This is a genomic window from Pelagibius sp. (genome assembly GCF_028281305.1).
Classification (GTDB): domain Bacteria; phylum Pseudomonadota; class Alphaproteobacteria; order Kiloniellales; family Kiloniellaceae; genus Pelagibius.
Genome location: NZ_JANQKD010000087.1, coordinates 54,771 through 110,482 on the forward strand (window position 1 = coordinate 54,771; position 55,712 = coordinate 110,482).

At 66.8% G+C, this 55,712-nt stretch carries 52 protein-coding genes, 2 tRNA genes and 1 riboswitch (1 of these 55 only partly in view); of the genes, 20 read left to right on the forward strand and 34 right to left on the reverse strand.

Annotated features, from left to right (window positions below; genetic code table 11):
• The first annotated feature begins 28 nt into the window (after positions 1-28).
• Both Q0982_RS17080 and Q0982_RS17085 read left to right on the forward strand, forming a co-directional pair.
• Positions 29-238, forward strand: a complete 210-nt coding sequence (locus Q0982_RS17080) for a hypothetical protein (RefSeq protein ID WP_299397495.1) — start codon at positions 29-31, stop codon at positions 236-238.
• A 50-nt stretch (positions 239-288) separates the two neighbouring features.
• A riboswitch (cobalamin riboswitch) is annotated at positions 289-504 on the forward strand.
• A 52-nt stretch (positions 505-556) separates the two neighbouring features.
• Positions 557-1,240: an energy-coupling factor ABC transporter permease gene (locus Q0982_RS17085; protein ID WP_299397497.1), complete on the forward strand. Its 684-nt coding sequence runs from the start codon at positions 557-559 to the stop codon at positions 1,238-1,240.
• 114 nt (positions 1,241-1,354) lie between these two features.
• Here the strand turns inward: Q0982_RS17085 and Q0982_RS17090 are convergent, their stop codons facing one another.
• The 3 genes from Q0982_RS17090 to Q0982_RS17100 all read right to left on the reverse strand — a co-directional run bounded on the left by Q0982_RS17090 (position 1,355) and on the right by Q0982_RS17100 (position 6,713).
• Positions 1,355-3,592: a TRAP transporter fused permease subunit gene (locus tag Q0982_RS17090; RefSeq protein ID WP_299397499.1), complete on the reverse strand. Its 2,238-nt coding sequence runs from the start codon at positions 3,590-3,592 to the stop codon at positions 1,355-1,357.
• A 156-nt stretch (positions 3,593-3,748) separates the two neighbouring features.
• On the reverse strand, positions 3,749-4,729 hold the full coding sequence (locus tag Q0982_RS17095) for a TAXI family TRAP transporter solute-binding subunit (protein ID WP_299397500.1): 981 nt from the start codon (positions 4,727-4,729) through the stop codon (positions 3,749-3,751).
• Between the two features lie 577 nt (positions 4,730-5,306).
• Entirely contained in the window at positions 5,307-6,713 is a 1,407-nt protein-coding gene (locus Q0982_RS17100) for a short-chain fatty acyl-CoA regulator family protein (protein ID WP_299397502.1), read from the reverse strand.
• 167 nt (positions 6,714-6,880) lie between these two features.
• On the opposite strand from Q0982_RS17100, the gene Q0982_RS17105 reads away from it, so the two are divergent.
• Together Q0982_RS17105 and Q0982_RS17110 are read left to right on the forward strand one after the other, a co-directional pair.
• On the forward strand, positions 6,881-7,933 hold the full coding sequence (locus Q0982_RS17105) for a ketopantoate reductase family protein (protein ID WP_299397503.1): 1,053 nt from the start codon (positions 6,881-6,883) through the stop codon (positions 7,931-7,933).
• A gap of 187 nt (positions 7,934-8,120) precedes the next feature.
• On the forward strand, positions 8,121-8,669 hold the full coding sequence (locus Q0982_RS17110) for a peptidoglycan-binding protein (protein WP_299397505.1): 549 nt from the start codon (positions 8,121-8,123) through the stop codon (positions 8,667-8,669).
• Between the two features lie 55 nt (positions 8,670-8,724).
• Here Q0982_RS17110 and Q0982_RS17115 read toward each other — a convergent pair whose 3' ends face one another.
• From Q0982_RS17115 to Q0982_RS17135, 5 genes are all read right to left on the reverse strand, one after another.
• Positions 8,725-9,483 (reverse strand): tRNA(His) guanylyltransferase Thg1 family protein, encoded by a 759-nt coding sequence (locus Q0982_RS17115; RefSeq protein ID WP_299397506.1) that lies wholly within the window; start codon positions 9,481-9,483, stop codon positions 8,725-8,727.
• Entirely contained in the window at positions 9,470-9,922 is a 453-nt protein-coding gene (locus Q0982_RS17120; protein ID WP_299397508.1) for an AAA family ATPase, read from the reverse strand. Before Q0982_RS17120 ends, Q0982_RS17115 begins: the two co-directional genes overlap by 14 nt.
• A gap of 119 nt (positions 9,923-10,041) precedes the next feature.
• On the reverse strand, positions 10,042-11,412 hold the full coding sequence (locus tag Q0982_RS17125) for a sigma-54 dependent transcriptional regulator (RefSeq protein ID WP_299397509.1): 1,371 nt from the start codon (positions 11,410-11,412) through the stop codon (positions 10,042-10,044).
• Positions 11,413-11,440: 28 nt separating this feature from the next.
• Positions 11,441-13,312 carry an ATP-binding protein gene (locus tag Q0982_RS17130; RefSeq protein WP_299397511.1) on the reverse strand — a complete coding sequence of 624 codons (1,872 nt, stop codon included), beginning with the start codon at positions 13,310-13,312 and terminating at the stop codon, positions 11,441-11,443.
• A 55-nt stretch (positions 13,313-13,367) separates the two neighbouring features.
• Entirely contained in the window at positions 13,368-13,550 is a 183-nt protein-coding gene (locus Q0982_RS17135; RefSeq protein ID WP_299397513.1) for a DUF1192 domain-containing protein, read from the reverse strand.
• Positions 13,551-13,703: 153 nt separating this feature from the next.
• Between Q0982_RS17135 and Q0982_RS17140 the strand changes: the two genes are divergently transcribed.
• From Q0982_RS17140 to Q0982_RS17150, 3 genes are all read left to right on the forward strand, one after another.
• Positions 13,704-14,708, forward strand: coding sequence for an NAD(P)H-quinone oxidoreductase (locus tag Q0982_RS17140; protein WP_299397514.1), 1,005 nt, complete (start codon positions 13,704-13,706; stop codon positions 14,706-14,708).
• 132 nt (positions 14,709-14,840) lie between these two features.
• The gene (locus tag Q0982_RS17145) at positions 14,841-15,488 is read left to right on the forward strand and encodes a DUF1013 domain-containing protein (RefSeq protein ID WP_299397516.1); all 648 of its coding nucleotides are present in this window, start codon (positions 14,841-14,843) and stop codon (positions 15,486-15,488) included.
• Positions 15,489-15,713: 225 nt separating this feature from the next.
• Positions 15,714-16,649: a DUF5996 family protein gene (locus Q0982_RS17150; RefSeq protein WP_299397518.1), complete on the forward strand. Its 936-nt coding sequence runs from the start codon at positions 15,714-15,716 to the stop codon at positions 16,647-16,649.
• Positions 16,650-16,667: 18 nt separating this feature from the next.
• Here Q0982_RS17150 and Q0982_RS17155 read toward each other — a convergent pair whose 3' ends face one another.
• The 3 genes from Q0982_RS17155 to Q0982_RS17165 form a co-directional block, all read right to left on the reverse strand.
• Positions 16,668-17,381 carry a pirin family protein gene (locus tag Q0982_RS17155; RefSeq protein ID WP_299397519.1) on the reverse strand — a complete coding sequence of 238 codons (714 nt, stop codon included), beginning with the start codon at positions 17,379-17,381 and terminating at the stop codon, positions 16,668-16,670.
• A 158-nt stretch (positions 17,382-17,539) separates the two neighbouring features.
• Positions 17,540-18,172, reverse strand: coding sequence for a hypothetical protein (locus tag Q0982_RS17160; protein WP_299397521.1), 633 nt, complete (start codon positions 18,170-18,172; stop codon positions 17,540-17,542).
• A gap of 202 nt (positions 18,173-18,374) precedes the next feature.
• Positions 18,375-19,289: a LysR family transcriptional regulator gene (locus Q0982_RS17165; RefSeq protein ID WP_299397523.1), complete on the reverse strand. Its 915-nt coding sequence runs from the start codon at positions 19,287-19,289 to the stop codon at positions 18,375-18,377.
• 111 nt (positions 19,290-19,400) lie between these two features.
• On the opposite strand from Q0982_RS17165, the gene Q0982_RS17170 reads away from it, so the two are divergent.
• A complete protein-coding gene (locus Q0982_RS17170; RefSeq protein ID WP_299397525.1) occupies positions 19,401-20,174 on the forward strand; it encodes an aldo/keto reductase in 774 nt (257 codons plus the stop codon).
• 24 nt (positions 20,175-20,198) lie between these two features.
• Positions 20,199-20,696 (forward strand): VOC family protein, encoded by a 498-nt coding sequence (locus Q0982_RS17175; RefSeq protein ID WP_299397526.1) that lies wholly within the window; start codon positions 20,199-20,201, stop codon positions 20,694-20,696.
• A 45-nt stretch (positions 20,697-20,741) separates the two neighbouring features.
• Here the strand turns inward: Q0982_RS17175 and Q0982_RS17180 are convergent, their stop codons facing one another.
• Entirely contained in the window at positions 20,742-21,833 is a 1,092-nt protein-coding gene (locus tag Q0982_RS17180) for an alpha/beta fold hydrolase (protein WP_299397528.1), read from the reverse strand.
• A 105-nt stretch (positions 21,834-21,938) separates the two neighbouring features.
• Here Q0982_RS17180 and Q0982_RS17185 point away from each other — a divergent pair, with 105 nt between their 5' ends.
• Both Q0982_RS17185 and Q0982_RS17190 read left to right on the forward strand, forming a co-directional pair.
• Positions 21,939-22,820 carry a LysR family transcriptional regulator gene (locus Q0982_RS17185; protein WP_299397530.1) on the forward strand — a complete coding sequence of 294 codons (882 nt, stop codon included), beginning with the start codon at positions 21,939-21,941 and terminating at the stop codon, positions 22,818-22,820.
• Between the two features lie 117 nt (positions 22,821-22,937).
• Complete coding sequence (locus Q0982_RS17190; RefSeq protein ID WP_299397531.1) at positions 22,938-24,497, forward strand: peroxidase family protein; 1,560 nt, start codon at positions 22,938-22,940, stop codon at positions 24,495-24,497.
• A 15-nt stretch (positions 24,498-24,512) separates the two neighbouring features.
• On the opposite strand, the gene Q0982_RS17195 is transcribed toward Q0982_RS17190, so the two are convergent.
• Both Q0982_RS17195 and Q0982_RS17200 read right to left on the reverse strand, forming a co-directional pair.
• Positions 24,513-25,304, reverse strand: a complete 792-nt coding sequence (locus Q0982_RS17195) for an SDR family NAD(P)-dependent oxidoreductase (protein ID WP_299397533.1) — start codon at positions 25,302-25,304, stop codon at positions 24,513-24,515.
• A 199-nt stretch (positions 25,305-25,503) separates the two neighbouring features.
• Positions 25,504-27,396 (reverse strand): propionyl-CoA synthetase, encoded by a 1,893-nt coding sequence (locus Q0982_RS17200; RefSeq protein ID WP_299397535.1) that lies wholly within the window; start codon positions 27,394-27,396, stop codon positions 25,504-25,506.
• 247 nt (positions 27,397-27,643) lie between these two features.
• On the opposite strand from Q0982_RS17200, the gene Q0982_RS17205 reads away from it, so the two are divergent.
• Positions 27,644-28,351 carry a hypothetical protein gene (locus Q0982_RS17205; RefSeq protein WP_299397536.1) on the forward strand — a complete coding sequence of 236 codons (708 nt, stop codon included), beginning with the start codon at positions 27,644-27,646 and terminating at the stop codon, positions 28,349-28,351.
• A gap of 36 nt (positions 28,352-28,387) precedes the next feature.
• On the opposite strand, the gene Q0982_RS17210 is transcribed toward Q0982_RS17205, so the two are convergent.
• The 4 genes from Q0982_RS17210 to Q0982_RS17225 form a co-directional block, all read right to left on the reverse strand.
• Positions 28,388-28,927: a hypothetical protein gene (locus tag Q0982_RS17210; protein WP_299397537.1), complete on the reverse strand. Its 540-nt coding sequence runs from the start codon at positions 28,925-28,927 to the stop codon at positions 28,388-28,390.
• A gap of 111 nt (positions 28,928-29,038) precedes the next feature.
• The gene (locus Q0982_RS17215) at positions 29,039-30,181 is read right to left on the reverse strand and encodes a slipin family protein (RefSeq protein WP_299397538.1); all 1,143 of its coding nucleotides are present in this window, start codon (positions 30,179-30,181) and stop codon (positions 29,039-29,041) included.
• Between the two features lie 430 nt (positions 30,182-30,611).
• A tRNA-OTHER gene (locus Q0982_RS17220) sits at positions 30,612-30,682 on the reverse strand.
• Positions 30,683-30,753, reverse strand: a tRNA-Glu gene (locus tag Q0982_RS17225).
• A gap of 542 nt (positions 30,754-31,295) precedes the next feature.
• On the opposite strand from Q0982_RS17225, the gene Q0982_RS17230 reads away from it, so the two are divergent.
• Positions 31,296-32,927 (forward strand): acyl-CoA synthetase, encoded by a 1,632-nt coding sequence (locus tag Q0982_RS17230; RefSeq protein ID WP_299397540.1) that lies wholly within the window; start codon positions 31,296-31,298, stop codon positions 32,925-32,927.
• 199 nt (positions 32,928-33,126) lie between these two features.
• Here Q0982_RS17230 and Q0982_RS17235 read toward each other — a convergent pair whose 3' ends face one another.
• The gene (locus Q0982_RS17235; protein ID WP_299397542.1) at positions 33,127-33,297 is read right to left on the reverse strand and encodes a YdcH family protein; all 171 of its coding nucleotides are present in this window, start codon (positions 33,295-33,297) and stop codon (positions 33,127-33,129) included.
• A gap of 91 nt (positions 33,298-33,388) precedes the next feature.
• Between Q0982_RS17235 and Q0982_RS17240 the strand changes: the two genes are divergently transcribed.
• Entirely contained in the window at positions 33,389-33,985 is a 597-nt protein-coding gene (locus Q0982_RS17240) for a UbiX family flavin prenyltransferase (protein ID WP_299397543.1), read from the forward strand.
• Positions 33,986-34,002: 17 nt separating this feature from the next.
• Entirely contained in the window at positions 34,003-34,233 is a 231-nt protein-coding gene (locus tag Q0982_RS17245; RefSeq protein WP_299397545.1) for a hypothetical protein, read from the forward strand.
• Between the two features lie 5 nt (positions 34,234-34,238).
• Here Q0982_RS17245 and Q0982_RS17250 read toward each other — a convergent pair whose 3' ends face one another.
• Positions 34,239-34,772 (reverse strand): TIGR02444 family protein, encoded by a 534-nt coding sequence (locus Q0982_RS17250; RefSeq protein ID WP_299397547.1) that lies wholly within the window; start codon positions 34,770-34,772, stop codon positions 34,239-34,241.
• On the reverse strand, positions 34,772-35,914 hold the full coding sequence (locus Q0982_RS17255; RefSeq protein ID WP_299397548.1) for an ATP-dependent 6-phosphofructokinase: 1,143 nt from the start codon (positions 35,912-35,914) through the stop codon (positions 34,772-34,774). Before Q0982_RS17255 ends, Q0982_RS17250 begins: the two co-directional genes overlap by 1 nt.
• Before the next feature lie 207 nt (positions 35,915-36,121).
• Between Q0982_RS17255 and Q0982_RS17260 the strand changes: the two genes are divergently transcribed.
• Positions 36,122-36,328 (forward strand): YdcH family protein, encoded by a 207-nt coding sequence (locus Q0982_RS17260; RefSeq protein ID WP_299397550.1) that lies wholly within the window; start codon positions 36,122-36,124, stop codon positions 36,326-36,328.
• Positions 36,329-36,379: 51 nt separating this feature from the next.
• Here the strand turns inward: Q0982_RS17260 and Q0982_RS17265 are convergent, their stop codons facing one another.
• Positions 36,380-37,114 (reverse strand): GGDEF domain-containing protein, encoded by a 735-nt coding sequence (locus Q0982_RS17265; protein ID WP_299397552.1) that lies wholly within the window; start codon positions 37,112-37,114, stop codon positions 36,380-36,382.
• A gap of 336 nt (positions 37,115-37,450) precedes the next feature.
• Between Q0982_RS17265 and purE the strand changes: the two genes are divergently transcribed.
• Positions 37,451-37,963, forward strand: a complete 513-nt coding sequence (gene purE / locus Q0982_RS17270; protein WP_299397553.1) for a 5-(carboxyamino)imidazole ribonucleotide mutase — start codon at positions 37,451-37,453, stop codon at positions 37,961-37,963.
• An 80-nt stretch (positions 37,964-38,043) separates the two neighbouring features.
• Positions 38,044-39,117, forward strand: coding sequence for a 5-(carboxyamino)imidazole ribonucleotide synthase (locus Q0982_RS17275; RefSeq protein ID WP_322097055.1), 1,074 nt, complete (start codon positions 38,044-38,046; stop codon positions 39,115-39,117).
• A gap of 36 nt (positions 39,118-39,153) precedes the next feature.
• On the opposite strand, the gene Q0982_RS17280 is transcribed toward Q0982_RS17275, so the two are convergent.
• From Q0982_RS17280 to Q0982_RS17310, 7 genes are all read right to left on the reverse strand, one after another.
• Positions 39,154-39,762: a histidine phosphatase family protein gene (locus Q0982_RS17280; protein WP_299397557.1), complete on the reverse strand. Its 609-nt coding sequence runs from the start codon at positions 39,760-39,762 to the stop codon at positions 39,154-39,156.
• Positions 39,762-40,877, reverse strand: coding sequence for an ABC transporter ATP-binding protein (locus tag Q0982_RS17285; RefSeq protein ID WP_299397558.1), 1,116 nt, complete (start codon positions 40,875-40,877; stop codon positions 39,762-39,764). The genes Q0982_RS17280 and Q0982_RS17285 overlap by 1 nt, the downstream gene beginning before the upstream one ends.
• A gap of 18 nt (positions 40,878-40,895) precedes the next feature.
• Complete coding sequence (locus Q0982_RS17290) at positions 40,896-42,641, reverse strand: iron ABC transporter permease (RefSeq protein ID WP_322097053.1); 1,746 nt, start codon at positions 42,639-42,641, stop codon at positions 40,896-40,898.
• 14 nt (positions 42,642-42,655) lie between these two features.
• Positions 42,656-43,792, reverse strand: coding sequence for an ABC transporter substrate-binding protein (locus tag Q0982_RS17295; RefSeq protein ID WP_299397560.1), 1,137 nt, complete (start codon positions 43,790-43,792; stop codon positions 42,656-42,658).
• A 45-nt stretch (positions 43,793-43,837) separates the two neighbouring features.
• Positions 43,838-44,677, reverse strand: a complete 840-nt coding sequence (locus Q0982_RS17300) for a MurR/RpiR family transcriptional regulator (protein WP_299397562.1) — start codon at positions 44,675-44,677, stop codon at positions 43,838-43,840.
• Positions 44,678-44,988: 311 nt separating this feature from the next.
• Entirely contained in the window at positions 44,989-45,687 is a 699-nt protein-coding gene (locus Q0982_RS17305) for a COQ9 family protein (RefSeq protein ID WP_299397563.1), read from the reverse strand.
• Positions 45,688-45,722: 35 nt separating this feature from the next.
• On the reverse strand, positions 45,723-46,400 hold the full coding sequence (locus Q0982_RS17310; protein ID WP_299397565.1) for a peptide deformylase: 678 nt from the start codon (positions 46,398-46,400) through the stop codon (positions 45,723-45,725).
• Between the two features lie 304 nt (positions 46,401-46,704).
• Between Q0982_RS17310 and rpsU the strand changes: the two genes are divergently transcribed.
• Positions 46,705-46,908, forward strand: coding sequence for a 30S ribosomal protein S21 (gene rpsU / locus Q0982_RS17315; RefSeq protein WP_167223142.1), 204 nt, complete (start codon positions 46,705-46,707; stop codon positions 46,906-46,908).
• Between the two features lie 260 nt (positions 46,909-47,168).
• Here the strand turns inward: rpsU and Q0982_RS17320 are convergent, their stop codons facing one another.
• From Q0982_RS17320 to Q0982_RS17335, 4 genes are all read right to left on the reverse strand, one after another.
• On the reverse strand, positions 47,169-47,792 hold the full coding sequence (locus tag Q0982_RS17320) for a GNAT family N-acetyltransferase (RefSeq protein WP_299397568.1): 624 nt from the start codon (positions 47,790-47,792) through the stop codon (positions 47,169-47,171).
• A gap of 432 nt (positions 47,793-48,224) precedes the next feature.
• Positions 48,225-49,832 carry a tetratricopeptide repeat protein gene (locus Q0982_RS17325; RefSeq protein ID WP_299397569.1) on the reverse strand — a complete coding sequence of 536 codons (1,608 nt, stop codon included), beginning with the start codon at positions 49,830-49,832 and terminating at the stop codon, positions 48,225-48,227.
• Positions 49,833-49,969: 137 nt separating this feature from the next.
• On the reverse strand, positions 49,970-50,287 hold the full coding sequence (locus Q0982_RS17330; RefSeq protein ID WP_299397570.1) for a cupin domain-containing protein: 318 nt from the start codon (positions 50,285-50,287) through the stop codon (positions 49,970-49,972).
• Between the two features lie 107 nt (positions 50,288-50,394).
• Positions 50,395-52,389, reverse strand: coding sequence for a PhoX family phosphatase (locus Q0982_RS17335; RefSeq protein ID WP_299397571.1), 1,995 nt, complete (start codon positions 52,387-52,389; stop codon positions 50,395-50,397).
• Positions 52,390-52,796: 407 nt separating this feature from the next.
• Here Q0982_RS17335 and Q0982_RS17340 point away from each other — a divergent pair, with 407 nt between their 5' ends.
• The gene (locus Q0982_RS17340) at positions 52,797-55,493 is read left to right on the forward strand and encodes a PAS-domain containing protein (RefSeq protein WP_299397572.1); all 2,697 of its coding nucleotides are present in this window, start codon (positions 52,797-52,799) and stop codon (positions 55,491-55,493) included.
• 191 nt (positions 55,494-55,684) lie between these two features.
• Here Q0982_RS17340 and Q0982_RS17345 read toward each other — a convergent pair whose 3' ends face one another.
• Positions 55,685-55,712, reverse strand: the final stretch of a protein-coding gene (locus Q0982_RS17345; RefSeq protein ID WP_299397573.1) for an Fpg/Nei family DNA glycosylase. The gene runs 875 nt beyond the window's last position; 28 of the gene's 903 nt are visible here — the last part of the coding sequence; its start codon lies off the right edge, out of view — the gene reads right to left on this strand; the stop codon is at positions 55,685-55,687.

Here is a 55,712-nt window from a genome sequence, read left to right on the forward strand (position 1 = left end):
GAACCGGCGATGCGCCAAGATAGCACCCATGGATCCAAAACTCACGGCCTGGCTGATTCTGGGTTTCGGCTATCTGCTGCCGCTGGCCCATGTGCTGATCTCGCCGCGCTCCGGCGGCTGGCGCCCGCCGCCGGGCAGCGGCTGCCCGCTGGGGCCGCGCGCCGGCTGGATCGTGCTGGTGCTGCTACTGGGGCCGATCGGCTGGCTGATGTTCTGGCGCAGCCGGCGGCGCGCCTAGGCAGGCCGGCCAACCCCCCTCAGGACCCTTGCGGCGAATCGCGTTTTTGTCACAGGCTTGCGGGCGATGGTTCCGCCAGGCCGAACGCACGGCGGATGAAAAGGGAACACGGTGAGGCGTACCCATCAGGGACCGAGACCGTGGCTGCCCCCGCAACTGTAAGCGGCGAGCGATACCCGAAGCGCCACTGGCCCGCTAAAGGCCGGGAAGGCGGGTAGAGCGTCAAGCCGCAAGCCAGGAGACCTGCCATCACCAAGCCGGCGCTACGGGCGCCTCGAACCAACGACTCCGCACGGTGGGTGCGGATGGGGGAAAACCATGCATATCGAACTGGGCATCGTCGACGGTGCCAAAATCGTTCTCAGCTACGCAACCGCGGCAGCGGCCTTTGGCTTGGCCGGCAAACTCGCGGTGGACACGATCCGCCGCGACGGCGGCATCAGCGCGCTCACCCTGCGCAGCGTCGTCACCACCGCCTTGGTGTTCTGCTTCTTCGAGGTCCTGCCGCACTATCCCGTCGGGGTGTCCGAGGTCCACTTCATACTCGGATCGACGCTCTACCTGATCTTCGGCGCCGGCCCGGCGGCCATAGGGCTGGCCGGGGGCCTGCTGCTTCAGGGACTGCTCTTTGCGCCCGCCGACCTGCCGCAGTACTTCATCAACGTTACCACGCTGATCGTGCCGCTCTGGGCCATCAGCCTGTTGGCCAAGCGCATCATCCCGGCCGACACACCTTACGTCGAGGTAAAGTACTGGCAGGCGTTGGCGCTCTCCACCGCCTACCAGGGCGGCATCGTCGCCTGGGTTGCCTTTTGGGCCTTCTATGGGCAGGGCTTCGCGGCGGCCAACGTCGCAGCGGTGACCTCCTTCGGCGGCGCCTACATGCTGGTGATCATTCTTGAGCCGCTGGCCGATCTGGCGGTGCTGGCTGCGGCGAAGGCGCTGGCTCCGCTCAGCCGGAGCGGCCTGCTCTACAACCGCCTGCATCACCCGGCGACCTGACGCGGCAGCCCGGCGGTCCCCCCTGAGCGGGGCCGCCGGGTCCGCAGGTCGGCTGGCGAGCCAACACCTGCCCCGGGGGCACGGCAAAACGTCAGAGGAGCAGCACTGGGTCTGTCAGTCGGGGCCGCGCACGGGCATGATGGCACCGGGCGCCGGCTTGACGAACCGCTGAATCAACAGCGTTCCAGCGGCCAGGCCGATACCGATGATGTCGGACACAATTCCCCCTTCGATCATGAAGAGTGCCGCAACGATCAGCGACACGCGCAGGAACCAGACCGTGCGCGCGCCCAGGAACCAGCCCTGCACACCGGATGACAGCAGGAACACGCCGGCCACCGCCGTTATGAACGCCCGCCCCACTTCGAAAGTGCTGCCCTCCATCAGGATCGCCGAGTTGTAGAAAAACATGAAGGGCACGATGAAGGCGGCAATGCCGATCTTGAAGGAGGCGACGGAGGTCTCCATCGGGTTGGCGCCGGAGATCCCGGCGGCCGCATAGGATGCCAAAGCGACCGGGGGCGTGATGGCCGAAACGACGGCAAAGTAGAAGACGAAGAAGTGTGCTGTCAGTGCCGGAATGCCCAGCTCGATCAACCCGGGCGCCACGACCGATGCGGCCACCGCGTAGGCCGCGGTTGTCGGCATGCCCATGCCAAGCAGAATGGCGATGCACATGGCGAAGAACAGGGCCAGGAGCTGGGAGGCCTCGGCAAGCCCCAGCAGCAGGTTCGAAAACCGCGCCCCGACCCCGGTCAGTGAGATCACCCCGACGATGATGCCGGCACAGGCGCAGACGGCGATGATCTGCACCGACATCATGCCGGCGATCTCGAACGCCTTGGCGATGGATCGCGGCCCCATGCGATAGGGCGTGAGCCAGCTCACCACCGCGGCTGCGGCGGTCGCAAGCGTGCCGGCACGGATCACCGAATAGCCCATGAAAAGCGCCGCGATCAGAATGATGATCGGCAGGAACAGGAAGACCCGCCGCGACATCTCGCGCAGCTTGGGCAGTTCGTCATCGCGCATGCCGCGCATGCCGAGCTTTGCGGCCTCGAAATCGACCATGAAGTAGATCGACACGAAATAGAGGATCGCCGGGATGATCGCAGCGACCGCAATCTCGGTGTAGGGAATGCCGGTGATCTCCGCCATGATGAAGGCGCCGGCGCCCATGATGGGGGGCATGATCTGCCCGCCGGTCGAGGCCGCGGCCTCGATCGCCCCGGCAGTCTTGCGGTGATAACCGACCTTCTTCATCAGCGGGATGGTGAGCGAGCCCGTGGCGACAACGTTGCCGGCCGAGGTCCCGTTGATCATTCCCATCAGGCCGCTGGCGAAGATCGCCACCTTGGCCGGGCCGCCGCGCGCCCGGCCGGCTGCCGCAAAGGCAAAGTTGACGAAGTAGGCGCCAACCTTGGAGGCCTGGAGAAACGCGGCGAAGATAATGAAGAGAATGATATAGGTTGAGGAGACCGCGGTCGTCGGTCCAAGAATGCCCGCGTCCGTGTAGACTTGGCTAAAGAACCGCTGCCAGGTGATCGCCGGTGCACTGAGAAAGCCCGGCAGGTACTGCCCGGTGAAGACGTAAACCAGAAAGATGCCGGCGATGATGACCAGCGCCAGCCCGGCGACACGACGGGTCAGTTCCATGATCAGGATCGTGCCCGCGACCGCTGCAATAGAGATGCCGATGGGCGCAAAGGGCGTTCCCGTGGAGTTGCGCATCAAGGTGCCGTAGATCGCGATCAGGTAGGTGGCCACGGCGACGCCGCAGACCGCGAGAACGATGTCCGGGAAAGCAAAGTGGCTGCGCTCGCGTCGGTCAGCCCAGGAGAGCAGGACAGCCCCGACCGTCGACAGCATCAGCGGCAGACCGAAAAGCCAGGTCTCCTTGAACTTGATGCCTTCATCGATGCCGTTCCACATCACGCCGTTGGCGATATCGACAGCGAAGGAGAGCGCCATGCCAAGGGCAAAGAGCGCCGGCAGGATCAGGACATAGGACAGGTAGTCCAGCAGCCGGGTTTCGTTCGCGGCACCACTGGCGAAGCCGCGCGCCGAAAAGAGTACGAAACCGAGACCCAACGCCCCGGCGATATGCACGATGCGGAAGTTCCAGGTTTCCATGGGGAAAACCGGAAGGAAGGGAAGATCCACCAGGCCACCGGTCATGGCGCTGAGCGACAGACCGTTCAGCGCGGCCATGTGGAAACCGGCATAGACCGCGGCCAAGGCAGCGACCACAAGATGCGCGCGGCCCTCGAACAAGCGCCGATTGCTCTCGACGGTCTCTTCGTCGACCCCTTTGACTGTGATTGGGCTCTCGGTTTCGGCTTGATTTGTCACAGTCCCCTCCCTCTTTTAGCCGTCAGTCTGCCTGAGCGGTTTCAGAATACCAGCGCTTATTCCCCTCGCCGGGTGCGGGTAAGCCCATGTGGCGGCTGAAAAAAGGGGCCGCCTCGCAGAGCAAGGCGGCCCCCAACCGCTGTCGGAAAACGAGGCTCAGCCGCCGTGGACCATGTCCCCGGCAATCGAGGCGCCGTTCTCGTTGAACCACTTGGCCGCACCCGGATGCCACTTCATCACTTCGTTCTTGTCCCAGTTCTCGGGCAGCGTCGAACGGGCGGCACGGTGGATGGTGACCATACGATCGTTGTCGGACATCACCACATTGACAACCGCATAGACGAAGTCTTCCGGCAGATCGCAGTTGGCAATCGCGAAGTTCCACATGGAAACCGAACGCGCATCGCTGTCCAAGGTGGTGTAGGTATCAGCGGCGATGTCGAAGGAGGAGACGGGGAAGGTCTCGAGAATCTTCGCCTGTTCTTCCGCCGTGAACTCGATGATGTTCACATCGGTTTGCACTTCGAGCTGGCTGACGGCAGGCACCGGCACGCCGGCTGCAAAGGCGATCACGTCGAGCAGACCGTCCTGAAGCTGGCCACCCAGATCCGACCAGCCGCCGTTGCGGCGATCGAAGTTGACGCCGAGCGTCTCCATCATGCGCGGGAAGTAGGTGTCCGATGTCGAACCCGCCGGGCCGAAACCGATGCGGGCACCGTCAGGAATGTCCTTGACGGACGCAATGCCGGACGACGACAGGGCGGTGATCGAAAACGGCGTCTGATACATCGGGAACATCGCGCAGGCATTGGTCATCTGCAGACCCGGGGCGATGGGGTTGGTGCCCTGAATCGACTCCGCCGCAGGGCCCATGGTCGTCATGCCAAAGGCTGCATCGCCGGTGTGCACCAGCGCCATGTTCTGCATGGGGCCGCCGGTGACCTCGCCACCGCCGGAGATGCCCAACTCTTCCGCTACGAGGTTGGCCCAGCCCGAGCCGTAGGCGAAGTAGGTCCCGCCTTGTGAGGCCGTACCAACGGTGAAGCTCTCCGGCCAGCCCGCGCGATCCTGGGCAAAGCCCGTTGTTGCGGTGAGGGCGATGGCAACGGCAGTGCCAGCGAATACCGAAAATCTCATTTAGAACTCCCTATACGGTTTTGCACAGCTCGCAAGCTGAGCGGTTTGATTGATACGGTTGGTGTAGGTACCGGTTTCTCAGACTGCTGGTTGTTGATGATTTATGCCCGCAGCCGACAAACTCCACTCATGGCGGAGCGATTCCAGAGCCTTGCAGGCTTCAGAGGACCGCTTCGTTCAAGGTGTCCTGAAGAAGTCGACGCCGTCATGGCGCCGCGCCAACGTCCAGGGCGCAGCGGCGCTCTCTAAGATGGGGTCCGTACGCTTGGCGGGGCTGCGGCGCAAGCCACGGCAGCCGCCCTGGCAGTCGGATGAGTCTTCACTGGTTTCCTCCCGTTTCGTGTTTCGCGCCGGGATTGATTGCCCGAAGACCGGCACGTTGACCGGAGTTCTGCAACCGGCATGCCAAACCTCTGGTCACCGCCACAGCGCGTTTAAGTCGTTGATGATTAAACAGGACATCGGCCCCCACCGCCACCCGGGCCGATGCGCCATGTTACCCGGCCTACCCAAGGCCGGCTATGGGTGTGTGGATTTCTACACATCCGGCCACATTCGGTCACTTCTGGCGGCTGGCCTAGCTTTCGTAGCGGGTGTTGCCCCGGCGCTTGGTGTCGATGGGCAGTTCGATGAACAGCGGCTGGTGGGCGCGCTGGGAGCAGGCCTGGCGGGGGCAGAGGTGGCAGTTAATGCCGATCGGGCTGAACAGCCCCGCCTCCTCCGTATTGAAGGGCGCGGCGTAGGCCAGGCGGTGGGCATGGCGCATCTCGCAGCCCAGCGAGAGCACGAGGCGGCGGTCCTGGGTATCGCGGCTGAAAACCGGGCGCTCGGTCGTGCGGCTGATGGTGAAGAAGCGCTCGCCGTCGGGCAGTTCGACGAACTGCGGCACGATCACGCCCGGCGTGCGAAAGGCGGTGTGGATGTTCCAGACCGGGCAGGCGCCGCCGTGCTCGGCGATCTGAAAGGAGGTGGCGTTGAACCGCTTGGTGACGTTGCCTGCCTTGTCGACGCGCAGGAAGAAAAACGGCACGCCCCGCGCGCCCTCGCGCTGCAGCGTGGTCAGGCGGTGGCAGACCTGCTCGAAGGACACGCCGAAGGCCGCGGCGAGACGGTCGATGTCGTAGTGGCTCTCCTCGGCAGCGGCATGGAAGGGCGCATAGGGCATCAGAAAGGCGGAGGCGAAGTAGTTCGCCAATTCGACATGGCAGCGCGCCAGCCCGACCTCGGAGCGGACCGCGCTGCCGGCGGTCAGCCCCTCCAGCACATGCGGCAGTTCCACCAGGCAGAGCACGTGGGCCAGCTGGAACACCCGATTCTGGTGGTCGAGCGCCTCCGAAAGCCGGACGAGGCCCGCCGCCTCGTCGTGGATGCGCAGCGCCTGGCTCATCTCCTCGACCGGCGCGGTCTGGACGGAGATGCCGTGGACCTTGCGCAGGCGGGCCTTCAGGACTGCATAGACATCGTCGACGTCGCAGGGCTCGGCGGCGCGCAGCTCCTCCGCCGCGCTCTCAAGCTCGGCGAAGTGGTTGGCATGATCGCGGAAGAAATCGTGAATAATGGTCTCCGGCGAGGTGGCCAGGATGTCGTCGGGCATCCGCTCGTTGCCGAGACGCATCATCTTCTCCAGCGCCGTGCGATGGCTGCGGTAGAGCTGGAGGAAGCTCTCGACCAGACGGGGCGCGTGGTCGATGGCGGCGCGCAGTTCCTGCAGGTCAGGTGGCGCCGCGCCGAAGGCCGGGTCCTGCAGGGCGCTGCGCAGATCGGCCAGGCGGGTCGAGGACTCGTCCTTGATGAGATCGCGCCAATCGACGCCGTAGGCATCCGAGAGCGCCATCAGCATCTGCACCGAGAGGCTGCGCTGATTGTTCTCCAGCAGGTTCACGTAGGCGGTGCTGACGCCCAGCGCCCCGGCCATCTCGGCCTGGGTCTGACGGTGGTCGCGGCGCAGCCGGCGCAGCCGCGGGCCGATCAGGGTTTTTCGCATGGCATGATCGCTATTAACAATTTTACATATTTTGACAAATGTTGTGCCGACTGACAACACATAAACCCGAAAGTTGACGTCTCCGGCCCGCCTCGCGGTTAAAGTGTTTGTCTTCGTGCAATTCCAAAGACCGCCCTTCAGGCGGCCGAACACAGGCGGACCTCCCAATGGCTTACAAAATCCTCATCCTCGGCGCTTCCTACGGCTCGCTGCTCGGCACCAAGCTGCTGATGGCCGGGCACGACGTGACCCTGGTCTGCCGCAGCCAGACGGCCCGGCTGATCAATGCCGAGGGCACGGAGGTGCGGCTGAAGCTGAAGGGCGAGGAGCAGCATCGGACGATCCGCTCCGGCGATCTGCCGGGCCGGCTCGATGCCAAGGCCCCGGAAGAGGTCGATCCGGCGGTCTACGATCTGGTCGCCCTGGCCATGCAGGAGCCGCAGTACAGCGCTCATGCGATCTGGACGCTGATGGTGCGCATCGCCGATGCCCATGTGCCCTGCCTGTCGATCATGAACATGCCGCCGCTGCCCTACCTGAAGCGCATTCCCGGCCTCGACGCGGCGCAGCTTCAGGCCAGCTACACCAACGCCCATGTCTGGGACCGCTTCGATCCGGACCTGATGACCCTCTGCAGCCCGGACCCTCAGGCCTTCCGTCCGCCGGAAGAGCAGCCCAACGTGCTGCACGTGGGCCTGCCGACCAACTTCAAGGCCGCCGCCTTCGCCGACCCTGCGCACGACAAGATGCTGCGCCGCCTGGAGGCGGATATCGACGCGGTGCGCCTCGACGGCAAAGAGGTCCCGGTGAAGCTGCGGGTCTTCGACTCCCTCTTCGTGCCCCTGGCCAAGTGGTCGATGCTGCTGACCGGCAACTACCGCTGCATCACGGCGGGCGAGCCGCGGCCGATCCGCGAGGCGGTGCATGCGGACCTGGAAGCTTCCCGCACCATCTACGCCCACGTCGATGCCATCGCCCGGCGCCTGGGCGCCGACCCCGCCGACCAGGTGCCCTTCGAGAAGTACGCCCGGGCCGCGGAAGGGCTGCTGAAGCCCTCCTCCGCCGCGCGCGCGGTGGCGGCCGGCGCGCCGGCCATCGAGCGGGTCGACCGCCTGGTCCAGCTCATCGGCCGCTCGCTCGGAATGGACAGCGCCGCCGTCGACTGGGTGGTCGCCACGGTCGACGCCAAGCTCGCCCAAAACCAGCGCCTCTCGGCCTGATTCTCCTTCACTCCGAGGGAAGGCTCTGCCTCGACCTCTGCCGCCGGGAGTAGCGCTGCCCCGGCGGCTTTTCTTATGGCACCGGCTCGGTGCCGTGCAGGCCGCGTCCCCTTTCTGACCGTCGACCTTTCACCGCCGACGCCCTAGGTTTCATAGCGGGGCGAGGAAGCAACGGAGGAGCATCAGGGTGACGGAGAGCCAATTCTTCAAGGGCGCCCTGCGCGCCATGGCGGTTGGCCTGGTGCTGCTGCAGGGCGCAGCGGTCGCGGCCGAGCCGCTCAGGGCACCGCTGCAACTGGCACAGACTCAGACCGACACCGCCATCGTCCGGGGCATCCAGCGCGAGCTGCTGGCCCACGGCTATCCGGCCGGCCCGGTGGACGGCATCATGGGGCGGGAGACCCGCGCGGCGATCCGCGCCTATCAGGGCGACGCCGGCCTGACGGTGGACGGCGCGGCCAACCGCGCACTGCTGGACCACCTGAAGTTCGCGCTGCCCAAGGTCACCCGCTTCGGCGAGCCGGTGGTCGGCACCGTACTCAGCGTCCAGCGCGAACTGGCCGCGCGCGGCTATTACCTGGGCCCGCACGACGGCCTGGCGGGCCCGGCCACCTACCGCGCGCTGGACCGCTTCCAGGCCGATGCCGGCCTGCCCCTCGACACCGCCCTCGACTCCCGTCTGCTGCAGGACATCCGCGACGCCCCGCCGGAGATCAAGGCCGACCCTGCGTTCTAAAGAGCCGACGATCCTGGATACTCAAACCTGGCTTCGCTACTCAAGCCCGGCTTCGCTACTCAAGCAATGAGCGGATCATTTCGCTGAATGCGTCGCGCATAGGCAGATCAAGATCGAGGGCGAGTTGACGGCGCTCGACTTCGATGGCTTCACCGGTGTTCGGGTCGGCGGCTTGTTTCGTGATCGGCACCCAGCGCAAGACCCAACCGCGTTTCTCCCACTGTGGAAGGTCATTGAAATTGATCCCGCCCTTCTGGAACAGCAACTCGTTTTTGGCAGCAACCGATAGGCCGTCCAATGCTTGTTGGGCCTGCTTTGGATCCTGCCCCTTTTTGCGCAGCAGCCAGAAGCAATGAGCGTTGAGCGCGTTGCGGTGAGCGTCCTCGTTCCGCCAGCGGAAATAGTCGACGACGTCGACCGCGCGTGGCAGTTGGCTGATCCTGCAATCGAAACTCGCAGTATCTTCAAGCAACAAGGAGAATTTCGCGCTGGCCTCTCCGGCAAGCACTGAGTTCAGCTTCCGAAGCTTACGCCCGAAGCTGCCTTCATCCGGATGAAACAGCAAGGAGATCTCGTCGCTCTGTGAATAGCAGAGCAGGAAGTTGAACCCACAGTCCATCAGATGACGGCCGGTCTCCACCATCATGTCGCGGAACCGTGGGTCAAAAGGCGACTCGAAGGGATGCCGCTCGCGCACCAACTTCGTGAAGCCGCGGCCGTCGAGCCGGGCCACCATCAGCACCCCAGGCAGCACGACAAGATCGTTTGCGGTCTCGTAGACCCGCATCTTTCGATCGAGCTCAGTGAACTTCATCGCGCCAATCGTCAACCGAAAAGGCGCTTCCGCCAACACAGGTTACATAGAACAAGGCATTGAATCCCTCTGACTGCCGCGGCAATTCCAGCCGGCGTGCAGTTCCAAGTATTGCCTTGTCCGGCACCCGTCGAAGCTCTTCACGCCTGGCATTGCGTTCAATCGCCTCCGAAGTCCTTGAACTGAAGTAATAGCCGACGATCTCCGCACCCGCGGCCTGAGCAGGGCCGATGTAGCGCGCACGATCTGCGGCCGTTGGGTTGGTGTTGTCGATCACCACATCCTGACCGCAGGCCAGGCAGGCATCGAACAAAGTCTTCTCTCGATGGCGTGTCCGCAGCATGTCGAGGTTGATCCGCAGGTGCGTGTTAAACAACCGCTCGCGGCAGAACGTCGACTTCCCACTGCCCTGAATTCCCGTCAGCACGACAACCTGCATTATGCCTCTCCTGCGGGCCAACGTCGGCGCTCCATCTCAGCCCGGCACACACTCTTGCGTTGGCGAGGTTCTAACACTCATCCTGCGCTTTACCGAGGCTGAATGCGGGGCCTTCTCTGCTATGAGCTATCGGATACTACGAAATCCTCCCGCCGGATGCCGTGGCGGCGAAGCTTGTCGTAGAGGGTCTTGCGGGAGAGGCCGAGGGCTTCGTAGGTGGCCTTGAGGCTGCCGCCCTGGCGCTGCAGTTCGGCCTCCAGGATCGCCTTTTCGACGCTGTCCAGGCGCGCGGCCAGAGGCCCTTCGGCCGGCGGATCGAAGCCGTTGCCCGGCCCCGGCAGCGTGTCGGAAAGGCCGAGAACGAAGCGGTCGGCGGCGTTGCGCAGTTCGCGCACGTTGCCGGGCCAGTCGTGGGCCAGCAGCGCCGCCAGCCGCTGGCCGTCGAGTTCCGGAATTTCGCGGCGATAGCGCGCCCGCGCCTCGCGCGCCAGGTGATGGAACAGCAGGGGAATGTCGTCGCGGCGCTCGCGCAGCGGCGGGATCGCCAGGGTGACGACGTTCAGGCGGTAATAGAGGTCCTCGCGGAACCGCCCGGCGCGGCAGGCCTCTACAAGATCCTCCTTGCTGGCGGCGACGAAGCGCAGGTCGAGGGCGATGGCGGTGTTGGAGCCCAGGCGCTCGATGGCGCGCTGTTCGATGGCGCGCAGCAGCTTCACCTGCAGGTCCAACGGCATGGACTCGATTTCGTCCAGCAGCACCGTGCCGCCGTCGGCGAACTCCAGCTTGCCGATGCGCTGGCGCTGGGCGCCGGTGAAGGCCCCCGCCTCGTGCCCGAAGAGCTCGCTCTCGATGATCTCCGCCGGCAAGGCCCCGCAGTTGATGGCGACGAAGGGCCCCCGGGCGCGGGGGCCGAAGTCGTGCAGGGCGCGGGCCACCACCTCTTTGCCGCTGCCGGTCTCCCCCGTGATCAGCACATCGGCATCCGTGTCCGCCAGGGCATGAAGCTGTTCACGTAGATGTTGCATCGCCGGCGTGCGGCCGACCAGCCGCGCGTCGAGACCGCTGTCGGTCTCCAGTTCCTCGCGCAGGGCCCGGTTTTCCAGCACCAGGCGGCGCTTTTCCAGGGCGCGGTCGACGACGCTCGCCAGGTGGGAGGTGTCGAAGGGCTTTTCGATGAAATCGTAGGCCCCGGCGCGCATGGCCTCCACCGCCTGGGGCACGTCGCCGTGGCCGGTCACCAGCACCACCGGCAGGCCCGGATCGATCTCCAGCGCCCGGCGCAGCAGCGCAAGGCCGTCCATCCCCGGCATCGTGATGTCGGTGACCAGAACGCCATAAAAGCTGCGGCTGAGCAGCGGCTCGACCTGACGCGCGGAAGCAAAGCAGGACACCTGATGTCCGCACAACTCCAGGCCCTGCTGGACGGCGTGGCGCAGCGGTTCCTCGTCGTCGACGAAGAGGACGGTGGCCCCGTTTGCAGCGGCGGTCACGGCAGCGGTGCCCCGGTCGGCACTGTCATCACGCCGGCTCCAGCACCGGCGCGGGGGCCGGCAGGAGCGGCAGTTCCACGGTGAAGAGCGCGCCGCCGTCGCGGTGGTTCTCGGCACGGATCGCGCCCTCGAAATCCTTCACGATGTTGTAGGAGATGGAGAGCCCGAGGCCGAGGCCCTTGCCCACGTCCTTGGTGGTGAAAAAGGGATCGAAGATGCGGTCGATCTGGCCCGGATCGATGCCCGGTCCGTGATCGCGCAGCGCAAGCACAACCTTGCCATCGGACTCGCGCACGGCGATCTCGATCCGCGGCCGCTCCTGCCCCTCCATGGCGTCGAGCGCATTGGCGACGAGGTTGAGGATGACATGCTGCAGGCGTACGCGCCCGGCCCGCACCCGCAGGCTGCGGTCCGCCTGCGTCACCGTCACCTCGGCACCGGCACGCTCCAGCCGGATGCGCAGGAAGTCCAGGGTGTCGTCCAGAACCTCGGCCACCCTCAGCGGGCGCAGTTCGCTGCGCGGCTTGCGGGCGAAGGTCATCAGGTGCTTGCTGATCTCCGCCATGCGCCCGGTCAGGGTCTTGATGCGGCTCAGGTTCTCGCCGGCCTCCGCGTGACGCTCCCGCTCGATCAGCAGGCGCGCGTTGTCGGCATAGGAGCGGATGGCCGCCAGCGGCTGGTTGAACTCGTGGCTGAGGGCCGCCGACATCTGGCCGAGGGCGGCCAGCTTGCCGGCCTGCACCAGGTCGTCCTGCGCCTGACGCAGGTCGGCCTCGGCAGCCTCGCGTTCGCCGATCTCGCGGGCGAGCTGCAGGTTGGCGGCCGTCAGGTCAGCGGTGCGCTCGACCACGCGACGCTCCAGCTCCTCCGACGCGCGGCGCTGGTAGGCGATGCGCTCCACCAGACGGCCACGGCGCTGCGCAATGAGGGTGGCGATCAGCACGGTGATGAGGCAGGCGAGACCGGCCACCAGGCCCGCCGTCAGGCTCTGGGAGCGGGCGAGATCTGTGGAGGCCAGCACGCTGACGGTCCAGCCCGCCGCCGGCATCTCGCGCGAGACCATGAGGTACTCGGCGGCGGAGCCGCCGTCGGCGGCACTGATGGACAGCAGGCGCGCACCGGCGGCGCCGGCCGTCTCCCCGATCTGACCGCGCTCGGCGATGTCGAGGGGCCGCAGGTCGACCGCCTCGTAGCGGCGGTTTTCGGCAATGGCCTGCCGCGCGGCGTCGTCGAGGGGCGCGAGGCTGCGGAAGCGCCAGGCGGGCCGGCTGGAGATGAAGATGACGCCGTGCGGATCGCTGACGATCACCCCCTCGTCTTTGGCGGTCCAGGAGGCCTCGATATCGGCGAGGCTGATCTTCACGACGACGGCGCCGAGAACCTGGTCATCTGCCGAGACCTGATAGGCGAAGTAGTAGCCGCGCCGGCCGGAGGTCGTGCCGAGGGCGAAGTAGCGGCCCAGGCGCCCTTCCATGGCTTCCTGGAAGTAGGGCCGGTAGCTGAAGTTGTGGCCGACGAAGGGCCGCTCGCTGTTCCAGTTGCTGGCCGCGAAGGTGAAGCCCTCGGCGTCCATGAAGTAGGTGTCTTCCGCCTCGGTCAGGCGGTTGAAGCTCTCCGTCAGCAGATTGGCGCGGGCCTGGCTTTCCGGATCGCGCGAACGGCGAAAAAGCTCGACCACGTCGCTGCGCAGCGCCAGCAGGGTCGGCACGGACTGATAGCGGCCGAGGGCACCGGCCAGATTGCTGCTGTAGAGATCGAGCCTGGCCAGCGCCCGCGTATGGGTCTGGTCGAGGAACAGGGCGGAGGCCCAGACCCAGGTGACGGCGACCACGATCCCGGTCGCCGCGGCGGCGGCAGCCAGCCCCAGCGCCGCCCTGTGCCAACGGCGCGGGCTTTCCATGCGCGCTTCCACAGGCGGCCCTTCCCCGCGACCCTGCTTCACCGGATGCCCGCCGTCAGCTCTTGAAGAAGGCGTCCGCGCCGGAGCGATAGGACTTCTTGGCGGCGATCTTTTCCTCGACCCGCGCGACTTCGGCCTGCAGTTCGGCCAGGTACTCCTCAAGCTGTTCGACGCCCAGGCTGTCCAGATCCCGGGGCTTGGGCGCCTGCTTGCGGGGTTCCAGGTCTTCGATGTCCATAGGCTTGCACTCCCTTGCCCGCGCGCCCTTCCCTGCCCCTTATGCGGGCGCCCCTTCTCGGCTGGGGCGGGCGCTTGATTTTTTGCGCCTGCACTATACTAACTCGCCCAAACGAAAGCGATTCTCCCGAAATCACCCGCCGGAGCCCCCACCATGAGCCAGAGCCTGCCCGAAAGCATGACCGCCATTGAGATCCGGGAGCCCGGCGGCCCGGAGGTTCTGGTGCCGGCCAACAGGCCGCTGCCGCAGCCGGCGGCGGGCGAGGTGCTGATCCGGGTGGCCGCGGCGGGCGTCAACCGGCCGGACGTGCTGCAGCGCATGGGCGGCTATCCGCCGCCGCCGGGGGCCTCCGACATCCCGGGGCTGGAGGTCGCCGGGCAGGTCGTCGCCCTGGGCGAGGGGGCCGAGGGCCTGGCAGTGGGCGATGCGGTGACCGCCCTGGTGACCGGCGGCGGCTACGCCCAGTACTGCGCCGCCCCGGCGGTCCAGTGCCTGCCGGTGCCCAAGGGATACGACATGAACCGGGCCGCGGCCCTGCCCGAAACCTTTTTCACCGTCTGGGTGAATGTCTTCCAGCGCTCGGCGCTCAAGGCCGGGGAGACCTTCCTGGTCCACGGCGGCACCTCAGGCATCGGCACCACGGCGATCCAGCTGGCCAAGGCCCTGGGCGCCCGCGTCTTCGCCACCGCCGGCTCAGCCGAGAAGGTGAAAGCCTGCGAGGACCTGGGCGCGGACCGCGGCATCAACTACCGCGAGGAAGACTTCGTTGCGGTGGTGAAGGAGGCGACCGAGAGCAAGGGCGTCGACGTCATCCTGGACATGGTGGGCGGCGACTACGTGCAGCGCAATCTGAGGTCCCTGGCGCCGGACGGGCGGCTCAGCTTCATCGCCTTCCTCGGCGGCCCCAAGACCCAGGTCGATTTCACCCCGGTGCTGCTGAAGCGCCTGACCATCACCGGGTCGACCCTCAGGGCCCGCTCGGTGGATTTCAAGGCCGAGGTCGCCGCCGCCCTCAAGGAAACCGTCTGGCCGCTGCTGGACAGCGGCGCCATTGCCCCGGTCATGGCCGCCAGCTTCCCGCTGGAGCAAGCGGCCCAGGCCCACGCCCTGATGGAGTCCAGCAGCCATATCGGCAAAATCGTGCTGACCACCGGTTGAGCCCCGGAAATTCTTCAAAGGCAGCTTTATTCCCGCCCGGCGGGCGCTTATATTGGCGCTATTCCCACGACGGCAAGCCTTGCCGCCGGCCCGGGCGCAGGGAACTGCGCCGGGCGGAAGAGAGGAGGATTGATGTCTCTACCCCTGATGCCGAAGGCGACCGCCGTCTGGCTGATCGACAACACCGGCCTGAGCTTCGAGCAGATCGCCGATTTCTGCGGCCTGCATATGCTGGAAGTGCAAGGCATTGCCGACGGCGAGGTGGCCATGGGGATCCAGGGCCTGGACCCCGTCACCGCGGGTGAGCTGACGCGCGAGGAGATCGTCCGCTGCGAAGCCGACCCCAAGGCCAAGCTGACCATGGCGAAGAGCGACCTGCCGCAGCCGGTGAAGCGGACCAAGGGCCCGCGCTACACCCCCGTGGCCAAGCGCCAGGACAAGCCCGATGGCATCGCCTGGCTGGTGCGCCATCATCCGGAGCTGAAAGATTCCCAGATCGCCCGGCTGATCGGCACCACCAAGACGACCATCCAGGCGGTGCGGGAGCGGACCCACTGGAATTCCCCCAACATCCGCCCGCGCGACCCGGTGCTGCTGGGGCTCTGCGGCCAGGTCGACCTCAACGCGGCGGTCGAAAAGGCGCGCAAGGCGGCGGAGAAGGCAGGCATCACCCTGCCCAAGCCGGACCTGGAGCCGGAGGCGCCTCTACCCGAGGCCAGCGAGCCGTCGGACAACCCCTTCTCGCTGGAAAACTTCGGCTTGCCGAAGGACGCCAACTGACGGGCCGCCGGCTCTGCCGGCGATATCACCACAGCCCAGCCCGACTTGCCGGGACCCGGGAAGGCGGGAGCGCCGACAGGAACTCCCTGCCTGTCTGGAAACGTCTGCCCTGGTTCTCGGCGGAAAAGACGCCATCTAACCGGATAAGGGCGGTCGGACTCGGGGGATGGTTTCCGGGGACGATCGGCCCGTTCCCCGAGATCCCCTGACGCTGGAGTGATGCCCATGACCGCCTGGCCGGATATTCCCTACGCACGCTGGAAGGACACCGGCGCCAGCCTGCACATGTGGAGCCAGATCGTCGGCAAGTTCCGTCTGGCCCAGACCCCCTGGATCAACCATTCCTGGCAGGCGACCTTCTACGTGACGGGCCGCGGCCTCGGCACCTCGCTGATCCCGGGGAGCCCGGCAGGCTACGACATCGCCTTCGACTTCCTCGACCACCAGCTGACCGTCGATACCACGGACGGCCGCCGCGAAACCCTGGCGCTTGAGCCGATGTCGGTGGCGGACTTTCACAGCCGGTTACTGGCGCTGCTGGGGAAGCTCGGCGCCCCCACGGATATCCACCACGCGCCCAACGAAGTGCCGGAGCCCATACCCTTCCGCCAGCAGACCGACCCCGGCGCCTACGACCCGGCGGCGGCGCAGGACTTCTGGCGGGCGCTGCTGGCCATCGACGGTGTCTTCAAGCAGTTCCGCACCGGCTTCCTCGGCAAGGTGAGCCCGGTGCACTTCTTCTGGGGCAGCTTCGACCTCGCTGTCACCCGCTTCTCCGGCCGCCCGGCCCCCCTGCACCCCGGCGGCTTTCCCGCCCTGCCCGACACGGTGACGCGGGAGGCCTATTCCCACGAGGTCAGCTCCGCCGGCTTCTGGCCGGGCGGCGGCGGCATCGAGGAACCGGCCTTCTATGCCTACGCCTATCCGGTGCCGGAGGGTTTCGGCGACATGCCGGTCCGCCCCGCGGAGGCCTACTTCCATAAGGAGCTAGGGGAGTTCGTCCTGCCCTACGACGCCGTGCGCAAGGCCGCCGACCCGGAAACCGCACTGCTCGCCTTCCTGCAGTCGACCTACGAAGCCGCGGCGGAGCGCGGGGCCTGGGACCGCGCGGCGCTGGACTGCCCCTTGGGCCAGCCGCGCATTCCGCGCGCCGTTGCCTGAGGCCTTAACCCCCAGATCTTATGCAAGGTCGAACAGCAAGACCTCGCAATCGGAGCGGGCGGTCACGGCGCAGGTCGCCCCATCTCCAAGGTCCTGGCCTTCAAACTGCAGCCCGTCGCCGGCACTGAGCGTCTCGCCGGCAATTTCGATGCGCCCGGAGACCACCTGCAGGAATCCGGCACGCCCCGGCGCAAAACTGTAAGCGGCTTCCCGGCCATCCTCCAGGCGCGCCAACAGAAGACTGGCGTCCTGGTGCAGCCGGACCCGGCCCGGCCCACCGCCGGGCGCGGCGATGGCGGCGAAGCGGTTCGCCGACTGTGCTGGATCGAAAGCGGTCTGCTCGTAGGACGGCGCGAGGTCACGCCGTTCCGGCAGCACCCAGATCTGCAGGAAGTGCACAGGCTCCTCTGCCGAAGCGTTCATTTCCGAGTGGGTGATGCCGCTACCGGCGGACATGCGCTGAATGTCCCCAGCCCGGATGGTCGATCCGTTGCCGAGCGAGTCCCGGTGCGCCAGCGCGCCGAAGACCACATAGGTCAGGATCTCCATGTGCTCGTGGTCATGGCTCGGAAAGCCGGCCCCCGGGATCACACGATCTTCGTTCATGACGCGCAGGCTGCGATGGCCCATGCGTCCGGGATCGTGAAAGGCGCCGAAAGAAAAGGTATGACGGCTGTCCAGCCAGCCGGTCTGCGTACGGCCCCGTGAAGACCCCTCGTGCAAAAGCGCCATCCTTCTCCTCGACCCCCGGCGAAAGCCCAAGCTGCTGAGCAGGCTGAAAGTCTAGCCCATCCGGCGTGCAGGGGCACGCGGCGCGAACCGGGGCGGAAGGACGGGCCGGCCGGGCGTGGCTTCGCTTATCCGCGCCCGGCCTTTGACGGAACGGGCGATCAGCTCCCCGGCGTGAAGGTGAGGGTTATGGTGTCCGCCGGGCGCTTCCACCCGGAGACTTGTATGCGGCTGAAGCTGAGGTCGTCGTCGGTGGTGCTGCAGAAAAAACTGATGTGGATGTCGTCGCTGTCGGCGCTTTCGGCGACGATCTGGTGCGGAAAGCTGCCGCCGGAGATCGGGTTTTCGCTGTCGCCATTGCGGCGCAGGGGAACGCCCATGATGTCGATGGACTCGTGGACGCCGAAGCCGTCGGTCGGCCCGAGGAGGTTGCCGCTGCGCGTAAAGAAGCGCTCGGCATCGATCTCCAGGTGATTGATATGGAAGCTGTTGAAGCCGGTTTCCGGCACGCCCGGCGGCACTGTCAGAAACAGCACGGAGGTCACCACGAAGTGCCCCTCTTCGCCGTCGCTGTCGATCTCCAGGTCGACGGTCGATGTCCCCGTTCCGGCGCTGTCGCAGAGCCCGCCCGTGGTGTCGACCACTTTGAACGGCACGACGACGGCATCCAGCTTTGCGTTCAGGTTCTGCAGTTGATTGATCACCGGACCGACCTGCGCGGCGGCGTCTTCGGCGGGCAGGGATACAAGCGCCAGCAGGCCGGCGGCCAGCACCGGCAAGGATCTTTTGAACATAGGTTTCTCTCCCACGGATTTGCGGCTGTCTTCATGCGGCCGCAGGGAGGTTTGCCTGGCTGCCGTCTGCGCGCTGTGACGGAAACCACAGGCAGCCCGCGCCACAGCGCCGCTTGACCTGCGATTCGGCTGTAACCGCGCGACGCGGCCACCCCGAAAGGATGGCGCATCAGCACAAAGGGGTCAGCAGGGCGCACCGCGGTCAGGCAGTACGGACACCGGGAATCGCCGAGACGGCCTCGGCCATATGATCGAGGAAAGCGGCAAGGCGCCGGCGTTGGCGGCGCGCCGGCAGGTAGGCCGCATGGATGGTGAGAGCCGGCGCCCGCCAGTCGGGCAGAACGTCAACCAACGCACCTGTTTCAAGCTCCCGCTCGACGAACCAGCGCGGCAGGACCGCGTAGCCGATGCCGAGCAACGCCGCCTTGTGGACGGCGAAGATGTTGTTGGTCGCCAGCGCGACCCGGGCTGCAACGGTCGCTTGGCGCCCCCTGGCCGTCGACAGGGGAATCGTGCCGGCCTCGAAGGGTTCGAGCGCGGCACAGGGCAACGCGGCCAGGTCGCTGGGCCCTGCAATCCTCTTGCCGCCCATCAGTTCCGGCGCCGCCACGATCATGCGCTCGACCTTGCCGAGCGGGCGCACGACCAAGCTGTCATCGGGAACGGGCCCGATCTTGATCCAGAGGTCGCAGCCGATCTCGGCGAAGCGGATGGCCGCGTCCTCCAGCAGCCAGGTAACGCCGACGGCGGGGTGCGCCTGCTGGAAGCGTAAGGCGGCGTCGGCCAGGTAGAGCTGGCCGAGGGCGACCGGGGCGACCACTTTCAGGCCGCCGCGCAATCCGCCTGAGTCCTCGGCAAAGCGCTCCACCAGACTGTCCCAGGCGGCGATCAATCCCCGCGCCTCGGCGAGGCAGTCCTGCCCGGCCGGGGTCAAGGCAAGCGCGTGGGTGGTCCGCCGGATCAGCTCCGCCCCCAGCCGCTCCTCCAACTCCTTCAACTGACGGCTGGCCGAGGCCTGGGACATGCCCAGGTCCCGCGCCGCCGCGGAGATCGAGCCCCGCTCAGCAATACGGGCAAAGGTCTCCAGCAGGGTCAGGCGGTCGAGGCTTTTGCTCATACGTATTACGTATAACTATCCCTCTTCTATACCGTCTACCGCAAATGCCGAGATCCGGCCATCTTCTCCCCCGTGAGCGCGGTTATCGCGCCCGTGAGAGGAGACAAAGCCATGACAGAGATCGCCAAAACCTTCCGGATCGGGGGCGAGATTGAGGTGAACCGCCTGGGCTACGGCGCCATGCGCCTGACCGGCCAGCCGGGCAACTTCGGCCCCTACGAAGATTGGCAGGGTGGCCTTGCCCTGCTGCGCCGCGCCGCGGAGCTGGGCGTGAATGTCTTCGACAGTGCCTGGGCCTATGGGCCCGAAGCCGCCGACCGCATCGTCGGCGAGGCCCTGGAGGACCGCGATGTCGTGATCGCCACCAAGGGCGGTGTCGACAAGCCGGCCCCGGGCACCATCGTGACCGACGGATCGCGCGACACGCTGCTGCGCCAGATCGACAAGGCGCTGGTCAACCTGCGCCGCGACCGCATCGATCTCTTCCAGCTTCACCGGGTCGATCCGGAGACCCCCATCGAAGTCTCCGTCGCCGCCCTGGCGGAGGCGAAGGCCGAGGGGCGCATCCGCCACATCGGCCTGTCCAACGTCACGCGCGCGCAGCTTGACCGGGCCCTCGCCGTCGCCCCCATCGCCAGCGTGCAGAACCGCTTCAACATGGCGGAGACCGATGCGGAGGCCCTGGTCGACTACACGGCAAAAAAAGGTATCGCCTTCATTCCTTACGGCCCGCTCGGCGCCAGCCCGATGCAGCGGGGCGCAAAGCTGGCGCCGCGCGAAGCGCTGGCCTGGCTGCTGAAGCGCTCCCCCAACATCGTCGTGATCCCCGGCACCACGTCGATCGCACACCTCGAAGAGAACCTGACGGCCTGGGACCTCGTCTGAAGGGCCAGCCAAGGAGACGCCACCATGACAACGCTTACCGACGCCAAGGCTGCCGCACAGGCCCAAGGTCCGCGGCCCGACCCATTGGCACAGATCCGCGCCGAGCACGTGATGATCTCGACCGGCGACTACGCCGGCACCATCGCCTGGTACCGCGAAAAGCTCGGTTTCCGCGTGAAACATGAATGGACCGTGCCGAAGTTTCCCGGCGTTCAACTGGCCTACATCGAGTTGAACGGTTTCGTCATCGAGGTGGTCGGCACGCCGAACGCGTTTCAGGAACGTAAAGCGCCACCAGATCTCGAAACCGCCCTCAGCGACCGCGGCTTCGGACACCTGGCATTCCTGGCCGCCGACGTCGATGCCGTCGCCGAGGAACTGAGCCGCCGCGGCGTCGAGGCGGTGCTGCCGCCGACCAGCTTCCCCGATGCCGGCCGCCGCGTGCTCTTCGTTCAGGACAATAACGGCAACTTCATCGAGTTCGTGACCCCGCTCTCCGCCTACAGCGAGGAGGATGCGTGATGGGCAAGGCCCGCGAGCGCGCCGTGATCGAAGCCGTCCGGGCCGTCACCCCTGCGGGCCAGCAAGGAAGCTGACCACTGCCCTCAGGAAGGTGGCGCGTCCCCATGCGGCCCGGTCGAGATGCACGAAGTGTGTCGCCTGCGGGATCTGCACGACGGAGACACGCCCGGACTGCCGGCTCTCCAGATGGGCCTGCAACAGGGCCAGGTCCTCAGGCCGCGACCAGAAATCGCCTTCGGAGCGGAGGATCAGCGCATCGGCGGCGATGAGGCGGGCATCCCAGAGCGTCGCTCCCGTCGCCAGCAGGAAGCTGTCCGCCATGGCGCCGGAGGGCGCGCGGAAGGACGGCGGGTCGCGCTCGGCGGCGGTCGGGTCGCTGGCCAGCGCCGCCGCCACATAGGCTTCTGCGACGGCCGGGTCACGCCAGGCCGTCTTGTCCTCCAGCGGGATCGAGCGGTCCCAGCCGGGCAGCAGGCTGTCGGCCGTGTTGAGACGGTAGTTCTGGAAGCGCGCGAGATTGAAGCGGTCCGGGTTCTCCGGGTCGGCGAGGCGGGAGCCCTTGCCGATGCGCGGATGCTCCGGCGTGTAGCCGTAGAGCGTGTTGTAGAAGACCAGCTTCGACACCCTCTGCGGATGGAGACTCGCATAGTGACCGGCCCAATGCCCGCCGGTCGCCCAGCCGAGGATCGCGACCTGCTCGGCCCCGCTGCGTGTCCGCACCGCATCGACGGCAGCGGCGAGATCGCGCACGGCCTCGCCGGAACGCACAAGGGGCTCTGTGACCGCCCGCGGCTGGTTCATTGCCGCCGGCCGTGTGGACGCGCCGTAGCCGCGCAGGTCCACGATGTAGACCGCCAGGCCCTCCGCCGCGAGGTCCGCCGCCAGGCTGCCGCCGGGCAGCGGAAGATCAAAGGAGGGCACGCCCGGCACCCGCGCCCCGTGCAGCAGGATCACCGGATCGCCGCGGCGCTCCGCCGTACCGTTAGCCACTGCTGCGTCGACCACCTCGCGGATGCCGATCTCGATGCCCGGTTCGGAAAGCGCGGTAAAGGACTGGCGCTGGATGTCGGCAAAAGCTGAAGAAAACGCTGCCGTGGACAGAAAGGCCGCCGCACCCGCGGCGAGGGTCGCCCGCATTATGATCGATCTCCTTTGCCGGTCGTTGACAGCGCCTATATAGGAGGTCTGACCGATATCGTAGAAATACCGATTTTGGCTCAAGAGATAGGGAAAACAGATCACATGAACAGCCTGGATCACCCGACACTGCGCCAGTTTCTCGCCGTCGCCGAGGCGGGCACGCTGCGCGCCGCGGCCCGGCGCCTGAACATGAGCCAGCCCCCTCTCACGGCGCGGATCCGGCTGCTGGAAGACCGTCTCGGCGTGCAGCTTTTCGAGCGCAGCGTGAAGGGCATGCGCCTGACGCCGGCCGGGACGGCGCTGGCGGAGGACGCCCGCGCGCTGCTGGGCGCGCTGGCGCGGGCGAAGGCCGCCGCCGGAGAAGCGCAGCCCCTGCGCATCGGCTTCGTCTCGGCTGCGCTCAGCGCTGCCGTTCCGGATCTTCTGCGCGGCCTTTCGGCGCGCAATGCGCCGACACCGCACCTGCAGGAGATGACCACGCCGCAGCAACTGGAGGCCCTGGAATCCGGCGCCCTCGACGTCGGCCTGCTGCATCCGCCGGCGCGCAGGCTGGAGGGCTTCGAAAGCCGGCCGCTGGGCCGCGATCCCTTTTGGGCCGCCCTGCCGTCAGACCACCGCCTGGCGCGGCGGCGCGCGCTGCGCTTCGCCGAGATCGCACGGGAGCCCTTCATCCTGTTCCCCAAAGATCAGGGCCCGGCGCTGCACGAGACCATCGAGACGCTGGCGAAAGACGCCGGCGCGACGCTTAGGGTCGTCGCGGAGGCGGCGCGGGCGCACAGCCAGCTTTCCCTCGTCGCCGGCGGCCTCGGCGTCGGCCTCGTCACCCGTGCGACGGCGGCGCAGATGACCATCCGCGGCGTCACCGTCGTACCGCTGAAAGACACCGCCGAGCGGCTGTTCGTGGAGCTTCACCGGCTGGCCGTGCCCGAGAAAGTGGTAACGCTGACCGAACTCGTCGCCCCTGGCCGCACAGGCGGAAAGTGAGTTTTCCCACATCTCGCCGGGATGGACCGGACTAATGCTCAACCTGGGGCGGCAGACGCAACGCTGCACTGCCGCCACCGGTCCGTGGGGGACCGTCAACAAGGGGGAGCACAAGGAATGGCTGGGGAATCTTTCGCCGGCAGGGCCAAGAAGTGGCTGGTCAAGACCGCACTCAAGGCCGTGGTCGCGGTGCCGCCGCTGCATCGCCGTCTGAATCGGAAACTCATCAACTCCTATGCCTATGCCGCCGGGCTGCGCCCGCGCCCGTTTTCCATGGCGGCGCCCTACACGACCTGGCGCGGACTGACCGACCGGCGTTACTCCGGGCGGCATATTCCGGAGGCCGAAGCCCACACCGCCGCTCTTCCCCCTCTGGAAGAGGTCGCGGCCCTGTTCCGCAAGACCGAGGACCGGCGGGCCAGCGATACCAGCCTGCTGTTCCCCTTTTTCGCCCAATGGTTCACCGACAGTTTCCTGCGCACCAAGTGGAAGCACCCGGACGAACAGGACTTCGCCGAGAACGAAAGCAACCACGAGATCGATCTCTGCCAGATCTACGGGATCTCCGAAGAGCAGACCCGCATGCTGCGCGCCGGCAGGGGCGGCCGGCTGAAGAGCCAGATGATCGACGGCGAGGAGTTTCCCGTGCCGCTGTTCGAGGAACGCGATGGGCGGCTGGAGTTGCACCCGGACTTCACCGGCCTCTACAGCAAGGCGAACTTCGACCGCGTCTTCGCCAATGCCGGCGATGCCCATAAGAAGACCTGCTTTGCCGTCGGCCTGGAGCATGGCAACTCGACCCTCGGCAACACCGTCATGAACACCCTTTTCCTGCGCGAGCACAACCGCATCGCCGGCATTGTCGCGCAGGCCCATCCGGACTGGGACGACGAGCGCCTGTTCCAGACGGCGCGCAACGTCTGCATCGTGCTGCTGCTGAAGATCGTCATCGGCGACTACATCGTCCACATCGCGCCGGCGGACTTTCCGCTGATGGTCGTGCCCGGCATGGCGGAGCGGGAGCGCTGGTACCGCACCAACTGGATCGCTGTCGAGTTCGCCCTGCTTTACCGCTGGCACGATCTCATTCCCGCAACGGTCTCCTTCGCGGGCGAGACCCGCGACTCCAGCGCGCTGCGCCACGGGAATGGCTGGTTGCTGGAGGTCGGCGTCGAACGGGTCTGCCACGATGCCTGCCGCCAGCTTGCCGGCAAGATCACCCTTGGCAACACGCCGGACTTCCTGATGAAGGTGAAGGAAAGCAGCCTCGAAATGGCGCGCGGCTGCGCGCTGGCGCCCTACAACGCTTACCGCAAGCACTACGGCAAGGAGCCCGCGACGAGCTTCGAGGACCTCACCCGCGACCCGGTCTTAGCCAAGAAGCTCAAGGAGGTTTACGGCGACATCGACGCTCTGGAATGGTTCGTCGGCATATTCGCCGAAGCCTATGACGATGCGGAGATGATGGGCGACCTGCTGAAGACCATGGTCGCGAACGACGCCTTTACCCAGGCCCTCACCAACCCGCTGCTGGCCGAAGCGGTTTACAACGCCGAGACCTTCTCCGCGGAGGGTCTGGAGATCATCGAGACCACCAGCCGGCTGGCCGACATCATCGTCCGCAACACGGCCATCGCGGACGCCGGTAGCGTCGGCTTCAAGTACCGCGCCGCCTAGTCCGCGAAGGAACGCCTAGTCGGGCACCGGCACCGTGTAGTTGAGGCCGAGGCGGCCGCCGTCGGCGTAGAGGGTCTGGCCGGTGATGTAGCTGGAATCGGATGAGGCCAGGAAGACGGCGACGTTGCCCATCTCCTCCGGCTCGCCCAGGCGGCCCATGGGGGTGCGCGACATCAGGCGCTTCCAGGCCTCCGGATCGGCGTTCACCGCGCTCACCATCGGCGTGTTGATGGAGCCGGGGCCGACGGCGTTCACCCGAACGCCCTTCTCCGCCAGCGCCAGAGCCATCACCTTGGTGAGCTGGTTCACCCCGCCCTTGGCGACGCAGTAGGGCGTGATGCTGGGGATCGCCACCACCGCGTTGATCGACGACATGTTGATGATGGTGCCCTTGCTGCCGTCGGCGCGCGGGCTCTGCGCCACCATGCGGCGCGCCGCGGCCTGGCCGCAGAGAAAGACACCCTTCAGGTTGACGCGGATGACGGCGTCGAAGTCCTCTTCGGTGAAATCGAGGAAGTCGCCGGCCTTGACGATGCCGGCATTGGCGACCATGCAGTCGAGGCGCCCGAAGGCGGCCACCGCGGAGTCCACCAGCGCCTCCACCGCCGCCTTTTCGCCGACATCGCAGGCGACGAAGACCGCCTCCGCCCCCTCGGCCTGCAGCGCTTCGGCCGCCGCCTCGCCCTGGTCGCGGTCGACGTCGGAGAGCACCACCCTGGCGCCCTCGGCGGCGAAGCGCTTCGCGCAGCCCAGCCCGATCCCTCCGGCCGCACCGGTCACCACCACCACCTGATCCTTTACGCGCATACCATAGATCCTCTTACTGTGCTTCGCGGACCGCTAAACGGAGCCGCGGCTTCATCCTTCGAGACGGGCTTTCAGCCCTCCTCAGGATGAGGTCACGTCGAAAGCCTCACCCTGAGGAGCGATCCGCAGGATCGCGTCTCGAAGGGCGAGGCAAGGCCCTTTGTACGGCCTGTCAGAGTGCCCCCGGCCTTATAACGCGTCAGCCGCCCTTGGGAAAACCGATGCCGGCCAGCGATTCCCGGATTTCATCGAGGATCACCGGGTCGTCGATGGTGGCCGGGGTCTTGAAGTCCTCGCCGTCGGCGATCTTGCGCATGGTGGCGCGCAGGATCTTGCCGGAGCGGGTCTTGGGCAGGCGCTTGACCACCGTGGCGTTCTTGAAGGCCGCCACCGGGCCGATGCGGTCGCGCACCATCTGCACCACCTCGTCGGTGACCGCGCCGTCGCCGGCCCCGGCCTTCAGCACCACGAAGCCGACCGGCAGCTGGCCCTTCAGGCTGTCGGCGACGCCGATGACGGCGCATTCGGCAACGTCCGGGTGGGCGGCCAGCACCTCCTCCATCGCGCCGGTCGAAAGCCGGTGGCCGGCGACGTTGATGATGTCGTCGGTGCGCGCCATGACATGGACGTAGCCGTCCTCGTCGATGATGCCGGCATCGCCGGTTTCGTAGTAGCCGGGGAAGTTGGCGAGGTAGGACTTGGTGTAGCGCTCCTTGGCGTTCCACAGCGTCGGGAAGGTTCCCGGCGGCATGGGCAGCTTGCCGGCCAGCGCGCCGATGGTGCCCGCCGGCACCTCGTGGCCTTCGGAGTCCAGCACCTTCAGGTCCCAGCCCGGCATGGGCCGCGTCGGCGAGCCCGGCTTCACCGGCAGCAGTTCGAGGCCCAGGCAGTTGGCGGCGATGGCCCAGCCGGTCTCGGTCTGCCACCAGTGATCGATCACCGGCACCTTCAGCTTCTCTTCCGCCCAGGCGAGGGTGTCCGGGTCGCAGCGCTCGCCGGCCAGGAAGAGGGCGCGGAAGTGGCTGAGGTCGTACTGCCCCATGTAGTCGCCTTCCGGATCCTGCTGGCGGATGGCGCGGAAGGCTGTCGGCGCGGTGAAGAGGCTGACCGCCTTGTGCTGGCTGATCACCCGCCAGAAGGCGCCGGGGTCGGGCGTGCCCACGGGCTTGCCCTCGTAGAAGATGGTGGTGGCGCCGTGCAGCAGCGGCCCATAGACGATGTAGGAATGGCCCACGACCCAGCCGACGTCGGAGGCGGACCAGTACACCTCGCCGGGATCGATGTTGTAGAGGTTCTTCATCGTCCACTTCAGCGCCACCGCGTGGCCGCCGTTGTCGCGCACGATGCCCTTGGGCTGGCCGGTGGTGCCGGAAGTGTAGAGGATGTAGAGCGGATCGGTGGCGGCCACCGGCACGCAGGGATGCGGCGCTGCCGCCGCCACGGCCTTCTCCCAGTCCTCGTCGCGCCCGGGGGTCAGCGCGGCCGTGGCCTGCGGGCGCTGCAGAATGAGGCAGGCGTCCGGCTTGTGGGCGGCCATGTCGATGGCGGCGTCCAGCAGCGGCTTGTACTCGATGACCCGGTTGACCTCGATCCCGCAGGAGGCGGAGAGGATGGCCTTGGGTGCGGCATCGTCGATGCGCGTCGCCAGCTCGTTGGCGGCAAAGCCCCCGAAGACCACGGAGTGGACGGCGCCCAGGCGCGCGCAGGCCAGCATGGCAACGGCGGCTTCGGGGACCATGGGCATGTAGACGATGACCCGGTCGCCCTTGGCGACGCCGCGGGCCGCCAGCGCCCCTGCGAGCCGCGCCACCTGGTCCTGCAGCTCGGCGTAAGTAATGCTGCGGATCGTGTCGGTGACCGGGCTGTCGTAGATGATCGCCGCCTGCTCCCCGCGGCCGCTCTCGACGTGGCGGTCGACCGCGTTGTGGCAGGTGTTCAACTCCCCGCCCGGGAACCAGCGATAGTAGGGCGGGTCGCTGTCGTCCAGCACCCGGTCCCAGGTCTTCGTCCAGTCGATGTCAGCCGCCGCGGCGGCCCAAAAGCCCTCGGGGTCGGCCGCCGCCGCCCGGTAAACCTCGTCGAAACGCCCCATGATGCTTCCGCTCCCTGAATGCCCCGATGCCAGCCTTGCCCAGCTTGTCTTAGGCCCCCTTCCTGGAAGCCCAAGCATAGGCGGCTGACGACGGAAACGAAAGCCGCCCGGCAGCCGGCACCGACCCATGCCGCTCTGCGACAAAACGCCCCGGGGCCCCGGTTTCGCTCGCATTCCTAATCCTGAGTGAATAACTCAGCTATGCCGTAAGAACCGAACCATTCGAGCCAAAAAAGGACCCCTTTCCGTGCGCTACCTTCCCTATGCCGTGGGCGGCTTCATGCTGCTGCCCTTCGCCATCTGGCTGGCCTTCTGGAGCCTCTTTCCCGGGCCCAAGCACGGCCTGGACGTGCCCCTGGTGAGCGCCATGCTGGCCACCTCGATGCCGCTGGTGCTGTGGTTCTTCGTCGCCAATCTGGGCTTCCTCGCCAACTCCATCGGCGGCGGCGACCAGTACGACCGGCCGGACTTCCGCCCGGTGCGCGGCCTCGTCGCCCTGCTGCCCTGGGCGGCGCTGGCGCTGGGCGTACTGAGCCAGCCCTTCCTCTTCCTGCAGGGGGAAGTCAACGCGCTGATGCCACTGCCGCTGCTCACCGGCGCGGCGATCTTCTTTGCCATCCGCAGGGGCGAGCAGGCGCGCACCGCCGACCGCGCCCTCTGCAAGCCGCAGAGCCAGCCGCAGGACGCGCCGGCCGAAGAGGCACCCGCCCGGCCCTCCGCCCTCGCCCGGCTCGGCGGCTTCTGCCTGAAGCTGGTCTATGCCGTGCCTCTGGTTGGCTGGCTGATCGAGGACGCGGTCAAGGGCCGCGAAAGCGCCAAACTGTTCCTGGCGCTCAATGTCTTCATCCTGGCGGCCGCGGCCGTGGCGGTCTTCGGCTACCCGGCCCTCATCGTGATGGCCCTCGCCCTGGTGCCGATCGTCTTCGCCGGCATCTTCTGGACCACTTGGGCTTAGGGGCTGGGCTTAGGGGCTGGGCTTAGGGGAAAGCATCTAAAGGTGAGGCTTGGACGACCGCCTGGACGGCGGCATGGACGGCGGCGGCGCCGCACCCAGCAAGCAGTCCAGGACCTCGTCCCAGCTCTCCACGCGGGTAACGGCCGGCAGGTGGCGCGCATTGGCCGCCACCTCCGCCTCCTGCGGGCGGAAGAGCAGGCGGTTGGGCACGCTTTCCAGATAGCCCAACACCTCTAGACGGTCGTCGATGAAGTGGGTGATGCCCAGGTCCTTGCAGATCGGCGCCTTCTCATGGCGCTTTCGGCAGAAGTGCAGGCGTGCGGGATCGAGCCCCGCCCGTGCGTAGACCAGATGATGGCTGAGCCACTCGCGGGTGCGCGCTTCCGTGCGGGCACCACACTTCGAGACCAGAAAGATGTTCTCGCCGAAGCGCGCGTCAGCCAGGCGCTGCAAAGCCTCGATTGCGCCCGGTAGGGCCGGGGTCTTCAGATAGTTGTCGCTGAAGAACGAGGTGTCGGCCGCGGCACACACGCCTTCGATAATGACGCCGCCGATATCGACGCCTAAACGTTCCATTTCTTCTCTCCATTCATAAACTCTGCCAGCAGGGGGCCGGGGCTTTTCGGCCCCGGCCCCGCCGGCAACCCGGCGGGGAGCCGGCGCGCCTGACCGTCCGGGACGTACCCGTCAGGTCTTGCGCGGCCGGATCCGCACCAGATCCTCCAGCACGCCGTCCATGCCGTTTCCGACGACGACGTTGCCGACCTTCTCGGACACCTTCTCAAGCGCCTCGAGTTCCTTCAGCCGCAAGAGGATGGGATTGTCCTCCATCAGCTTTGCGGTGTTCAGCAGGGACCGCGTGGCCGCGGTCTCCTCCCGCCGCTTGATGACGTTGGCCTGGGCGGTCTTCTCCGCCTCGATGACCCGGTTCATCAGCTCCCGGACGTCGCCCGGCAGGATGACGTCCTTCACACCGACGGAGGAGACCTCCAGCCCCGCCTCGCCCAACTTGGGCAGCAGCAGGTTTGCGATCGCCTGGTTGATGCCCAGCTTGTCGCCGAGCAGCTCCTCAAGCGTCCGCGTGCCCACCACCTGCCGCAGCGCGAACTGAAGCTCCTTGTAAAGGAAGTCCTTCAGGTCCGCGGTCAGGGCCACCGCCTTCAGCGGGTCGGCGACCCGGTAGACGGCGGTGATGTTGGCCCGCAGGCCGATCCGGTCCTTGGTCAGAACCTCCTGGCCGGTCACCTCCAGGGTCTGCAGCCGCAGATCGAAGGTCACAACCTGGATCTTCCGCAAGGCCTTCACGAAGGCGTAGCGGCCGGGGGTCAGCCGGGACTGCAGCACGCCGTCGACGTAGAGCAGGCCCACGTGGTCTGAGACCACCTCGGCGATCGCCACCAGGCTCTTGGAGACCAGGTCCTGCGCCGCCAGCCGCGCCAGGGGCGCAACCAGCCGCTCGGGCAGAGCGATCTCCGTGGCGGCGTCGATCACCTCCAGGCTCACCGGCCGCAGCAGCTTGCCGTAGAAGGCGACGCTGCGCGGCGCCACCAGCCCGGCCAGCTTGCCGTTGGCGTAGACCACCCCCAGCTCCCCGTCGCCCATGTCGGCGACCAGGAAATAGGTCTGAACCACTTGCGGGTGGGTCAGGTAGAGCGCCTGCAGTTCCGGCGCCTTGACCAGCGGCGCCCGCAGGTCGAGCTTCACGACCTCGATCTGGCCCTGGCCCCGCAGCATCCGGTAGACGCCCGGCTCCAGCACCTTCTGGAAGGCCCGGTCCCGATACAGGAGACCGAGCTCGTAATCGGCAATCTTCTCGGTCTTGATAACCATCGAACTACTCCTTGTTCTTCAAATGTCTTTCTTTCGCCCTCGCGGAGGACCGGAACCTTCTTGTGCTGGGCCCCGCTGCGGGGGGCCGGAAAAGTTCCAAATGAATGAAGATGTCGGATCACCGGAAGAGCGCCGGCCGCAGCTGCTGGTCGGTCCCTGCGTTCTCCCTCCCCCGCCCGAGCGGCGCCCCGGGGTGCCGTGCCACCGGCGCCCCTCCGCTCCGAAGAGCAGCGGGCGCGACCTGCGGCACGGCGTGCCGAAGCGCCTGACGGGCAGGGTTGGAGAGCGCGGCGGGACCGCGCGGAAGCAGACCGCCGCCTGGCCCCTGCCCGTCACCGCCGCGGCAGCCGAAGCTGCCAACGCAGGTGTCCGGACGGGACCTGGCCCTCTTCCGGCATCCTTCGTTTCGAGATCAGCTTTACAGGCTGAGTCGGATGGGAGGATTCGAACCCCCTACCGCTGGATTCTTGTCCAGTGCTCTAACCAATGAGCTACATCGCGTAAGGGTCACAGGAGTCGAACCTGTTCCTCCGGACCTGAAAGTCCGGCGCTCTCCGCTGAGCTAAACCCCTGGGTGGTACCGCTTCGGGTAACCCGAAACGCTGCTCGACACACGCGGGGCACATTACGGACGCCGGGCGCGCCGGCCGGGCTTTCGGAGCCCGGACCATAGAGCGGTCAAAAGTACCTAACGAATGTGGCCCCGGATCTCTCGCGAGGGATGCCTTCGTCGGTTGCTATGTGGTGCTTGGTGCTTTCATCATCCTGCTCCCCTTCTCTTGTTTGTCGGGGCAGGACACGCGCAAGGACGCGGGTCTAGACCCCGGTGGTGATGCCCTCAAAGGGGCTTTCGAGATGGTCTCTCATTGACATGAGACGGTCTCTTTCGCGCGTTGACCGGCGGCGGGATTGCCGTCGGGTTCGAGGGGTATAGGCCGGATGGGATTCGGAAATCAACCGCAAACCGGAAGTTGAGAGCGGAAAAGACCGAAGCGGAAAGCCGAATGTGAACAGTGATGAAGAAAGTTGCGCCGCGCGCGGGGAGCCGTTACCTCTTCTTGCACAACAAACGAGAAGCTGCGGTCAACGCGGCGTCTGGGACAGAGTTCAAGAGATGGACAGCCGCACCAATCCCTTCGAGGAGGGCCTCGCCAGAGGTCCGTCCAATTACGAGTCGCTTTCGCCGCTGAGCTTCCTGCCGCGCGCCGCGGCGGTCTATCCCGGCCGCACCGCCGTCATCCACGGCGACCAGCGCTATACCTGGGCGCAGGTTTACGAACGCTGCCGCCGGCTCGCCTCGGCGCTGACCAAACGCGGCATCGGCGCGGGCGACTGCGTTGCCGTGATGGCGCCCAACACGCCGCCGGCGCTGGAGGCGCACTTCGGCATCGCTGCCGCCGGCGCTGTGCTGAACGCCCTCAACGTGCGCCTGGACGCCGCCACCATCGCCTTCATCCTCAACCACGGCGAAGCCAAGGTGCTGATCACCGACCGCGAGTTCTCGCCCACCATCAAGACAGCCCTGGCCCAGGTGGAGCGCGACATCCTGGTGATCGACATCGACGACCCTTCAGGCGAGGGCGGCGAGCTCATCGGCGAGACCGACTACGAGAGCTTCCTCGCCTCGGGCGATGCGGACTTTCCCTGGCGGCTGCCCGACGACGAGTGGGACTCGCTCTCCCTGCTCTACACCTCCGGCACCACCGGCAACCCCAAGGGCGTGGTCTATCACCACCGCGGCGCCTATCTGAACGCGCTGGGCAACATCCAGGTCTGGAGCATGGGCGCGCACCCGGTCTATCTCTGGACCCTGCCGATGTTTCACTGCAACGGCTGGTGCTTTCCCTGGACGATCACCGCGCTGGGGGGGACCCACGTCTGCCTGCGCCAGGTGCGCGCCGATGCGATCTATGCGGCCATCGCCGAGCACGGCGTCACCCATCTCTGCGGCGCGCCCATCGTCATGCAGATGATGCTGAACGCGACGGAGGAGGAAAAGCGCCCCTTCGACCAGCAGGTGAAATTCATGACCGCCGCGGCACCGCCGCCCGCGACTGTGCTGGCCGCCATGACCGACGAGGGCATCGAGGTCACCCATGTCTACGGCCTGACGGAGGTCTACGGCCCCGCGGTGGTCTGTGTCTGGCATGCGGACTGGGACGGCCTCGACATCGAACGGCAGGCCGCGCTGAAAGCGCGCCAGGGCGTCAACTATCCGGTACTGGACGGCCTGATGGTGGCCGACGCCGAAACGCTGGCACCGGTGCCGCGCGACGGAGAGACCCTGGGCGAAGTCTTCATGCGCGGCAACATCGTCATGAAAGGCTATCTGAAAAACCCCGGCGCCACCGAGGCGGCTTTCGACGGCGGCTGGTTCCACACCGGCGACCTGGCGGTCTGGCACCCGGACGGCTACATCGAGCTGAAGGACCGTTCCAAGGACATCATCATCTCCGGCGGCGAGAACATCTCCTCCATCGAGATCGAGAACACGCTCTACCGCCACCCCGCCGTCGCCGGGGCCGCAGTGGTGGCGCGGCCCGACGACAAATGGGGCGAGACCCCTTGCGCCTTCGTCGAGCTGAAGCCGGGCGCGGCGGCAGACGAGGCCGAGATCATCGCCTTCTGCCGCGACAACCTGGCCCGGTTCAAGGCACCGAAGACAGTGGTCTTCGGCCCCCTGCCCAAAACCTCCACCGGCAAGATCCAGAAGTTCGTGCTGCGCGAACAGGCCAAAGCGCTGTAGGTCCCCCCAATGAGAAAACCGCGCCCCCCGGTCCTCACACAGGAGGGCGGGGGACGCGGTTCGTCCCGATTTGCCTGCTTGTCTTCCGTCGCGCCAGCGATTGCTGCTTCTTGCTCCCGGGGGGTTGCCCCCTCTGGCACATGCCTGCCTGGCTGCCGTTTGTCAGCGCCTTGGACTGAGGCTTTGTGTGGGAGTCTCGCTAAGCGTGGCTGTTATGACCTGCGATTTCGTCCTTGATCCGGAGCTTCTCGCGTTTAAGTTCGATTATGCGCAGATCGTCGGGGTGCGGCCTCTGGTTCTCTTCCTCAATTGCATGATCGATGGCCGCATGTTTGCTGAGCAACGAGGAAATACGCTCATCCGCTGTCATTCGGACCTCCAATGAGCCTTAGATACCCCACCAGAGTAGTCGCATTTTTGTAATTAAGCAAATCTCGGCAACCCAAAGGGTTAGATAGGTTATGCACAACACCTCAAGGTTGATAGTCGGGATCTCCGGTGCAAGCGGCGTGCGCTACGGCATCCGCATGCTGGAAACCCTGCGCGACCTGCCGGTGGAGAGCCATCTGGTGCTGTCCAAGGCCGCCGAGCTGACCATCGCCTACGAGACCGATCTGAAGGTGGCCGAGGTCACCGCCCTGGCCGATGTGGCCTATCCTGTGGGCGACCTGGGCGCGGCCGTTTCCAGCGGCTCCTTCCAGACCCTGGGCATGGTGGTGGCGCCCTGTTCGGTGCGCTCGATGTCGGAGATCGCCTCCGGCGTCACCTCGAACCTGCTGACCCGGGCCGCCGATGTGGTTCTGAAGGAACGCCGCCGGCTGGTGCTGATGCTGCGGGAAACGCCGCTGCACAGCGGCCATCTGCGCTCCATGCTGGCGCTGTCGGAGATGGGGGCGGTGATCGCCCCGCCGGTGCCCGGCTTCTATGCGAATCCGCAGACCATCGACGAGATGGTGGACCATACGGTCGGCCGGGTGCTGGACCTTTTCGGCCTCGACAGCGGCAAGGTACGGCGTTGGGGCGAGGACTCCGGCAAGGTGCGCCCGCTGCGCGGCTAAGGCGCAGGCCACAACCGATGTATGTTCTGAGTCTTATCTGGGGGTTCTATCAACGACTCTTCTGGTGGCTGGGACGCAAGCGGCAGGAGCGGCCCTTTGCCAACGGGCTCGCCGTTGCCTGCGCCTTCATCGGGTCCATCTTCGTCTTTCCGTGGATTCTGCATCCCGTCGTCCCCGCCGGCATCACCTTCGTCGGTGCCATGGTGTTCTGGGGACCGCTCCTTCTCATGTACTTCAGCCAGGACTGACTGCGTCACGCACCCAGCGACCAGATCGCTTCCAGGGGCGTGACCTCCGGACAGGCGCCGCGCAGCACGACGGCGAGGTCCGCCAGGTCGGCGTCATCAGGCTCCGCCGTATAGATCTCCAGATAGAGACGCATGTTGGCGGCGGCGAGGCGCGGGTCTGGGTCGGCCTCATCGATGGGCAGTTCCTCGTAGAGAAGGAGCTGTTCCAGCATCTCGCTCTGCAGTTCCAGTCCCTTCACCTGCTCGCGCAGTCCCTCCCCCATGGACCCGGGCAGCTGCTTTTGGTCCTTCAGCCAGCGGCGCACGCCGCGCAGGGGCCGCACCACCGCCGCCTGCCAGTCCGAGGAGCAGGCGCGCAGCAAGGCCAGCTCGGCGGCACTCAGGCTGTGCCCGCAGCGCCCGGCCCAGGCGGCAAAGAGCAGCAGGTTCACATCCAGGCCGTGGCGGTCCTGAAGGGTGATGCAGGATTCGGCGACGCCGCTGCGCTCATAGGCGTTGAGCGAAAACTCCCAGAAGGGGTTTTCCGGCGCCGTCGCCATTACGACCCCACGCTCTCCGCGACCCTGCCGGTCCTGGCGCCTTCGCTGTCCTCCGGCAACTCGCCGAGATAGATGCCGAGGCCCTGTGCGGTGCGCACCAGCGGCCCTGCGATGTCGACGGCCTTGTAGCCGGCAATGGCATCGGTGATGGGAATGTCGACGACCTGACGTCCGCTCCAGGCGACCATGCGGTCGAAACGCCCGGCGGCAATCAGGTCGACTGCATAGACCCCGAAGACCGAGGCCATGAGGCGGTCGTGGTCGGTCGGCGGGCCGCCGCGCTGCAGATGCCCCAGCACGGTGACGCGGGTTTCCGAGCCCGTTTCCTCGGCGATGCGTGCGGCAAGGTATTGGCCGACACCGCCGTAGGTGGAGGAGCCGTCGCCCTGAACCTGGCGGACGGCATCACCCGTCTCGGTCTTCACCGCCTCGGCCACCACGACCAGCGCGAAGTTGCGGCCCCGCGCCTTCAGGCTTTCGATCTTGCGCGCGATGCCCTCCAGGCTGTAGCCGATCTCGGGGATCAGGATGACGTCGGCGCCGCCGGCGATGCCGGCGCCGATGGCGATGTGACCGGCATCGCGGCCCATGACCTCCAGCACCATGACCCGCGAGTGGCTGGCCGCCGTGGGCTGCAACTGGTCGAGGGCATCGGTCGCAATCTTCACGGCGGTGGCATAGCCGATGGAGACCTCCGTATGGCCGAGGTCGTTGTCGATGGTCTTCGGCAGGGTAATCAGATCGATGCCGCCCTGCTGGGCGAGGCGCCGCAGGATGTCCTGACTGCCGTCGCCGCCGATGCCGATGAGGGCATCGAGATCGAGCTGGCGGTAGCCCTCGATCACCTCTTCGGAGCGGTCGATACGCCTGCCATCGGCCATCGGAAAGTCGAAAGGATCGCCTTTGTTGGTGGTGCCGAGAATGGTCCCGCCGCGGCGCAGCAGGTTGCCGTCGAAGATGCCAAGATCCAGAACCTCCGCATCCACCGGCCGGGCCAGCAGCCCGGCGGTCCCGTTGTGGATGCCCACCACCTGCCAGCCGTAGCCTTCCACCGCGCGGTGGACCACCGCGCGCAGCACCGCGTTCAGGCCGGCGCAATCGCCGCCACTGGTCAGGACTCCGATCCGCTTCTGCCTGCTCATTGCCGCGTCCGATCCTCTCTTGCCCTTCGGCCATGCCGGGCGTTGCCGTGCCGGGGTTGTCGTGCCGGGGTTGTCGTCCAGGAAAGACTATAGCAGCTTGTGCCGCCCAGACTGCCGGAATCCAGCCAGTGCCGGCCGTTTGCCGGGACTCCCACAAAGCGGCCCGAAAGGCTATACTCGGGGCTCCCTCGCTTGCCTCAGACCGCCATGGATCAACCCGATTTCGAACAAATGCGCCGTAAGCTGGCGGAGCTCAAGTCCGAGCACCGCGATCTCGACGACATCATCACCCAGCTCTCAGAGAACCCGCCGTTCGACCAGCTGCAGATGCAGCGGCTGAAAAAGCGCAAGCTGTCGCTGAAGGATCAGATCCTGAAGCTGGAAGACGCCCTGCTACCCGACATCATTGCCTGATCGGAAAGAGGGACCGCGGAGAAAGGTCCCGGGGATCGGGACGCAGCGGCGCTAAGCCTGGCTGCGGCCGCGCTTGTTGGCATACATCGCCCGGTCCGCCGCATCCAGAGCCTCGTCCACCGGCTGTTCGGCGCTCAGCGGATGGGCGCCGACGGCCACGGACAGCGGCAGGGCCGTGCCGTTCCACTCGACCTCTGCGGCAGCGATCACCTGCGCCAGGCTTTCCGCCTTGGCCTGGGCTGCCGCCACGTCGGACTGGGCCAGGATGACGCCGAACTCGTCGCCGCCCAGACGCCCAACGACGTCGGACGCGCGGACGTTGCGCAACAGGATCTCGGCGATCCGCCTCAGGGCGGCGTCGCCCGCCCCGTGACCATGGCGGTCGTTGATCTGCTTCATGCCGTTGACATCGAAATAGAGCACGCTGCCGGCCGCCCCGTAGCGTTCGGCGAAGGCGGACATGCGGGTCAGTTCGCGGATGAAGGCGCGGCGGTTGAGAACCGGCGCCAGGGTATCCTGGTCGGCCAGTTCCTCCAGGTAGCCGACGCGCTGGCGCGCTTCCTCCAGTTCCTGGCGGAGTTCGTAGACCTCGGCCATGAGCTGCTGAAGGGCCTGGCGCACCTTGGGCGTCAGCTCGGCCGCCGGAATGCCCATAACGCTCGCCACGTCCTCCGGCGCCGATACCGGCGCGCGGGCACCCGATTCGGCCTTGCGGTAGGCGGCCTTCGCCTGCACGGCCGAAGTGCCGGAAACCGGGGCGGGAGCGCCTGTGTTACGGACCTTCATGCCACCTTCCAATACCATCCGCCGTCCGCAAGCCTGCTGCCGGACCCGGGCTTCCCGGACCGGCTGAGGCCCCTTGCGGCGCTGCTGGCGACCCAATCTAGCACGAAGCTTAACCCTTGATAGTAAACGCTTCGTTCATAAACTCTCCGCCGCGGAAGCCCGGAAACGGGCGCTTTCCGGACCGGTGCCGATTGCTTGCCTCCCGGGCGGAGAGCCCAGATAATGCCGCCTTCCTCAGGCGCGCCGCCGGACCCTCTCGGTTTCTGGGCGGTTTCTGAGCGATTTCTGGGCGGGCCCTTGGCGGCCGATTTACGGAAACGGGGGACAGGCGAGAGAATGAACGGGGGCTCGGGAGCCGGGGGCCCGGCGGAGGTCGGGATCATTATGGGCAGTCAGTCGGACTGGCCGACCATGAAACATGCGGCGGCGGTGCTGGACGACCTCGGCATCGCCCACGAGTGCCGGATCGTCTCCGCCCACCGCACGCCAAAGCGCCTCTACGACTATGCCGCCAGCGCGCGGGACCGGGGTCTCAAGGTGATCATCGCCGGCGCCGGCGGAGCCGCCCACCTGCCCGGGATGACGGCAGCCATGACCCCCCTGCCCGTTTTCGGCGTGCCGATCGAAAGCCGGGCCCTCAGCGGCAAGGACTCCCTGCTCTCGATCGTGCAGATGCCGGGCGGCGTTCCGGTGGGGACGCTGGCCATCGGACGGGCCGGGGCAACCAACGCGGCGCTCCTCGCCGCCGCCGTGCTGGCGCTCTCCAACGCCGGTCTTGCCCAGGCACTGGACGACTGGCGGGCCCGGCAGACCGCCTCTGTTGCAGAGGAGCCGGTGGACGAAACGTGAGCGTGAACGACCCCGACCTGGCGAAACCCGCCGCGCCCGAACAGGCCGCAACGACCCCGCAGCCCGACCTCTCGCAGCCGCTGCCCCCCGGCAGCCGCATCGGCATACTCGGCAGCGGACAGCTCGGCCGCATGGCCGCCCTGGCTGCGGCGCGCCTGGGTTACCGCTGCCACGCTTTCGGGCCGGAGGCCAACGCACCGGCAAACCAGGTCTGCGATGCCGCCACGGTGGCGGCCTACGACGACGTCGAGGCGCTGAAGCGCTTTGCCGGCGCCGTCGATGTCGTGACCTTCGAGTTCGAAAACATCCCGCTTTCCACCGTCGAGGTGCTGGGGGCTCTGGTGCCCTTGCGCCCCGGCGCCAAGGTACTCTCCATCTGTCAGCACCGGCTGCGCGAAAAGGACTTCTGCCGCAGCGTATCGGTGCCCACCGCCGACTACCGTCCGGCGCACGACGCGGACGGGCTTGTGGAAGCCGTCGCCGCCATCGGCCGGCCCTGCATCCTGAAATCGGCGGAGTTGGGCTACGACGGCAAGGGCCAGGTGCGCATAGACGCCGACAGCGACCTGGCAGCCGCCTGGGCAGCCATGCGCGGCCACGCCGCGGAGGCCGTCGGGATCGTCGAGGCGGTGGTGGAGTTCCGCATGGAGATCTCCGTCATCGTGGCGCGCAGCGGCGATGGTGCCATGCGCACCTACGTCCCGGTCGAGAACCGCCACCGCAACCACATCCTCGACGAGACCATCGTGCCGGCCAACCTGAGCCAGGACCTGTCGGACAAGGCCGAGGCCATCGCCCGCCACCTGGCCCAGGAAATGGGTCTGGTCGGGCTGCTGGCGGTGGAGATGTTCGTCACCCACGACGGCAAGGTGCTGGTCAACGAGATGGCGCCGCGGCCGCACAACTCCGGCCACTGGAGCCTGGATGCCTGCGTCACCTCGCAGTTCGAACAGTTCATCCGGGCCGTTGCCGGGCTGCCCTTGGGCGCCACCGAACGGCTCTGCGACGCGGTGATGAAGAACCTGCTGGGCGACGACGTCGACGACTGGCAGAAGATCCTGAGCGACCCCGGCAGCAAGCTGCACCTCTACGGCAAGGCCTCTGCCCGGCCCGGCCGCAAGATGGGCCACGTCACCCGCCTCATACGCCGCTAGCCCAGGTCAGCCGGGCGCGGGCCAGTGGGGCGCGGGTCAATCCGGTGCATCGAAGGCAAGCGCATCCGGTCTGTAATTGAAAGCCTCCAGCCGCGCTTCGGCGCTGCCGTTCAGCGGCCCGAGCCGCAGGACCGTCAGGCTCGCCGGGCTGACCGGAACGACGCGCCCCGGGCTCAGTCCCAGGAGACCTTCCAGCAGGGCGCGGATGACGCCGCCATGGGCGACCATCAGCGCGCGCTCCAATGCGCCGCTGCGCAGCCCGGCGACCACACCATTGGTGCGCTGCTTGAAGGTCTGCCAGCTTTCGCCGCCGGGCGGCGTGTAGATGCCGCTGCGCCAGCCCTGGAAGGCCTGAGCGTTCTCGGTCATCAGGTCGTCGATGTTCTGCCCGGTCCAGCGGCCGACATTGATTTCCCGCAGCGCCGGGACCGGCTCATGCTCGGCGTAGCCCAACAGCTCGGCCGTCTCCCGGGTGCGGGCAAGGTCGGAGACCAGCACTCTTTCCGGCTGGAAGCGCTGGACCGTGGCGGAAAGCGCGCGCGCCTGATCGCGCCCGCGCTCTGACAGACCGACATCGGCCTGGCCCTGCAGCAGGCGCTGTGCGTTCCATTCCGATTCACCGTGGCGTACGAGAAAAAGGCGCATCACAGTGCCCACCCCCGAACGGAGCGATCTTCGGGGCGGCCGTCCGGGTGCTCCTCTGCTAGGCGCTCCCCGCTTTGCGCGAAGACCGCCGCCGGCTCCTCGGGAACACGGAAGTGCACGGTATCGCCGGGCAACAGCCGCGGCGGACTGTCGACAACCGCGGTCAGGCGCGTCTCGCCGAGGGTCCCGGTCACCATGTAGCGCCCGGCGATGGGGCTGGCCTCAGCAAACTCAAGCGCCAGGGTCTCGCCGTTGGCCGCCTCCGCGAGCGTCAGGTCCTCGGCGCGGTACATGAAGCTCACCGGCCGGTCCACCGTCCTGCGCGTGGGCAGCCTGCAGCCCGCGAAACGCGCGCCGCCGTCGTCGGGCTCCACGGCGATCAGGTTGTTGGGCGGCGTGCCCAGGAAGGTGGCGACGAAGGCGGTGGCAGGCTCCGCCACCAGGGTTTCCGGACTGCCGAACTGCTCGACAAGACCATGGTTCATCACGGCCACGTGGCTGGCCATGGTCATCGCCTCGACCTGATCGTGGGTCACGTAGACCGAGGTGGCGCCGGTGGCCCTGTGGATCTTCAGAAGCTCGGAGCGCATTTCCACCCGCAGCTTGGCGTCCAGGTTCGACAGCGGCTCGTCGAACAGCAGGATGCCCGGCTGCGGCGCGATCATGCGGGCAATGGCGACACGCTGCTGCTGGCCGCCGGAGATCTCGTTCGGAAAGCGCTCGGCCAGATCGCCGATGGCCAGCAGGCCCAAAACCTGCTGCACACGGTCGCGGCGCTGCTCGGTGCCCCAGTTGGCGACCTTCAAAGGCCAGTCGACGTTGCCGGCGACCGTCATATGCGGCCAGAGCGCATAGGACTGAAACACCAGCCCGGCGTTGCGCTTGGCGGCCTCTACGGTCCAGTGGCGCTCGCCGTCGGAGACCAGCGCCCCATCGAAGGCGATGGTGCCGCCGCTGGGCGTTTCCAGGCCGGCCAGCATGCGCAGCATGGTGGACTTGCCGCAGCCCGAGGGCCCGACAAGCACGAGAAAGGCCCCCTGTGGGACATCCAGACTGACGCCACGCACGGCCTCGACGTCGCCGAAGTGTTTCACGAGATTGGAGATTCGGATCATGGTCTTCAGATCGCTTCTTCAGTTCTTCAGCCAGGGTTGCGACTTTGCCTGCAACTTGTTGGCCAGCAGGGAGACTGCAACCGAGATCCCCAGGATGACCACCGCGACAGCGTTGGCGAACTGGGCAAAGCCCTCGGAGGCGTAGCGGTAGGCCACCACGCTGAGGACCGGCATGGTCGGTGTAAACAACAGCACGACCAGCGAAAGGTCGCGCACGATCTTCACGAAGACCAAGAGCGCGCCGGCGCTCAGCCCGCGGATCGACAGCGGAATGGTGATGGCGGAAAGACGCCTCAGGAAGCCCGCGCCGGTAAGGCGTGCACTCTCTTCAAGGTCGCCGCTGACCTGCTGGATCACCGCCCGGCCGGTCTGCACCGCAAAGGGCAGCAGAAAGGCCGTCGCCGCCAGGACCAGCAGGGCAAAAGTACCATAGAGCGCGGGAAACGGACCGATCGGCGCGCCGTAGAGGGCGATATAGGCGGCGCCGAAGGCGATGCCGGGAATGAACAGCGGCAGGAAGCAGAGCTGGCTGACGGTGGTGGGAACCACGCCGCGCTTGGCGCGCACCAGACTGTAGGACACCAGCAGGCCCAGAACCGTCCCCACGGCGGCCACGGTGAAGCCGAGACCGAGGGTAATGGTCAGGGCCGAGAGGATGTCGGGATTGTAGGCGATGCCCGCCAGGCCCTGCGCGATGGAGGGCGTCGACTGGCCGATCCAGTAGTGCAGCGTCCAGTTCGAAAACAGCGCCGAGGAGGAGGGTGCGAAGCTGGAAGCGATGAGCACGAAGATCGGCACGATGGTGGCAAAGACGGAGATGCCGATCGCCGCGGCGCAGAGCGGCCAGCGCAGTCCGCCGAGATCGAAGCGCTTGGCGCGTCCGCCCTTGCCGGTGATGGTCGCATAGGAGCGCCGGCCGGTGATCAGCCGGTTGCCGAGCCAGAGAAAGAAGGCCGAGATCAGCACCAGAAGGATGGCGATCACATAGCCGCGCGCGGTCTGGCCGACCTCCATCATGCCGAAGATGCGGGTCGAGAGCGTCTGCATGCGCACCGGCAGGCCGAGCAGCGCCGGGACCGCAAAATTGGAAACCCCGCCGGCAAAGGCGAGCGAACCGCCGGCGATCACCGCCGGCAGGGTGACGGGCAGGATGATGCCGAAGAAGACCTTGCGCCGCTTGGCGCCGGCCATCTGCGCCGCCTCGACAAGGTCCGAGTTGACCGTCGCCAGCGCCGCCGCGATCACGGTGAAGGTCAGCGAATAGTAGTGCGTGATCAGCACAATGAGCGAAGGGACCATGCCCCAGGCAAGCCAGTCGGGAATGTCGAGGCCGAGGCCCTGGAGAAAGCCGATCTGCCCGCCCAGGCGCTCGTTGCGAAACAGCACGCTCCAGGCCATGGCGGCGGCGAAGCTGGGGATCATGAACGGCAGGGTCGAGAGGACGGCGATGCTGCGCCGGAAGGGCACGTCGGTCATCACCACCAGCCAGGCCAGGAAGCCGCCGATGAGCACGCAGCCGCCGGCCACCGCGGCGCCGATGATCATGGTGTTGGTCAGCGGCTTGTAGAACAGGTTCGGCGAGAGGCGGCTGGAGAGAACGTCACGCCAGGCCCCAAGGGTCTCCGGCGCCAGGGTGACGAGCGTGATCTTCAGCAGCGGAGCGGCGATCAGAATCGCCACCACCGCCAGCACAAAAAGCGAAAGGGTGCGGCCCGGGGCGGCGAAAAACCGCCGCCCCGAGGCACCGAGGGCAAGCTCTGCCACGGAGGTCTTGCCGGCTACTGCAGCGTCAGAACCAGATCGGCGACCTCTGCGCGGATCGTCGCGGTCTTTTCCGGGTTCACGCGCCACGCGGCAAACTCCGACAGCGGAACGGCATCGGGATGCGGCACGATATCGGTCCGCGTGGCGTAGTCGCCCGGCACGTAGAACGGCTTGAAGCCGGCACCGCCCGTTTCCGATTCATCGCCCATGAGGAAGTCGATGACAAGGCGGGCGGCAGCCGGGTTCTTGGCGCCCTCGGCGATGCCCAGAACCGCCGGAAAGACGATGCCCGGCGACGGCTCGACGGAATTGGCGAGCTGCAGGGCCCAGCCCTCCTCCGCGTTGTCGCGGCGGTCCGAATAGCTGGTGAATCCTATCGGCGGATTGCTCTGCCCCAGCTTGCCCACCGCGGCATTCACATCGTCGGTGGAGCCCACCAGGATGACGTCGTTGGCGAAGAGATCGGCGATGAACTGCTCGCCGGCGTTGTTGACGCCGGAGGCCAGCGCGATCGTCTTGCCGAACTGTGCCTCATAGGCGGCAGCCATGGCGTCGGACTGCAGGACGATCTCGGTCATCAGGTCCAGATAGTCGCCGCGCTGCAGCGGGTCGACCATCACCACGCGGCCCTTCCAGGGTGCGGTGGTCAGCTCCCAAAGGTTGCTTACCGGCGGGCCGTCCGGATGGCTCTGCTCATTGTACATCAGCACCTTGGTGGAGAGGCGCTGGGCCAGGAGCGGATTCTTGAACTCGGCCGGCACGCGGTCGGCCACCCGCGGCGGCACGTAAGGACCGATGATTCCGGCGCCCAGCAGCTTGTCAAAAACCACCGGCGCATCGGAAATGTAGACGACATCGGCATTGGCAACGCCGGCCTGATGCTCCGCCTGCAGGCGCGTGATCTGCTCGGTGGAAGAAATGTCGTAACCGACAAGGTCGATCTCCGGATAGGCCTCCTCAAAAGCCGCTTCGACCTTCTTGATCCGGCTGGTGAAGGAATAGACCACCACCTGGCCCTCGGCCTTGGCGGCGTCGAGGAGTTCCTCCGGCGACTTTTTGTCCATATCGGCGGCCAGCGCCGACAGAGTCAGCGCGGGCAAGGCCAGCGCGCCCAAGGCAACAACTGCTACTGACTGCAAAAGACTCTTCATGGTCTCGTCTCCCCGTTTGGCGAGGCCGGGCCCGATGACCCGCCCTCAAGGCTCAAAGCGTTTGATCAGGTCTCCCAAGGTTTCCAGGACGCGCAGCGAGCGCTCCTCGTTGCGCCGCGCAAGCTGCAACACCAGGGCGTTGCAGATGGTCATCGGCACGATCAGAGTCTGGAAACCTTCGCGGCGCCCGCTGCGCGGGGCCGACACAAGGTGGTCTGCCGGCGGGTTCAGGGTCGGGCCGATGGTGCCGGAGACGGCGATCGTGGCCGCGCCGAGGGCCTTGGCCCGTTCTATGACCGCGGCGTAGTGGCGCGGCTGGCGCCGGAACGCGAAAGCGATCACCGCGTCTTCGGCCGTCATCTCCACGAGCTGTTCGGCAAGGTCGCGGCCGTCACCGCGCAGGCGCACGACGCTGATGCCGAAGCGGCGGAAGCGCCGCTCCATCATCACCGCCAGGGTTTCGGCATTGCCGCGCGCGAAGAGAAAGACCTTGCGGGCCCTGTGCAGCACATCGGCGATCTCCGCGATGCGCTCGACCGAGAGATACTTCGGCAGATCCTCGAGCGCCTCGACCTCCTGCGCCACCAGGCCGGCGATCAGGTCAGAGCCGCGCGTTTCCTCCAGCGTCGTGCGGACGCGCAGCGCCGGATCGCTGCGGACGATGAACTCGTCACGCAGCGCATCGCGAAAACCGGCGTAGCTCTGGAACCCCAGCTTACGGGCGAGGCGCGAGGCGGTGGCCTCGTGCACGCCGATGGACTGGGCGAGTTCGGAGGCCGTGCCCAGGGCCGCCGCGCGCGGCTTGGCCACGATCTCCTGCACCATCTTGCGCTCAGCCGGCGTCAGCCGCTCAGCCGCATCCTTGATCCGCAGCACGATGGACATGCCCGGCTTTCCTCCCGACCCCGTTTCACCGGAGGTTGACTGTAAGCCAAATCATTTACCCGACATTTAGCTTATGCAGGTAATATTGCAGAATTAAGTCAGTTTTGCAAAGTTTCTTGCAAATCGTGCGCGGACTGCGCCCTGACCGGCATGCCACAGCCCTCCGCAAGCACGCCACGGCAGCGCCAAGCGGACAAGCTTCGCAGGAAGAGTACGTTTGATTTCAGAAAGTTAGATCGTCATCCCTTGCCGGGACGGCCGCCCGCCCCCCGTAGAACGGGGGCGGCAGCGCACGCCGGGACGAAACCGCGTCAGGCCCGCGCGCCCCGCCGCGGACCGCGGCGCCGACGGGAAAACGGCATGCGCGGGCTGCCGAGCCCCGGCCCGGCCGTCAGGCTGGCCATCACGCGGTCCGGGAAGCTCATCGCCGCCCCGACGCCCTTGCCCAGGCGGCCCGCCACCTTGAGCACCTCGGAGATACGCCGATCGAGGAAACCCCAGGTCCCGGCATAGTCTTCCGACTTGTCATTGAGCCAATAGAGCAGCGTGGAGGAGTAGACCCCCGCCAGCAGGGCACGCTTGGTATAGAAGTTGTAATCGGTCGCCGTATCGCCGGCGGCATACCAGATGGCATCGACGGTCCGGTAAAGGCAGCGCAGGCCGAGGGCAGCATTCTGGGGCAGGGCGAGAAAGGCCAGGGCGCGCCGCGCCGCCTCGCGATGGGCAGCGATCGCCTCCAGCCGCAGGCGCACCCCCGCCGCAACCTTCTCGCGCACCTTCATCGACGCCAGATCGAGCCGCTCCAGCTCGGCCAGCATGCGTCGGTCCGCTTCGTCGCTGAAGGTCCGCACCAGTTCCGCCGGGCCACCCGGAAACAGGCGCCGGGCCTCCGCCGCCCCGATCCCGCAGTCCCGCGCCGCCGAATCCAGGGCAACCCAGGTCCAGCCGTCGAAGGGCACGTGCCGCAGGGCAGCGTCCAGCAGAGCGTGCCTTTGCTTCTCGTCAGTCATGGGCTTCCGTCATGGGCTTCAGTCATGGGCTTCAGTCATGGGGCTTCCAGGACCTCGCTGTTGCTCGGGGTTTCCTGCTGGGTTTCCTTCTGGGTTTCCTGCGCGGCCTCCGGCCGAACCTCCACAGCGTGGCGAAGCGCTTCTTCCGCAAAGGACAGCAGCGACAAGTCTGTCATGCGCTGCGGATAGAGAACACCGTCCAAATGGTCGCATTCGTGCAGCACCACCCGGGCGTGGAAACCGGCGGCCTCCCGTTCCAGGCGCTCGCCCTCCAGAGTCAGGCCGCGATAGCGTATCCGCCGGGGACGCGGCACCTGACCCACCAGGCCGGGCACCGAGAGGCAGGCCTCCGGACCCAGCGAGAGCGCCGGATCGAGGACCTTGATTTCCGGATTGATCAGGATCGTTAGCGGTACCGCCCGCCCGGCCCCGCCGCCGTTGCGGGCGGCCTCGGAGACCGAATCACCGGCACCTTCTTCATCGAAGCCAGCCGCATCCTCCGCCTCCGCACGGCCGGTGGCGACGAAGAACACCACCACCCGGAGGGATACGTGCACCTGCGGCGCGGCAAGGCCGGTGCCGCCGGCGTCCTCCATGGTTTCCAGCATGTCGCGCACCAGGCGGTGGATCTCCGGCGCCCTAGGGTCGGCGACCGGCTCCGCCGTGCGGCGCAGGATCGGGTGGCCCATACGGGCGATCTTGAGGATGGCCATAGCGACAATATGGCGGCGCGGCGGGGTGGGGTAAAGGCGGGCGGAGCGCTTCAAGGCCCCAAACCGCGGAGGCCGTCAGCCGGGGCAGAAACACCGCAAAAGGCCCCGAAAATCCGCCGAAAACAGCGCGGATTCCTGCGAAAAAGCCCTTCCTTTTCCGACCGCCCTATGATACCTAACCGCCAATCCTCGCTGCAGTGGTGCCGCGAGAACGGTTTTTTTGCCTCATCATCAAGGAATTTCGGCCCAAAGGTTCGCCGGGGTGCGGGCATTTCGCGGCCTCAGAAAGGAGCACTGAGCGTCTGTGCAAGTTCAGGTTCGAGACAACAACGTCGATCAAGCCCTGCGCGCGCTGAAGAAGAAGCTGCAGCGCGAGGGTGTCTTCCGGGAGATGAAACTCCGCCGCAACTTCGAAAAGCCGTCGGCCCGCAAGAAGCGTGAACGTGCCGAGGCTGTGCGCCGCTACCGCAAGCTGCTGCGCAAGCGCATGGAGCGCGAGGGCTTCTAGGGGCCGCCGTCCTTCGGAGGTCCTTGCCACATCATCGGCAAGACACAGTAAAGGCCATGTTGGGCCCGGCCTGCAGCCGTTCGCGCTGAGGGGGCAGATCACCTGACATATAGTCCCTGACGGGCCTCCACCGACCGAGGCCATCACGAAGAGCGGGCGTTCTGCCCGCTTTTTCGTTTTCAGTTGTGGAATTCCCCCAGCCCCTGCCGCTTGAGCAGCGCACGCCCGAACCGGCCGCCCGGCGATCTTTTCGCCCGCATTCAGGCGGCGCTGGCTCCGGACAGTCCGCTTCGGGAGGCACCGGTGGAGATCAGCTTGGCCATGTGGACGGACAGCAGAGGCTGTACGTCCGGCGCGGCAAAGGCAATGCGTCCCACCTCCTCATAGCCCAAAGCGCAGTAGAGCGGCACGCCGGTCAGCGTGGCCCAGAGCTCCAGGATGCGGCAACCGGCCATGACCGCCTGTTCCTCGGAAAGCTGCACCAAACGGGTCGCCAGGCCGCGGCGGGTGTGCTGCGGGTGGACGAAGATCGACCGGATCTTGGCGGAGTTGGGCGACAGGCCCATGCCCTGGCCGCTGCCCGGATCGCTGCCAGGATCCTTGCCCGGGCCATTGCCGGCGTCCTCCACCCCTTTGTCGAACTGCGGCGTCCGCAGGGACCAGCCGCCGCTGGCGACGATGCGCCCCTCCTCTTCGGCGACGAAGTAGGTTTCATCGTCGATCAGGGACGGATCGTAGGTGCCGAGATGGGAAATGAAGGCCTCGATCTGGTCGGCCGTGTAGTCCCGGGTATTGAGGGCTTGGACTGAGAGGAAATGCATGGCCTCGATGGCCGGCATGTCTTCCCGCCGCGCCAGGCGGATGCGCGCTGTCGAGCGTGTCATCTGGGCTCCCTTGCAGGCAGCGCGGCGCCTGGTTGGACTGCCCAGGTCAGCGGAGCAGGTCGGTGTGTACAGTTCGGCGGATGCAGGTCAGCCGATGACCGGGGCGATGCGCGTGCGATGCAAGAAAGGGGGTCTCGCAGGGCCTGAGCCACGTTCCTACGACGGAGTCGCCGCATGAACCGCCGCGGGAGCGTGAGACCCAACGGGGGCCCCGTTCTCAGCACCGCACGCAGGTAAGACTCTGGCAGGGCTATGTTTCAAAGCGTTTTCGGGGGAACGCGGAAATTGTATTGATTGTTTCTGTGCCTCTGAACCCGGCCCCTTGGAGCGGAAACAACGGCTTACGGGATCGCCCCGGCGTCGCCGCCAGGCCGATCCCGCCAGATCGAGGCCAAAACCGGGCCTAAAACCGGACCCAGAACCGAAACGACTTCAGGCCACCAGCACCTGCTGCATCCGCTGCAGGGCGGAAGCGCGCTCGCTGTCGCTGCCGTTGTCGGCGAAAAGCGCGGCGGCCCGCCGGTAGTCCTCCGCCGCGGCCAGCGCCTCGCCCAGGCGGGCCAGGCAGTCACCGCGGCCCATGTAGGCCCAGGGCTCGGTCGGGTTCAGCGCGATGTCCTTCTCGAAATCCCGCAGCGCTGCGTCCAGGCAGCCCTGGCGCAGATGAAAGCGGCCACGCAGGTGGCTGGCCCGCGGGTGGGTATCGTCCAGTTCCACCGCCCGGTCCAGGTCGGCCTGGGCGCCGGGGATATCGCGCAGCCGCTCGCGCCAGCGGGCCCGCTCCAGCAGGGCCGACACGCAACCCGGCGAAACCCGCAGCGCCTGATCGCAGTCGGCAACGGCCTTGGAGAAGTTCTTCAGAGCGCCGAAGCACTGCGCCCGCTCGATGTAGAGGGGCGCCTTGCCGTCGTGCCCGGCCAGCGCCGCGTTGAGGTCAAGCACCGCAAGGCGGATTTCGCCCAGGCGGCTGTAGCACTGGCCGCGGCGCCCGTGGGCCTGGCTGGAGCCCGGTTCGAACTCCAGCTCGCGGGTGTAGTCCTCGATCGCGCCGTGATAGTCGGCCTGGCGCTGACGCAGCCGCGCCCGGTTGGCAAAGCCCGGCGCAAAGGTCGGGTCCAGCACGATCGACCGGTCGTAGTCCGCCAGGGCGTCGTCCAGCTTGCCCTGCGCTTCGCGGGCCACGCCGCGGCGGTTGAAGATGGTCGCCTCTTCCGGCGCCAGGGCCGCGGCGCGGGTCAGATCGGATTCAGCCTCTTCATGACGCCTGACGCGGCTGAGCGCGGCGGCGCGATGAAACAGGGTCACCACCTGCTCGCCGGCAAGGTCGATCGACCTGGTGAAATCGGTCACCGCCCTCAGATAGTCGTGGCGGTCCAGATGACAGAGGCCGCGGTTCGAGTAAGCCGCGGCAAAGCTGGCGTCGTGGCGGATCGCCGCATCGAAATCGCAGAGCGCACCGGTGAGGTCGCCCTTCTCGCGCCTCACCATGCCCTTGCCGTTGTGGGCCACCGCCCAGCCGGCACCATGGATGCCGGCCTGCTCGAAGTCGTCGATAGCCAGGTAAGTGTAGCCAAGCTGACGATAGCTGTAGGCGCGCTCGAGATAGTACTGCCCATTGCGCGGGTCACAGGCCAGCGCGGCCGAGAACTCGACCACGGCGCCCTGATGGTCGCCGGATTCAGCCCGCGCGAGACCGCGCGCGAAGCAGCCCTCCGCGTCTTCGTGGACTGTCCGCTCCGGCTCCCGCTGCGCTTCGAGCGAGCCAAGCTCTGGAGACAGTTGGCGATCCTGGATCACCGCATCGCGTGTGGCACCGGCACCCTGCGCCGCCGCAGCGTCAGCAGGATAGCGTATGCGGTCGTTGGAGGGCCGCAGGCCTTCGCCATCCAGAAACGTGAAGGCCTCCAGGCCGATCAGGCGGCGCGAACGGCCGTCGAGCGGCAGATCAGCCGGAAAAAGATCGCAGGGAAAGTGTGCAGAAAGCCGCAGACTACAGTCGTTGTTGCCGTCCGTGTCGGCTCCGTTGCGCTGGCCAGCCATTGTTCTCCCCTTACTGGACGTTGCTGCACGCACCATGCAGAGGGGCGGCAATCCTCACTGTGGGGAATGTCACAAGAAGAGACAGACTCGGCGATTCTGGAGTAATCCGGGCGGCCCGCTGCGCCCGTTTTCGCGTTTCAGTCGTAGCCGAACAGCCAGTGCGTGCGACCTTCGGAGAGATTGCGGACCGAGTGGCAGGCATGCCTGGGAATAAAGGCCTCATCCCCGGGTTCGACGACAAAGCGCTCCTGCTCGACGATCAGTTCCAGCCGTCCGTCGACCACGGTCACCAGCTCGTTGGTCTCATGCACGAAGTCGTTCCAGGCCTGGCCGGGGGGATCGTCGAAGCTGTGGCAGGAATAGCCACGGGCCCGCCAGGCCGCCGCGACGGCGGCCGGATCCGGCGCCGCCGCGAAACGCCCCCTGGATACGGTCGCGGCTGCGGTCTTCGTCATTCATCCAGAGTCGGCCGGGCGGACGCCGGCCGCAAGAAAAAAGGGGCGGCCCGAAGGCCGCCCCCAAATCAGTCCGCGCAGGTCAATCCGCCCGGGCGGTGCCGGCATCAGGTGCCGATCTCGCCGCCGTCGTCCTTGCGGATGACCACGACCGAGGGCCGCGGCGGCATGCCTTCGGTGAAGTCGGGCCAGCGCGTGGCCGGATCTTCGAAGGTCGAGTTGCGCTCGAAGCCCGGATAGGCCTTGGTCCCGTCGGTGGCGGGGTGCTGAACCGCCAGGAAGAGGGAGGTGGTATCCGGCGTGAACTTCGGCCCGCAGAGCTCCGCGCCAACGGGGGTGCGGAAGAACATCTTGCTGTAGCCGCGCATGTCGCCTTCGGTCTCCACGCCCCAGAGGCCGTCGGCGGTGCCGGTCTTGGACCAGCCGGAACCCTGGTCGGTCGAGACCCAGAGTCGGCCGCCCGCATCGACGGCGCAGTTGTCCGGCGAACCGAACCAGCCGTTCTCCGAGGTCGCCGGGTGATACTTGGCACCCACTTCCGGATCGTTCGGGTTGCCGGCGATCACAAGCAGGTCCCAGGTATAGCGCAGCGCGTCGTGATCGCCGTTGGGCGGCGTCATCTCGAGCACCTGGCCGAAGCTGTTGGGGCCGCGCGGATTGGGGCCGTCGACCGCATCGGCCTTGCGCCTGGAGTTGTTGGTGAGCATCACGTAGACCTTGTTGGTCGTAGCGCTGGGCTCCACGTCCTCCGGCCGGTCCATCGGGGTGGCGCCCAGCAGGTCGGCGGCGATGCGCGCCTCGATGACCACGTCGGCCTGGCTGTTGAAGCCGTTCTCTGCGGTCAGCGGGCCCTGACCGTGGATCAGAGGCAGCCAGTCGGCGGTGCCGTCCTCGTTGAAGCGGGCCACAAAGAGGGTGCCGCTGTCGAGGATGTCCATGTTGGCTTCGCGGTTGTCCGGATCGTAGCGCCGCTCCGAGACGAACTTGTAGAGATAGTCGAAGCGCTGGTCGTCACCCATGTAGACGACCACGCGGCCATCGTTGTTGATGATCGATTCCGCGCCCTCGTGCTTGAAGCGGCCCATGGCGGTGCGCTTCTTCGGCGTCGAAGTGGGATCGAAAATGTCGACCTCGACCACCCAGCCGAAGCGGTTGGGCTCGTTCGGCTCGGCATTGATGTCGAAGCGCTTGTGGAACTTGGACCAGGCGTACCAGCCGCCCGGCACGCCGTAGCGCTTGTAGTTGCGCTCTTCCGGGTGGCCGTCGACGCTGCCGCCGAAGTAGCCGTGGAAGTTCTCCTCGGCCATCAGATAGGTGCCCCAGGGCGTAATGCCGCCGGCGCAGTTGTTGATGGTGCCGATGCAGCGGGTGCCGCTCTGGTCGACCGAGGTCTTCAGACGGTCGCTGCCGGCCGCCGGGCCCGTCAGTTCCATGTAGGTGCCGTTGGCGGTGATGCGGCGGTTGTACTCGCCGTCGGTGACGACCGCCCAGTTGCCGCCCTCGCGCTTGACTTCGATCACTGTGCCGCCGTGGGCGGCCATCTCGATGTTGACCAGCTCTTCGGTCATGTCCGGGAAGCCCGTGCGGTCCTGGCGGCCGATGCCCGGGAACATGACCTCTTCGCTGGTGTACTCGTGGTTCACGCAGAGCAGGCCGTGGTCGGGATTGTCGGAGCCGTAGGGGAGCCCGACGTAGCCCAGGTAGTCGTTGTTGTAGCCGAACTGCTTGGCCTGGGACTCTGCCGTCTGGTTCGCGGGATCGAATTCCGGCGAGTCGGCAAAGACCGGATCGCCCCAGCGGATCAGGACCTGCGCACTGTGGCCCTCGGCGACATGGTGGGTTTCATCCACGCCGTGCTCGATTTCCGTCCAGACGTAACGGCCGGCGGCGGCCTCAGCCGACTTGGCGCCACCGAAGGCCCCCAGGGTGCTGCCCAGCGCCGTCGTCGCGGCGAGCCCCAGGGCGCCGCGCATGACGTCGCGGCGGCCATAGCGCCGCGCGGCAACCTTGCCGAAAGTCTTGGTCAGTCTGGTGTTTGTAGGAATATCTTCGGAAGCCTCAAAGGCGGCTCCCTTTGAAGCAAATCCGTCGCTTTTTTTCATTGTAGGTGCCTCTCCTAGATGCGGGGGTGACACCGCTTTCGCGGCATTTTTTGGCTGTCTGGTGGCGGGACCCTACAGCAGGTTGATGCTGGACCCATGACACTTCGATTACAAGTCCATGACAGCCAAATTCCGCCGACCGGCAGCCCCGGCCAGCGACGCGGCGCAACGAAAAATCCCGTGTTTTCAAAGGCTAGGCGTGACTCTGCAACCCGAAGAAAACATTCTTCGTAGATCTGCAATGTGAACAATCGAAACCAATTTCCGCCGCCGTCCACATGCGACTGAAACAATCGGATTGCAGGCTCGGCCAGCCCGGAAACAGCCCCCCGGCCGCGCCAAGTCGGGACTTGCGCGGGATGGGCTGGGCGGGCCACTCTATCGACTGGTTCAGACAGATAGCCGTCATGTCCAATCCCTTGCGTCCGACCGACCGACTCGAGGCGTCCCTGGAGGCATTCCAGGAGCCTGTGGCCCTGGCGACCGTGGCCAACGACGGCGCCGAGTCGACCCTGGTCAGCGCCAACAAGGCCTTCGTGCGCGCCAGCGGATGGAGCTCCCAGGAGCTGCAGGGCCGCCGCCTTTCCGACTGCGACGCCGCGCTGATCGACCTGCGGCCGCTGTTCGACCGCAACGGCCAGCGCCGCCACTGGCTGGTCATCCACCACGTGGCGGAAAGGGAGGACGGTGCCGGCAAGCGGAGCGTTCCCGAAGAGACAGCGGCGGCAAAGACCCCAGGGGAAAAGAGCCCAGGGGAGAAGACCGCAGGGGAAAAGACCACGGGGGGCGACGACGGGTTCAGGGCGCTGGTGGAGAGCATCCCCAACGGTGTTCTGGTGCACCGCAATTTCCGCCCGCTCTATGCCAACCGCGCCTGCGCGCAGCGCATCGGCTTCGACAGCGGTGCCGAACTGGTGGCCGAGCCGACGCTGCTGCCCTTCCTGCCCATCGAAATGCACAACCGCGCGGTCCGCCGCCACCGGCGCATTCTCGAGGGCGGCGACCCCGGCCCGGCCCGGGTGCTGCGCTGTCTCACACGCTCAGGCGAGCCGTTCTGGATGGAAGCCACGGAGGAGCGCATCGTCTGGCAGGGCGCGCCGGCGGTCCTGGTGTCGCTCAGCGACGTCACCGATCAGGTCCAGATGCGCCGCACCGAGCTGATGCTGCGCGAGGCGGTCGACAATCTCTCCGACAGCTTCGTGCTCTACGATTCCGACCTTCGGATCCTCCTCAGCAACCGCCGCTTTCACGAGCTCTTTCCCTTCCTGCCGGCCCAGCACGAAATCGTCGGCAAGCCGATGCAGGAGCTGGTGGAGGCCAGCGTCGCCAACAACGTGGTGACCGATCCGCGCGTCTGGCGCGACCGCGAGCAGTTCATCGCCGACTTCATCGCCGACCGCCGGACCAACGAAATCAGCATCAGCGAAGACGCCTGGCCGGACGGCCGCTGGGATCTGGTGAAGGAACAGCACACCCGCTCCGGCGGTTTCGTCAGCGTGCGCACCGACATCACCGAACGCAAGCGCGCGGAGTTCGCCCTGCGCGACCAGGAGAGCCGCCTGGAGCAGGCCCTGGCCGAGCGTTCGGCCCAGCTCAAGGGCATCCTCGCCAACATCGCCCAGGGCGTGACCGTCACCGCGCCCGACATGCGGGTGCTGCTGGTGAACCAGGGCTTCCTCGACATCTTCGAGATCCCCGAGGAACTGGGGCGCCCGGGGGTCCATGCCTCCGAACTGGTGCGCCAGGGCCTGCGCAACGGCAACTACCCGCGTGCCGAGGTGGAAGCGGCCGGCGGCGAAGAGCCCTTCGTTGAACAGCGCCTCGCCAGCATGGCCCGGGTCACCCGCAGCGTCGACCAGCGCACCCTGGCCGACGGGCGGGTCATCGAGATCCGCCAGCAGCGCCTGCCGGACGGCTGTGTCGTTTCCACCTACAACAACATCACCGACCGGGTGCGCACCGAGCGCGAACTGCAGCGCCAGCGCGAGAAGATCTATCAGAACGAAAAGCTGACCGCCCTGGGCGGCCTGCTGGCCGGCGTGTCCCACGAACTGAACAACCCGCTTTCGGTGGTGATCGGCCAGGCGGCGCTGCTGGAAAGCATGGCGACCGACAGCGACATGGCCGAGCGGGCGATGAAGGTGCGCAACGCCGCCGACCGCTGCGCCAAGATCGTGAAGACCTTCCTCTCCATGGCGCGCCAGCGCCCGGCCGCGCGGGTGGCGATCCAGCTCAACCGGCTGATCGACGACGTGCTCGACCTGGTGACCTATCAGCTCAGCACCACCGACGTGGCGGTGACCTGCGACCTGGCGCCCGACCTGCCGCCGGTGACCGGCGACCCGGACCAGCTCAGCCACATTCTGGTCAACCTCTTCATCAACGCCCAGCAGGCCATGCTCAATGCGCCGGCGCCTCACCGCCTGCTGATCTCCACCGCCTACATGGAGACCAGCCATCAGGTGCGCATTGTGGTGCGCGACAACGGACCGGGCATCCCCGAGGAAATCCGCTCGCGGATCTTCGACCCCTTCTTCACCACCAAGCCGGTCGGCCACGGCACCGGCGTCGGCCTTTCGGTCTGCCACGGCATGGTGACCGCCCACGGCGGCTCCATCACCGTGGACAACGCGCCGGAAGGCGGGGCGATCTTCACCGTCCTGCTGCCGGCCGGCGGCGAGGCCCAGCCCGAGCTTCCGGAAACCGCCGAGCCCGTCCTGCAGAGCCAGGAGGAGCAGATCCTGGTGGTCGACGACGAGCCCGACATCACCTCCTTCCTGGTGGAGATCCTGGAGGCGGCGGGCCACAGCGTCGACGTGGCCTCCAGCGGCCAGGCGGCGCTCACCAACCTGGCGGGGCGCGACTACGCCGCGATCATCTGCGACCTGCGCATGCCCCATCTGGACGGGCCGGGGCTCTACGGCGCGCTCAGCGAAACCAAGCCCCACCTGCTGGACCGCTTCGTCTTCATCACCGGCGACCTCTTGAACGAGCGCACCGACCGTTTCCTGAAGAAGACCGGGCGGCCCTGCATCGAAAAGCCCTTCATGCCCAACCAGATCCGCCAGCTCGTCGACGAGATCGCCCAGCGGAGCAAAGGATAGGGGCAGCAAGGCGTAAGGGCAGCATAGCTGCGTGACCTCATGCTGAGGAGGCGGTCCTATGGGACCGCCGTCTCGAAGCACGAGGTCACTCCGTTGGTGCTCTTACTGAAGTCCCGACACACCCTTCGAGACGCGGCCCTCCGGGCCGCTCCTCAGGGTGAGGCATCAGGTCGAGTTCCTTGCGCGCCGCTTCAACGCTTCCCGCGGAGCTGTTCCAGT

Bases quoted from the DNA above. Each gene is read 5' to 3' on its own strand.
- Q0982_RS17130 (WP_299397511.1), bottom strand. From the start codon at position 13,312: ATGGAAAGCCCGCGCCGTTGGCACAGGGCGGCGCTGGGGCTGGCTGCC.
- Q0982_RS17145 (WP_299397516.1), top strand. From the start codon at position 14,841: ATGTCTCTACCCCTGATGCCGAAGGCGACCGCCGTCTGGCTGATCGAC.
- Q0982_RS17095 (WP_299397500.1), bottom strand. From the start codon at position 4,729: ATGAGATTTTCGGTATTCGCTGGCACTGCCGTTGCCATCGCCCTCACC.
- Q0982_RS17285 (WP_299397558.1), bottom strand. From the start codon at position 40,877: ATGATCCGAATCTCCAATCTCGTGAAACACTTCGGCGACGTCGAGGCC.
- Q0982_RS17255 (WP_299397548.1), bottom strand. From the start codon at position 35,914: ATGAGCAGGCAGAAGCGGATCGGAGTCCTGACCAGTGGCGGCGATTGC.
- Q0982_RS17250 (WP_299397547.1), bottom strand. From the start codon at position 34,772: ATGGCGACGGCGCCGGAAAACCCCTTCTGGGAGTTTTCGCTCAACGCC.
- Q0982_RS17150 (WP_299397518.1), top strand. From the start codon at position 15,714: ATGACCGCCTGGCCGGATATTCCCTACGCACGCTGGAAGGACACCGGC.
- Q0982_RS17295 (WP_299397560.1), bottom strand. From the start codon at position 43,792: ATGAAGAGTCTTTTGCAGTCAGTAGCAGTTGTTGCCTTGGGCGCGCTG.
- Q0982_RS17340 (WP_299397572.1), top strand. From the start codon at position 52,797: ATGTCCAATCCCTTGCGTCCGACCGACCGACTCGAGGCGTCCCTGGAG.
- Q0982_RS17155 (WP_299397519.1), bottom strand. From the start codon at position 17,381: ATGGCGCTTTTGCACGAGGGGTCTTCACGGGGCCGTACGCAGACCGGC.
- Q0982_RS17180 (WP_299397528.1), bottom strand. From the start codon at position 21,833: ATGCGGGCGACCCTCGCCGCGGGTGCGGCGGCCTTTCTGTCCACGGCA.
- Q0982_RS17140 (WP_299397514.1), top strand. From the start codon at position 13,704: ATGAGCCAGAGCCTGCCCGAAAGCATGACCGCCATTGAGATCCGGGAG.
- Q0982_RS17200 (WP_299397535.1), bottom strand. From the start codon at position 27,396: ATGGGGCGTTTCGACGAGGTTTACCGGGCGGCGGCGGCCGACCCCGAG.
- Q0982_RS17280 (WP_299397557.1), bottom strand. From the start codon at position 39,762: ATGCGCCTTTTTCTCGTACGCCACGGTGAATCGGAATGGAACGCACAG.
- Q0982_RS17115 (WP_299397506.1), bottom strand. From the start codon at position 9,483: ATGAAGTTCACTGAGCTCGATCGAAAGATGCGGGTCTACGAGACCGCA.
- Q0982_RS17235 (WP_299397542.1), bottom strand. From the start codon at position 33,297: ATGACAGCGGATGAGCGTATTTCCTCGTTGCTCAGCAAACATGCGGCC.
- Q0982_RS17170 (WP_299397525.1), top strand. From the start codon at position 19,401: ATGACAGAGATCGCCAAAACCTTCCGGATCGGGGGCGAGATTGAGGTG.
- Q0982_RS17120 (WP_299397508.1), bottom strand. From the start codon at position 9,922: ATGCAGGTTGTCGTGCTGACGGGAATTCAGGGCAGTGGGAAGTCGACG.
- Q0982_RS17190 (WP_299397531.1), top strand. From the start codon at position 22,938: ATGGCTGGGGAATCTTTCGCCGGCAGGGCCAAGAAGTGGCTGGTCAAG.
- purE (WP_299397553.1), top strand. From the start codon at position 37,451: ATGAACGGGGGCTCGGGAGCCGGGGGCCCGGCGGAGGTCGGGATCATT.
- Q0982_RS17310 (WP_299397565.1), bottom strand. From the start codon at position 46,400: ATGGCCATCCTCAAGATCGCCCGTATGGGCCACCCGATCCTGCGCCGC.
- Q0982_RS17335 (WP_299397571.1), bottom strand. From the start codon at position 52,389: ATGAAAAAAAGCGACGGATTTGCTTCAAAGGGAGCCGCCTTTGAGGCT.
- Q0982_RS17135 (WP_299397513.1), bottom strand. From the start codon at position 13,550: ATGGACATCGAAGACCTGGAACCCCGCAAGCAGGCGCCCAAGCCCCGG.
- Q0982_RS17080 (WP_299397495.1), top strand. From the start codon at position 29: ATGGATCCAAAACTCACGGCCTGGCTGATTCTGGGTTTCGGCTATCTG.
- Q0982_RS17175 (WP_299397526.1), top strand. From the start codon at position 20,199: ATGACAACGCTTACCGACGCCAAGGCTGCCGCACAGGCCCAAGGTCCG.
- Q0982_RS17305 (WP_299397563.1), bottom strand. From the start codon at position 45,687: ATGACTGACGAGAAGCAAAGGCACGCTCTGCTGGACGCTGCCCTGCGG.
- Q0982_RS17210 (WP_299397537.1), bottom strand. From the start codon at position 28,927: ATGGAACGTTTAGGCGTCGATATCGGCGGCGTCATTATCGAAGGCGTG.
- Q0982_RS17100 (WP_299397502.1), bottom strand. From the start codon at position 6,713: ATGCGAAAAACCCTGATCGGCCCGCGGCTGCGCCGGCTGCGCCGCGAC.
- Q0982_RS17185 (WP_299397530.1), top strand. From the start codon at position 21,939: ATGAACAGCCTGGATCACCCGACACTGCGCCAGTTTCTCGCCGTCGCC.
- Q0982_RS17260 (WP_299397550.1), top strand. From the start codon at position 36,122: ATGGATCAACCCGATTTCGAACAAATGCGCCGTAAGCTGGCGGAGCTC.
- Q0982_RS17325 (WP_299397569.1), bottom strand. From the start codon at position 49,832: ATGGCTGGCCAGCGCAACGGAGCCGACACGGACGGCAACAACGACTGT.
- Q0982_RS17215 (WP_299397538.1), bottom strand. From the start codon at position 30,181: ATGGTTATCAAGACCGAGAAGATTGCCGATTACGAGCTCGGTCTCCTG.
- Q0982_RS17165 (WP_299397523.1), bottom strand. From the start codon at position 19,289: ATGAGCAAAAGCCTCGACCGCCTGACCCTGCTGGAGACCTTTGCCCGT.
- Q0982_RS17105 (WP_299397503.1), top strand. From the start codon at position 6,881: ATGGCTTACAAAATCCTCATCCTCGGCGCTTCCTACGGCTCGCTGCTC.
- Q0982_RS17160 (WP_299397521.1), bottom strand. From the start codon at position 18,172: ATGTTCAAAAGATCCTTGCCGGTGCTGGCCGCCGGCCTGCTGGCGCTT.
- Q0982_RS17300 (WP_299397562.1), bottom strand. From the start codon at position 44,677: ATGTCCATCGTGCTGCGGATCAAGGATGCGGCTGAGCGGCTGACGCCG.
- Q0982_RS17240 (WP_299397543.1), top strand. From the start codon at position 33,389: ATGCACAACACCTCAAGGTTGATAGTCGGGATCTCCGGTGCAAGCGGC.
- Q0982_RS17265 (WP_299397552.1), bottom strand. From the start codon at position 37,114: ATGAAGGTCCGTAACACAGGCGCTCCCGCCCCGGTTTCCGGCACTTCG.
- Q0982_RS17085 (WP_299397497.1), top strand. From the start codon at position 557: ATGCATATCGAACTGGGCATCGTCGACGGTGCCAAAATCGTTCTCAGC.
- Q0982_RS17320 (WP_299397568.1), bottom strand. From the start codon at position 47,792: ATGACACGCTCGACAGCGCGCATCCGCCTGGCGCGGCGGGAAGACATG.
- Q0982_RS17330 (WP_299397570.1), bottom strand. From the start codon at position 50,287: ATGACGAAGACCGCAGCCGCGACCGTATCCAGGGGGCGTTTCGCGGCG.
- Q0982_RS17245 (WP_299397545.1), top strand. From the start codon at position 34,003: ATGTATGTTCTGAGTCTTATCTGGGGGTTCTATCAACGACTCTTCTGG.
- Q0982_RS17230 (WP_299397540.1), top strand. From the start codon at position 31,296: ATGGACAGCCGCACCAATCCCTTCGAGGAGGGCCTCGCCAGAGGTCCG.
- Q0982_RS17195 (WP_299397533.1), bottom strand. From the start codon at position 25,304: ATGCGCGTAAAGGATCAGGTGGTGGTGGTGACCGGTGCGGCCGGAGGG.